Annotated in this window: 45 protein-coding genes and 3 pseudogenes (1 of these 48 running past the window's edge); 25 read left to right on the top strand and 23 right to left on the bottom strand. The window is 73.8% G+C overall.

The genetic code is table 11. From position 1 onward, the window contains the following. Window positions 1–205: 205 nt before the first annotated feature. Both OO63_RS11335 and OO63_RS11340 read left to right on the top strand, forming a co-directional pair. Window positions 206–1,999, top strand: coding sequence for a hydroxysqualene dehydroxylase (locus tag OO63_RS11335; protein WP_030360174.1), 1,794 nt, complete (start codon window positions 206–208; stop codon window positions 1,997–1,999). Window positions 2,000–2,039: 40 nt separating this feature from the next. Continuing rightward, complete coding sequence (locus OO63_RS11340; RefSeq protein ID WP_030360175.1) at window positions 2,040–3,002, top strand: DUF3048 domain-containing protein; 963 nt, start codon at window positions 2,040–2,042, stop codon at window positions 3,000–3,002. Here OO63_RS11340 and OO63_RS11345 read toward each other — a convergent pair. Further along, the gene (locus tag OO63_RS11345) at window positions 2,989–3,453 is read right to left on the bottom strand and encodes a MarR family winged helix-turn-helix transcriptional regulator (protein WP_030360176.1); all 465 of its coding nucleotides are present in this window, start codon (window positions 3,451–3,453) and stop codon (window positions 2,989–2,991) included. The two genes, OO63_RS11340 and OO63_RS11345, sit on opposite strands and share 14 nt — an antisense overlap. Window positions 3,454–3,637: 184 nt before the next feature. Here OO63_RS11345 and OO63_RS11350 point away from each other — a divergent pair, with 184 nt between their 5' ends. From OO63_RS11350 to OO63_RS11380, 7 genes and pseudogenes are all read left to right on the top strand, one after another. Then, entirely contained in the window at window positions 3,638–4,393 is a 756-nt protein-coding gene (locus OO63_RS11350) for a CoA transferase subunit A (RefSeq protein ID WP_030360177.1), read from the top strand. Beyond that, window positions 4,393–5,013, top strand: a pseudogene (locus OO63_RS11355) (CoA transferase subunit B); the annotation flags it as partial. The gene OO63_RS11350 and the pseudogene OO63_RS11355, both read left to right, overlap by 1 nt. Before the next feature lie 221 nt (window positions 5,014–5,234). After that, the gene (gene pcaH, locus OO63_RS11360) at window positions 5,235–5,915 is read left to right on the top strand and encodes a protocatechuate 3,4-dioxygenase subunit beta (protein WP_234311277.1); all 681 of its coding nucleotides are present in this window, start codon (window positions 5,235–5,237) and stop codon (window positions 5,913–5,915) included. A gap of 104 nt (window positions 5,916–6,019) precedes the next feature. Further along, a pseudogene (gene pcaG, locus OO63_RS41425) lies at window positions 6,020–6,579 on the top strand (protocatechuate 3,4-dioxygenase subunit alpha). 38 nt (window positions 6,580–6,617) lie between these two features. Next, window positions 6,618–8,102, top strand: coding sequence for a 3-carboxy-cis,cis-muconate cycloisomerase (gene pcaB / locus OO63_RS11370; RefSeq protein ID WP_051810770.1), 1,485 nt, complete (start codon window positions 6,618–6,620; stop codon window positions 8,100–8,102). 150 nt (window positions 8,103–8,252) lie between these two features. Continuing rightward, window positions 8,253–8,618 (top strand): hypothetical protein, encoded by a 366-nt coding sequence (locus OO63_RS11375; RefSeq protein WP_030360181.1) that lies wholly within the window; start codon window positions 8,253–8,255, stop codon window positions 8,616–8,618. A 118-nt stretch (window positions 8,619–8,736) separates the two neighbouring features. Further along, complete coding sequence (locus OO63_RS11380; RefSeq protein WP_234311278.1) at window positions 8,737–10,239, top strand: SulP family inorganic anion transporter; 1,503 nt, start codon at window positions 8,737–8,739, stop codon at window positions 10,237–10,239. Window positions 10,240–10,411: 172 nt separating this feature from the next. Here the strand turns inward: OO63_RS11380 and OO63_RS11385 are convergent, their stop codons facing one another. Next, on the bottom strand, window positions 10,412–11,356 hold the full coding sequence (locus tag OO63_RS11385; protein WP_051810758.1) for an SDR family oxidoreductase: 945 nt from the start codon (window positions 11,354–11,356) through the stop codon (window positions 10,412–10,414). 53 nt (window positions 11,357–11,409) lie between these two features. Further along, on the bottom strand, window positions 11,410–12,174 hold the full coding sequence (locus tag OO63_RS11390) for an SDR family oxidoreductase (protein WP_030360184.1): 765 nt from the start codon (window positions 12,172–12,174) through the stop codon (window positions 11,410–11,412). Window positions 12,175–12,246: 72 nt separating this feature from the next. On the opposite strand from OO63_RS11390, the gene OO63_RS11395 reads away from it, so the two are divergent. Genes OO63_RS11395 through OO63_RS11410 form a run of 4 tightly spaced genes read left to right on the top strand, consistent with a single transcriptional unit; the run spans window position 12,247 to window position 15,834 of the window. Further along, window positions 12,247–13,104, top strand: coding sequence for an enoyl-CoA hydratase family protein (locus tag OO63_RS11395; RefSeq protein WP_234311279.1), 858 nt, complete (start codon window positions 12,247–12,249; stop codon window positions 13,102–13,104). Then, entirely contained in the window at window positions 13,101–13,967 is an 867-nt protein-coding gene (locus OO63_RS11400) for a CoA transferase subunit A (protein ID WP_030360186.1), read from the top strand. The genes OO63_RS11395 and OO63_RS11400 overlap by 4 nt, the downstream gene beginning before the upstream one ends. Continuing rightward, window positions 13,964–14,740 (top strand): CoA-transferase subunit beta, encoded by a 777-nt coding sequence (locus tag OO63_RS11405; RefSeq protein ID WP_030360187.1) that lies wholly within the window; start codon window positions 13,964–13,966, stop codon window positions 14,738–14,740. The genes OO63_RS11400 and OO63_RS11405 overlap by 4 nt, the downstream gene beginning before the upstream one ends. Then, window positions 14,737–15,834, top strand: a complete 1,098-nt coding sequence (locus tag OO63_RS11410; protein ID WP_030360188.1) for an NAD(P)H-dependent flavin oxidoreductase — start codon at window positions 14,737–14,739, stop codon at window positions 15,832–15,834. Before OO63_RS11405 ends, OO63_RS11410 begins: the two co-directional genes overlap by 4 nt. A gap of 176 nt (window positions 15,835–16,010) precedes the next feature. On the opposite strand, the pseudogene OO63_RS41430 reads toward OO63_RS11410, so the two are convergent. From OO63_RS41430 to OO63_RS11430, 4 genes and pseudogenes are all read right to left on the bottom strand, one after another. Continuing rightward, a pseudogene (locus tag OO63_RS41430) lies at window positions 16,011–18,652 on the bottom strand (ATP-binding protein). Between the two features lie 192 nt (window positions 18,653–18,844). Then, window positions 18,845–20,002 (bottom strand): acetyl-CoA C-acetyltransferase, encoded by a 1,158-nt coding sequence (locus OO63_RS11420; RefSeq protein WP_030360190.1) that lies wholly within the window; start codon window positions 20,000–20,002, stop codon window positions 18,845–18,847. Window positions 20,003–20,088: 86 nt separating this feature from the next. Next, entirely contained in the window at window positions 20,089–20,676 is a 588-nt protein-coding gene (locus OO63_RS11425) for a TetR/AcrR family transcriptional regulator (protein ID WP_030360191.1), read from the bottom strand. Window positions 20,677–20,802: 126 nt separating this feature from the next. After that, on the bottom strand, window positions 20,803–21,585 hold the full coding sequence (locus OO63_RS11430) for an SDR family oxidoreductase (RefSeq protein WP_030360192.1): 783 nt from the start codon (window positions 21,583–21,585) through the stop codon (window positions 20,803–20,805). Between the two features lie 122 nt (window positions 21,586–21,707). Here OO63_RS11430 and OO63_RS11435 point away from each other — a divergent pair, with 122 nt between their 5' ends. The 4 genes from OO63_RS11435 to OO63_RS11450 all read left to right on the top strand — a co-directional run bounded on the left by OO63_RS11435 (window position 21,708) and on the right by OO63_RS11450 (window position 26,742). Further along, on the top strand, window positions 21,708–23,036 hold the full coding sequence (locus tag OO63_RS11435; protein WP_030360193.1) for an acyl-CoA dehydrogenase family protein: 1,329 nt from the start codon (window positions 21,708–21,710) through the stop codon (window positions 23,034–23,036). After that, complete coding sequence (locus tag OO63_RS11440; protein ID WP_030360194.1) at window positions 23,036–24,040, top strand: acyl-CoA dehydrogenase family protein; 1,005 nt, start codon at window positions 23,036–23,038, stop codon at window positions 24,038–24,040. The genes OO63_RS11435 and OO63_RS11440 overlap by 1 nt, the downstream gene beginning before the upstream one ends. Before the next feature lie 442 nt (window positions 24,041–24,482). Beyond that, complete coding sequence (locus OO63_RS11445; RefSeq protein WP_030360195.1) at window positions 24,483–25,664, top strand: anhydro-N-acetylmuramic acid kinase; 1,182 nt, start codon at window positions 24,483–24,485, stop codon at window positions 25,662–25,664. Between the two features lie 97 nt (window positions 25,665–25,761). Then, window positions 25,762–26,742, top strand: a complete 981-nt coding sequence (locus OO63_RS11450) for a DUF2510 domain-containing protein (protein WP_030360196.1) — start codon at window positions 25,762–25,764, stop codon at window positions 26,740–26,742. 135 nt (window positions 26,743–26,877) lie between these two features. On the opposite strand, the gene OO63_RS11455 is transcribed toward OO63_RS11450, so the two are convergent. Beyond that, window positions 26,878–27,594 carry a TetR/AcrR family transcriptional regulator gene (locus tag OO63_RS11455; protein WP_234311280.1) on the bottom strand — a complete coding sequence of 239 codons (717 nt, stop codon included), beginning with the start codon at window positions 27,592–27,594 and terminating at the stop codon, window positions 26,878–26,880. Between the two features lie 171 nt (window positions 27,595–27,765). Between OO63_RS11455 and OO63_RS11460 the strand changes: the two genes are divergently transcribed. Both OO63_RS11460 and OO63_RS11465 read left to right on the top strand, forming a co-directional pair. Next, window positions 27,766–28,620, top strand: coding sequence for a phosphatase PAP2 family protein (locus OO63_RS11460; protein WP_030360198.1), 855 nt, complete (start codon window positions 27,766–27,768; stop codon window positions 28,618–28,620). Continuing rightward, the gene (locus OO63_RS11465; protein ID WP_030360199.1) at window positions 28,617–29,579 is read left to right on the top strand and encodes a DMT family transporter; all 963 of its coding nucleotides are present in this window, start codon (window positions 28,617–28,619) and stop codon (window positions 29,577–29,579) included. The genes OO63_RS11460 and OO63_RS11465 overlap by 4 nt, the downstream gene beginning before the upstream one ends. A 137-nt stretch (window positions 29,580–29,716) precedes the next feature. Here OO63_RS11465 and OO63_RS11470 read toward each other — a convergent pair whose 3' ends face one another. The 3 genes from OO63_RS11470 to OO63_RS11480 all read right to left on the bottom strand — a co-directional run bounded on the left by OO63_RS11470 (window position 29,717) and on the right by OO63_RS11480 (window position 35,607). After that, complete coding sequence (locus OO63_RS11470; RefSeq protein ID WP_030360200.1) at window positions 29,717–30,622, bottom strand: LURP-one-related family protein; 906 nt, start codon at window positions 30,620–30,622, stop codon at window positions 29,717–29,719. 158 nt (window positions 30,623–30,780) lie between these two features. Beyond that, the gene (gene valS / locus OO63_RS11475) at window positions 30,781–33,429 is read right to left on the bottom strand and encodes a valine--tRNA ligase (RefSeq protein ID WP_030360201.1); all 2,649 of its coding nucleotides are present in this window, start codon (window positions 33,427–33,429) and stop codon (window positions 30,781–30,783) included. A 120-nt stretch (window positions 33,430–33,549) separates the two neighbouring features. Beyond that, window positions 33,550–35,607, bottom strand: coding sequence for a phosphocholine-specific phospholipase C (locus OO63_RS11480; RefSeq protein WP_030360202.1), 2,058 nt, complete (start codon window positions 35,605–35,607; stop codon window positions 33,550–33,552). Window positions 35,608–35,914: 307 nt separating this feature from the next. Here OO63_RS11480 and OO63_RS11485 point away from each other — a divergent pair, with 307 nt between their 5' ends. Both OO63_RS11485 and OO63_RS11490 read left to right on the top strand, forming a co-directional pair. Next, a complete protein-coding gene (locus OO63_RS11485; RefSeq protein ID WP_033264033.1) occupies window positions 35,915–36,835 on the top strand; it encodes an NADP-dependent oxidoreductase in 921 nt (306 codons plus the stop codon). A 142-nt stretch (window positions 36,836–36,977) separates the two neighbouring features. Beyond that, the gene (locus OO63_RS11490) at window positions 36,978–37,481 is read left to right on the top strand and encodes an FBP domain-containing protein (RefSeq protein WP_030360204.1); all 504 of its coding nucleotides are present in this window, start codon (window positions 36,978–36,980) and stop codon (window positions 37,479–37,481) included. Here the strand turns inward: OO63_RS11490 and OO63_RS11495 are convergent. The 7 genes from OO63_RS11495 to OO63_RS11525 all read right to left on the bottom strand — a co-directional run bounded on the left by OO63_RS11495 (window position 37,478) and on the right by OO63_RS11525 (window position 44,183). Then, complete coding sequence (locus tag OO63_RS11495) at window positions 37,478–37,927, bottom strand: (2Fe-2S) ferredoxin domain-containing protein (RefSeq protein WP_234311281.1); 450 nt, start codon at window positions 37,925–37,927, stop codon at window positions 37,478–37,480. The genes OO63_RS11490 and OO63_RS11495 overlap by 4 nt on opposite strands. Window positions 37,928–37,950: 23 nt before the next feature. Next, window positions 37,951–39,291 carry a 6-phospho-beta-glucosidase gene (locus tag OO63_RS11500; RefSeq protein ID WP_030360206.1) on the bottom strand — a complete coding sequence of 447 codons (1,341 nt, stop codon included), beginning with the start codon at window positions 39,289–39,291 and terminating at the stop codon, window positions 37,951–37,953. Between the two features lie 152 nt (window positions 39,292–39,443). Next, a complete protein-coding gene (locus tag OO63_RS11505) occupies window positions 39,444–39,947 on the bottom strand; it encodes a thioesterase family protein (RefSeq protein ID WP_030360207.1) in 504 nt (167 codons plus the stop codon). After that, window positions 39,944–40,927 carry a 3-hydroxyacyl-CoA dehydrogenase NAD-binding domain-containing protein gene (locus OO63_RS11510; protein WP_030360208.1) on the bottom strand — a complete coding sequence of 328 codons (984 nt, stop codon included), beginning with the start codon at window positions 40,925–40,927 and terminating at the stop codon, window positions 39,944–39,946. Before OO63_RS11510 ends, OO63_RS11505 begins: the two co-directional genes overlap by 4 nt. A 71-nt stretch (window positions 40,928–40,998) precedes the next feature. Then, on the bottom strand, window positions 40,999–41,901 hold the full coding sequence (locus OO63_RS11515) for a beta-keto acid cleavage family enzyme (RefSeq protein WP_030360209.1): 903 nt from the start codon (window positions 41,899–41,901) through the stop codon (window positions 40,999–41,001). Window positions 41,902–42,019: 118 nt separating this feature from the next. Beyond that, entirely contained in the window at window positions 42,020–42,877 is an 858-nt protein-coding gene (locus OO63_RS11520) for a TetR/AcrR family transcriptional regulator (RefSeq protein ID WP_030360210.1), read from the bottom strand. 100 nt (window positions 42,878–42,977) lie between these two features. Further along, window positions 42,978–44,183 (bottom strand): MFS transporter, encoded by a 1,206-nt coding sequence (locus OO63_RS11525; RefSeq protein WP_051810759.1) that lies wholly within the window; start codon window positions 44,181–44,183, stop codon window positions 42,978–42,980. Window positions 44,184–44,658: 475 nt separating this feature from the next. On the opposite strand from OO63_RS11525, the gene OO63_RS11530 reads away from it, so the two are divergent. The 4 genes from OO63_RS11530 to OO63_RS11545 all read left to right on the top strand — a co-directional run bounded on the left by OO63_RS11530 (window position 44,659) and on the right by OO63_RS11545 (window position 50,625). Continuing rightward, window positions 44,659–45,744, top strand: coding sequence for an MDR family NADP-dependent oxidoreductase (locus OO63_RS11530; RefSeq protein WP_078619080.1), 1,086 nt, complete (start codon window positions 44,659–44,661; stop codon window positions 45,742–45,744). 57 nt (window positions 45,745–45,801) lie between these two features. After that, window positions 45,802–46,353 carry a MerR family transcriptional regulator gene (locus OO63_RS47570; RefSeq protein ID WP_063750394.1) on the top strand — a complete coding sequence of 184 codons (552 nt, stop codon included), beginning with the start codon at window positions 45,802–45,804 and terminating at the stop codon, window positions 46,351–46,353. Window positions 46,354–46,478: 125 nt separating this feature from the next. Beyond that, window positions 46,479–48,695: a terpene synthase family protein gene (locus OO63_RS11540; protein ID WP_030360214.1), complete on the top strand. Its 2,217-nt coding sequence runs from the start codon at window positions 46,479–46,481 to the stop codon at window positions 48,693–48,695. A gap of 103 nt (window positions 48,696–48,798) precedes the next feature. After that, a complete protein-coding gene (locus tag OO63_RS11545) occupies window positions 48,799–50,625 on the top strand; it encodes a hypothetical protein (RefSeq protein WP_051810760.1) in 1,827 nt (608 codons plus the stop codon). Window positions 50,626–50,628: 3 nt separating this feature from the next. Here the strand turns inward: OO63_RS11545 and OO63_RS11550 are convergent, their stop codons facing one another. The 5 genes from OO63_RS11550 to OO63_RS11570 all read right to left on the bottom strand — a co-directional run. Beyond that, entirely contained in the window at window positions 50,629–52,884 is a 2,256-nt protein-coding gene (locus OO63_RS11550) for a tetratricopeptide repeat protein (protein ID WP_157853986.1), read from the bottom strand. Between the two features lie 85 nt (window positions 52,885–52,969). Next, window positions 52,970–54,613 (bottom strand): cytochrome bc1 complex cytochrome b subunit, encoded by a 1,644-nt coding sequence (gene qcrB, locus OO63_RS11555; RefSeq protein WP_030360217.1) that lies wholly within the window; start codon window positions 54,611–54,613, stop codon window positions 52,970–52,972. 103 nt (window positions 54,614–54,716) lie between these two features. Then, window positions 54,717–55,862: a galactonate dehydratase gene (dgoD, locus tag OO63_RS11560; protein ID WP_030360218.1), complete on the bottom strand. Its 1,146-nt coding sequence runs from the start codon at window positions 55,860–55,862 to the stop codon at window positions 54,717–54,719. Window positions 55,863–55,975: 113 nt separating this feature from the next. Then, window positions 55,976–56,743, bottom strand: coding sequence for an SDR family NAD(P)-dependent oxidoreductase (locus OO63_RS11565; RefSeq protein ID WP_030360219.1), 768 nt, complete (start codon window positions 56,741–56,743; stop codon window positions 55,976–55,978). Between the two features lie 203 nt (window positions 56,744–56,946). Beyond that, window positions 56,947–57,545, bottom strand: the 3' portion of a protein-coding gene (locus OO63_RS11570; protein WP_030360220.1) for a metallophosphoesterase family protein. Its footprint extends 271 nt past the window's final position; the window shows 599 of its 870 coding nt (coding positions 272–870); its start codon lies beyond the right edge, outside the window — the gene reads right to left on this strand; the stop codon is at window positions 56,947–56,949.

A 57,545-nucleotide genomic window follows, 5' to 3' on the forward strand; every position in this document is an offset into this window, starting at 1 on the left:
CGCCCACCCCCGGGCGACCTCGCGTCCCACTGCCACGGGTGGGCGGGTGGGAGAAACCCGCCGCGGTAGCGGTGGGCACCCCCACCCACCCGCAGACGAAATCGCGCCAACGTCACCCCCGGAGCCCCACACCGCTTCCGGCGCCCCGCCAGCAACCGTAAGCTCCGCCCCCGACACCGAGTTACCACCGGTAAGGGGACGACACGTGGGGCACGCACGGACGTCAGGAAGCACCCGCAGAACCTTCGTCGCGCGTACAGCGGCCGTCGGCGGGGCGGCCGCGCTGGGGGGCGGGGCCCTGGCGGCCCCGGCACGCGCGGCCGACCCCGCGCCCCGGGCCGGCCGGACGGTCGCCGTGCTCGGCGGCGGCGTCGCCGGGCTCACCGCCGCCCACGAGCTGGTGGAGCGCGGCTTCGCCGTGACCGTGTACGAGCGCAGGGCGCTGGGCGGCAAGGCGCGCAGCATGGACGTACCGAACAGCGCGAAGGGGAACCGCAGGCCGCTCCCCGGGGAGCACGGCTTCCGCTTCATTCCGGGGATCTATCACAACCTGCCGGACACCATGCGGCGCATCCCGTTCCCGGGGAACAGGAACGGCGTCTGGGACAACCTCGTCAGCCCGCCCGAGATGAGCTTCGCGCGGTCGGGCGGCCGGGAGGACATCCGGCTGCCGATCCCGCAGCACACGGGCGACCCGGCCCACCTCGACAAGGACGACATCGCCCGCGCCCTCACGGCCCTGCTCGACACGGCCACGAGCATCCCCGGCCATGAGGTCGCGTACTTCGTCAACCGCGCCCTGGTCTTCCTGACGAGCTGCGACGAGCGCCGCGACGACGACTGGGAGTCGACGCCGTGGTGGGAGTTCGTGCGCGCCGAGCAGATGTCGAAGGACTACCAGCGGGTCCTCGCGATCGGCGTGACGCGCAACATCGTGGCGACGAAGGCCGAGGAGGCCAGCACCCGCACGGTCGGCACGCTCGGCGAGGCGCTCGTGTTCAACGCGCTCGGGCGGGGCGCGGACGGCCCGCCGGACCGCATCCTGAACGCGCCGACCAACGAGGCGTGGATCGACCCGTGGGTGACGCATCTGAAGGCGCTCGGCGTGGAGTTCCGCGTCGGCTGGACGGTGCGCGAGCTGGCGTACGGCGGTGGCCGGATCACGAAGACGGTCGTCGAGAACCCCGACGGCAAGCGCGAGGACGTCGTCGCCGACCACTACGTACAGGCCATGCCGGTCGAGCACGCCCGCAGGACCTGGAGCCGTGAACTCAAGGCGGCAGACCCGCAGTTGGTGCGGTGCGACAAGCTCAAGACGGACTGGATGACGGGCATCCAGTTCTATCTGACCCAGCGGCCCGACGTCGTCGAGGGGCACTTCAACCTCATCGACTCGCCGTGGTCCCTGACCGGCATCGCGCAGGCCGCGCACTGGAAGGGCCGTGACTTCCCCGCGGACTACGGCGACGGCACGGCGGTGGACTGTCTGTCGGTGGACATCTCCGAGTGGGACAAGCCGGGGATGCTCTACGGCAAGACGGCCAAGCAGTGCACGCGCGACGAGGTGGCGCGCGAGGTGTGGGCGCAGCTCAAGGCGTCCCTCAATGACACCGGCAAGACGGCTCTGAGCGACAGCAAGCTGCACTCGTGGTTCCTGGACCCGGGCGTCGACGGCATCGGCGGCCCGAACCCGACCAACGAGGACGAGCTGCTCATCCATCCGGTGGGCACCCTGCACAACCGCCCGTCGGCCGCCACGAAGATCCCGAACCTGTTCCTCGCGGGCGACTACGTGGCCGTCGACATCGACCTGGCCACCATGGAGGGCGCCAATGCCGCGGCCCGCCAGGCCGTGAACGCGCTGCTCGACCGGGTGGGCTCGGACCAGAAGCGGTGCGAGGTGACGCCGCTGTACCGCGCCCCGGAGATCGAGGGCCTGCGGCGCCACGACCGCCTCCGGTACCGGCTCGGGCTGCCCAATCTGCTGGATCTGGGCTGATCCGGGCTGAGAGGGCCCCGGTTCGGGGTACATCCCCGGCATGACACGGCAAGCACAGGGACGCGTGCGGGAGCGGGTGCGGGTGTGGCGCGCGGCGACGGCGGTGGCGGTCGTCGCCGCGCTGGCCGCGGGCTGCACGCTGAAGACGGACCGGGACGGCGACGGCAAGCGGTCCGGCTCCGGGGACGGCGGCCGCGTGCTCGCCGTGAAGATCGACAACGTGGGTCCCGCGCGCCCGCAGACGGGCCTCGACGCGGCGGACGTCGTGTACGTCGAGCAGGTGGAGGCGGGTCTGAGCCGCCTGATGGCGGTGTACGCGAGCAAGCTGCCGCCCGTCGTCGGCCCGGTGCGCAGCGCCCGCGAGACGGACCTGGACCTGCTGCGCCAGTTCGACGATCCGGCGCTCGCCTTCTCCGGCGCGCAGTCCAAGCTGCTTCCGCTCATCGACCGGGCGCCGCTGCGGCCGCTGCCACCGGGCAAGGCCCCGGGCCCCGCGTACTACCGCGGCGGAGGCAAGCCCGCCCCGCACAACCTCTATCTGCGGCCCGCCGCGCTCGGCGTCAAGGCCGAGGCGCGCGGCCTGGACAGCACCGGCTTCACGTTCGGCCCGCGCCCGGCGGGCGGCACGCCACAGACGCGGCACACGGTCCGCTTCCCGTCGGCGCGCTTCGCCTTCACCTGGGTCGAGTACGAGGGGCGCTGGCACATCGCGATGGACGGCACCCAGGCCCGTACCGCCGCGGGCAAGCCCCTGACGGCCGCCACGGTCGTGGTCCAGCGCGTCGACATCCGTGACTCCCGCTTCCACGACCGCTCGGGCAACACCTCGCCGCTGACCCGCTCCGTCGGCGAGGGAACGGCCCGGGTGCTGCGCGACGGCCGCTCCTACGAGGCGCGCTGGGAGCGGCGGACGGCGGCCGACGGGACGGAGTTCACCACGCCCGGGGGCAAGCCGCTGTCGTTCGCGAAGGGTCCTGTGTGGGTGGTGTTCACGAAGGCGTGACGGTTTCGGCCAGGGGGTCGCGCAGACGCTCCGCCGCGTCGGCGACCCGCTGGATCAGGCTGAGGAACAGCGCCCGCTCCTCGTCGGCGAGCGGCGCGAGGAGGACTTCGTTCATCCGGGCCGCGCGCACCGTGAGGCGGCGGTGGACGCGCCTGCCCTCGGCCGTGGGGCGCAGCAGGGCGCGGCGGCCGTCCTGCGGGTCGCGGACCTTGTCGAGGAGGTCCCTGCGGGTCAGCCTGCCGACGACGTCGGCGACGGTGGAGCGGTCCAGGCGCACCCGCTCGCCCACGCCGCGCTGGTCGAGTCCCGGCTCGGCGATCAGGGCGTTCAGGACCGCGAACTGCGGTGAGGTGATCTCCTCGGAGACCATCGCGTTCCACAGCAGGTGGTGTGCCTGCTGCAGGCGTCGGGCCAGGTGGCCCGGGTGGGTGCTCAGGTCCACCGCGGCCATGGCTGCTCCTCACGCACCCGAAGGCATGGGTCGGTATGGATCGGTGTACTGAACGATATCTCCAAGTCGCTTGGTGCGAAGGCATCTTGACGACTCCAGGTGGCAGTGGCAGCGTGAGTCCGGGGTTCACGGAAATAGTCAGTGTGCTGATGAAATCTCGGCGGGAGAGACGAGGTCGGCCCGGATGGACAAGGTGGTCGCTTCGGCCGCGGACGCGGTGGCCGACATCGCGGACGGCGCCTCCCTCGCCGTCGGCGGGTTCGGGCTCAGCGGCGTGCCGACGGTGCTGATCGAGGCGCTGCACGCCCGGGGCGCCACGGGTCTGCACGTCGTCTCGAACAACTGCGGCGCCCTGGACACGGGCCTCGCCGTGCTCCTCGCGGCGGGCCGCATCGCGCGCGTGACGGGCTCGTACATCGGCGCCAACAAGGAGTTCGCCCGCCAGTACCTGGCCGGTGAGCTGGACGTCGAGCTGATCCCGCAGGGAACGCTCGCGGAACGGCTGCGGGCCGGGGGCTCCGGCATCCCCGCGTTCTACACCCCGGCCGGGGTGGGCACGCAGGTCGCCGAGGGCGGTCTGCCGGTGCGGTACGACGGCCGGGGCGGGGTCGCGGTGGCGTCGCCGCCCAAGGAGGTCCGGGAGTTCGACGGCGTCCCGTACGTCCTTGAGCACGCCATCCGCACCGACTTCGCGCTGGTACGGGCGGCGCGGGGCGACCGGCACGGGAACCTGGTGTTCGCCCGGGCGAGCCGGAACTTCAACCCGCTCGCCGCGATGGCGGGGAGGGTGACGGTCGCCGAGGTGGAGGATCTTGTGGAGCCCGGCGCGCTCGACCCGGACGCGGTGCATCTGCCGGGTGTGTTCGTCCGGCGGGTGGTGGAGCTGAGTCCGGCCGAGGCCGCCGCCAAGCGCGTCGAGAACCGGACGGTGAGCTCCTGATGGCCTGGACCCGTGAGCAGATGGCGGCCCGCGCGGCGCGCGAGCTGCGCGACGGCCAGTACGTGAACCTCGGCATCGGCCTGCCCACCCTCATCCCCAACCAGCTGCCGCCCGGCGTGCGCGTGGTCCTGCACTCGGAGAACGGGATCCTCGGCGTCGGCCCCTATCCGGCGCCCGACGCGGTGGACCCCGACCTGATCAACGCGGGCAAGGAGACGGTGACCGTCCTGCCGGGGGCCGCGTACTTCGACTCCGCGCTGTCCTTCGGGATGATCCGCGGCGGCCACATCGACGTGGCGGTGCTCGGCGCGATGCAGGTGTCCGCGCGCGGGGACCTCGCCAATTGGGCCGTGCCCGGCAGGCTCGTCACCGGCATCGGCGGGGCGATGGACCTCGTGCACGGCGCGCGCACGGTCATCGTGACGATGGCGCACACCGCCAAGGACGGCTCCCCGAAGGTCGTCGAGGAGTGCGACCTGCCGCTGACCGGCCGGGCCTGCGTGGACCGGATCATCACCGACCTCGCCGTCCTCGACGTCACCGACGACGGGCTCGAACTCATCGAGTGCGCGCCGGGTGTCGCCGTCGACGAGGTCCTCGCGCGGACGGCGGCGGAGGTGCGGGTGCGGATCCCCGGGACGCGCGCCACCCACCGGCGGCCTGCGGCCCCGCAGGTCCCCCACCAGGCCGAGCCCGCGCAGGCCCCGCGCACCCCCGGCCGGGCCGAGCCCACGCAGGCCCCGCACACCCCCGGCCGGGCCGAGCCCGCGCAGGCCCCGCACGCCCCCGACCGAGCCGGGCCCGCGCACCCCTCACACCGCTCAGGGAGGAGCTCCCGACCATGACCATCGCCCCCTCTCCCCCGCCCTACCGCAGCCTCGAACTCCGCACCCCGCGCGGCCCGCTCGTCCAGGTCCGCGACCCCGAGGCCGTGGAGCTGACCGGCCCCGTCTTCGGCGTCACCGACGTCACGGCGCTGGACGGCGATCTGACCCGGCAGCACACGGGCGAGCCGATCGGGGAGCGGATCACGGTCACCGGGCGGGTCAGGGACCGTCAGGGGCGGCCGGTCCGCGGCCAGCTGGTCGAGCTGTGGCAGACCAACGCGGCCGGCAGGTACGCCCACCGCCGCGATCAGCACGCGGCGCCCCTCGACCCGAACTTCACCGGCTGCGGCCGCTGTCTGACCGACGACGACGGCACGTACACCTTCACGACGATCAGGCCGGGTGCCTACGCGTGGCGCAACCACGACAACGCCTGGCGCCCCGCCCACCTGCACTTCTCCTTCTTCGGCACGGCGTTCGCCCAGCGCCTGGTGACGCAGATGTACTTCCCCGGCGACCCGCTCCTCGCCCTGGACCCGGTGCTGCACTCGGTCACCGACGAGGCGGCGCGGGCCCGGCTCGTGGCCGCGTACGACCATGACCTGTCGGTCCCCGAGTGGTCGCTCGGCTACCGCTGGGACGTCGTCCTGGACGGCCCGTCCGCGACGCTCTTCGAGGAGGGCGGGGCGCGGTGACGGCGCAAGGACAGCGGGGCGCGGTGGCCGCGCAAGGGGAACGGGGCGCGGTGGCCGCGCAAGGGGAACGGGGCGCAGTGGCGGCGCAAGGACGGCGAGGTCCGGTGCCCGCACCGCACGCCCCCACCCCCTCGCAGACCGTCGGCCCCTTCTTCGGTCACGCGCTGCCCGCCCCCGGCGGCCCCGAGATCGCGCCCCTCGCCCACCCCGACACGATCACCCTCCACGGATACGTGTACGACGGCGCCGGGGACCCCGTCCACGACGCCCTCCTCGAAATCTGGCAGCCGGCGCCGGACGGCTCCCGCGCGGGCGCGCCCGGCTCGCTGCGCCGCGACCCCGTGACCGGCCGCCCGGCCGGCCGTGACGGCGTCACGTTCACGGGGTTCGGCCGTGTGCCCACGGACGCGGACGGCCACTGGGCGATCCACACCCTCCCGCCCGGCGGCGCCCCCTACTGTCGGTCGCCCTCTTCGCCCGCGGCCTCCTGAACCACCTGTTCACCCGCGCGTACCTGCGCGACGACCCCGACGACACCCTGCTCACGGACTTGGACGCGGGCCGCCGCGCGACGCTCCTCGCCCAGGCGGGGCCGCCGGGCACCTACCGCTTCGACATACACCTCCAGGGGGAGGGCGAGACAGTGTTCCTGGAGTTCCCGTGAGCGGCGAGGCGTACGAAGTGACGAGCGCGGCCCATGGCGTGAACGGCGCGGCGCACGCTTCGGGGGAATGCCCCGCCCTCGACGTCGGCCTTCTGGCCCCGGGGCGTGCGGGCTCGCCCACGGAGCACGCCACGAGCGACCAGGCCTTTCTCCAGGCCATGCTCGACGCGGAGGCGGCGCTGACGCGGGCACAGGCGGCGATGGGCACGGCCCCGGCGTCGGCGGCGGCCGAGGTCACCGCTGCCGCCGTCGCCGCCCGCTTCGACGCGCGCGCCCTCGCGGTGCGGGCCCGGGCGGGCGGCAATCCGGTGATCCCGCTGGTGGCGGACCTGACGGCGGCGGTGCCTCCGGAGGCGGCGCCTTACGTCCACCGGGGTGCGACCAGCCAGGACATCCTGGACACGGCGGCGATGCTGGTGGCGGCGCGGACGCTCGACCTGCTGCTGGCCGACCTTTCTTTGCTGGAGGGGGAGTTGGCCCGCCTGGCCCAGGCCCACCGGGACACGGCGATGCCGGGCCGCACGCTCACCCAGCACGCGGCGCCGACGACGTTCGGCCTGAAGGCGGCCGGGTGGCGGGCGCTCGTCCTGGACGCGCGGGACCGTGCGACGCGGGTACGAGGAGGGCTGCCGGTGCAGCTGGGCGGGGCGGTGGGGACGCTGGCGGCGGCGCAGGCGTACGGGACCGCCGGACCGTACGCACCGCACACACGGCACGCACCCGACGCACCCGACGCACCCGACGCACCCGACGCACCCGACGCCCAAGATCTGACACTCCGTCTCATCACCACCTACGCAAACGAATTGCACCTCTCCGAACCCGACCTGCCGTGGCACACCCTCCGTACTCCCCTGGCGGACCTCGCCGGGGCGCTCGCCCTCACCGCCGGGGCGCTCGGCAAGCTCGCCGCCGACGTGCTCACGCTCTCCCGCACGGAGATCGGTGAGCTCTCCGAAGGCGGGGCGGGCGGCTCGTCCGCGATGCCGCACAAGGCGAACCCGGTCCGCGCGACCCTGATCGCCGCCGCGGCCCAGCGCGCGCCCGCCCTCGCGGCCACGCTGTACGCCTCGCTGCCCGCCGCCGACGAACGCCCGCCCGGCGCCTGGCACGCCGAGTGGGAGCCCCTGCGGGACCTCCTGCGCCTGGTCGGCGGCGCGGCCCGCGACGCGGTGGACCTGTGCGACCGCCTCCAGGTCCACCCGGCCACGATGCGCGACCACCTGGACCTCACGGCGGGCCTCCTCACGTCCGAACGCCTCATCGTGGAACTGACGCCGTCCCTGGGCCGCGCCCGCGCAGCTGAGCTGGTGTCCGCGGCGGCGGCGAAGGTCAGGACGGGCGGTGGGACCCTGGCAGACGCGGTGGCGGCGGAACTGACGGCGCTCCCGCCCCGGCCTCACGGGGCCGACGGTCCCGCACCCCCCGTACCCGACCTCACCACTCTCACCGAACTCACCGACCCCACCCACTGGACCGGCTGCGCGGAAGCCCTCACGGACCGCGCGCTGAAACGACGTTGAACCAAGCGCGCTCTCAGGCGTCCGCACCGCCCCGACCAGGCACGCCCCGCACGTGAGAAGCAGCACACGTCACCGTCAAGTCACCCCCGTGACACATCCGTGCCTTAAGTTTCGAGATGATCGTGGAACTTCACGCACGGAGGTGAGCACGTGCCCCGACTCGGCGGACGCCCCTGGGTGTTCACCGCGCTGGCCGCCGTGCTGTTCGTCGTCCTCCAGTGCTTCGGTCCCGGATCCGGCGGCGGTGCGGTCGCAGGGCTCGCCGTCGAGGCCAGGGAGTCCGTCGTCTCGTCGGCCTGTGAGGGTCCCGCGGGAGCCGGGGCCGCGTCCGAGCACATGCGGGTCCGGGCCCGGCCGCACGCGTGCCCCGTCACCGACGGGCACGTGGCCGTCGCCGTCACGGTGACGTCGGACGCCCCGGCCGCGCGGCCGTCGCTGCCGCGCCTCGTCGCGTACGACGAGAGCAGACCCGCGGGCCGTGAACTGCCCTCCCTGCTCCAAGTCTTCCGCTGCTGATCGGTGCCGCCGCACCGGCGCCCGCGACCCCCACACACGTCGCCGTGCCGGTCCGTACCGATCCCATGTCACACCGAGCACCTACACGCCCCCCGTGGCGCTCAGGAGTCATTCCCCCATGCAGCCTTTCCTTGACCGTTCCCTTCTCCGTGCCCGTTCGCTGTTAAAGGTCTCCGGAGACCGACGGCACGATCTCACCGCCTCCGTGGTGGTCTTCCTCGTCGCGCTCCCCCTGTGCGTGGGTGTCGCCGTCGCGTCCGGTGTACCCGCCGAACTCGGCCTGATCACCGGCATCGTCGGAGGCATCGTCACCGGGCTGCTGCCCGGCAGCAGCCTCCAGGTCAGCGGCCCCGCCGCCGGCATGACCGTCCTCGTGTACGAGGCCGTGCAGGAGTTCGGCCTCCCCGCGCTCGGCGCGCTCGTGCTCGCCGCGGGCCTGCTCCAGCTGGTCATGGGCGCACTGCGGCTCGGCCGGTTCTTCCGCGCGATATCCGTCGCCGTCGTCGAGGGCATGCTCGCCGGGATCGGGCTCGTCCTGATCGCCGGGCAGCTGTACGCGCTCGCCGACCAGGAGGCCCCCGCGAGCGGGCTCGCGAAGATCGGGGGGCTGCCTGAGCTGCTCGCCGACACCTTCGGCTCCGGTCGCGCGCTGGCCGCGTTCGCGCTCGGGTCCGGCACCGTCGCGGTGCTCCTGCTGTGGCGCAGGCTGCCGGCCGTGTTCCGCACGGTCCCCGCGCCACTCGCGGCCGTCGCCCTGGCGACCGGCGTGTCCCTGCTGTTCTCGATGCCGGTCGCGACCGTCGAGGTGCAGGGCCTGGTCGAGGCCGTGCAGCCGCCCGGCAGCGGCGCCTTCGGTGAACTCCTCGGCCTCGGCGCCATCGGCACGGTCCTCGCGTTCGCCCTGATCGCGTCCGCGGAGAGCCTGTTCAGCGCGGCCGCCGTGGACCGCCTGCACGACGGCCCGCGCACCGACTACGACAAGGAGCTGGTGGCGCAGGGCGCGGGCAACACGGTGTGCGGGCTCCTCGGCGCGCTCCCGATGACAGCGGTGATCGTCCGCAGCGCCGCCAACGTCCAGGCGGGCGCCCGTACGAAGGCGTCACGCGTACTCCACGGCGTGTGGCTGCTGCTGTTCGCGGCGCTGCTGCCCGCCGCGCTCGGCCTCATCCCGGTCGCCGCGCTCGCGGGCGTCCTGGTGCACGCGGGCTGCAAGCTGGTGCCCGTACGGCAGTTGGCGGGGCTGTGGCGTGACCACCGGGGCGAGGCCGTGGTGCTGGTCGTGACGGCCGTCGCGATCGTGTCGGTGAGCATGTTCGAGGGCGTCCTCATCGGCCTCGCGCTCGCGGTCGTCAAAACGGCATGGGAGACGTCCCACGTGCACATCGAGGTCGTCGACAAGGGCGCGGGCCCCATCCGCGCCCACCTGTCGGGAAACGCCACCTTCCTGCGCCTTCCGAAGATCCTCGACGCCCTGGAGGCGCTCCCCCAGGACCGCCCGATCGAGGTCGACCTGACGGACCTGCGCCACCTCGACCACGCCTGCCGCACCTCCCTGGAGAACTGGGCGGCACGGCACAGCGCGGAGGGCACGGAGCCGGTGCGGGTGGCTTCGCAGGTGTGAGCCCGGGCGTGCTGCCCCCGGGGGCGGCGCCCCGGTCCGGTCCCGGCCTCCTGCGCCGGGGCCGGGCACGGGGCGCGCGCCCTGCGGGGTCAGCCCGCACGCCGGGGCGGCCCGCACACCGGGTCGGCCCGCACACCGGGTCGGCCCGCCCTCGGGTCGGCCCGCCCTTGGGTCAGCGCGCCCCGTACACCGGCTGGGGCGTCTCCGCCCGGGAGAGCAGCTTCAGGGCCGCCTCGCCCGCCTCCGCGGCGCTCCAGCGGGCGCCCTTGTCCGCGCTCGGTCCTGGCCTCCAGCCGTCCATGACGGTGATGCGTCCCGCCTCGGCCTCGAAGACGCGGCCGGTGACCCCGGCGGCGGCGTCCGAGCCGAGCCAGACGACCAGCGGGGACACGTTCTCCGGGGCCATCGCGTCGAAACCGCCGTCCACGGGGGCGGCCATCGTGTCGGCGAACGTCCGCTCGGTCATCCGGGTCCGCGCGGCGGGCGCGATGGCGTTCACGCACACTCCGTAGGCGGCGAGTTCCGCGGCGGCGACCAGGGTGAGCCCGAGGATCCCGGCCTTGGCGGCGCTGTAGCAGCCCTGTCCGACGCTGCCCGACAGGCCTGCTCCGGAGGAGGTGTTGATGACACACGCGCGCGGTGCGCGCCCCGCCTTGGACTCGGTGCGCCAGTACGCGGCCGCGTGCCTCAGGGGCAGGAAGTGCCCCTTCAGGTGGACGCGTACGACGGCGTCCCAGTCGTCCTCTTCGAGGTTCACGAGCATCCGGTCGCGCAGGAACCCCGCGTTGTTCACGAGGGTGTCCAGGCGTCCGTACGTCTCCAGGGCAGTGGTCACGAGAGAGGCGGCGCCGTCCGGGGTGGCGACGTCCCCGTAGTGCGCGACCGCCTCGCCGCCCGCCGCGCGGATCTCCTCGACGACTCCGTGCGCGGGGTCCCCGGAGGAGCCGGAGCCGTCGAGGCCCGCCCCCAGGTCGTTGACGACGACCCGCGCGCCCTCGGCGGCGTACGCGCGTGCGTGCGCGCGCCCCAGGCCCCGCCCCGCACCGGTGACGATCACGACGCGCCCCGCGCAGATCCCGGTGGCGGGTCCGGGGCCGGACCCGGTGGCAGCGTTCATGCGGAACTCCCTTTCGTCGGTGATTCGTCGGTGATTCGTCGGTGACCGTTCGATCAGTGGTTCACGGAGGCCGCGTCGAGGAACGCGGGCCGCTCGCCGCCGCCGTGCAGGTGCAGCGCCGCCCCGCTGACGTACCGCGCGCCGTCGGAGGCGAGGAAGACACAGGCGTCCCCGACGTCGGCCGGGTCGGCGAGGCGGCCGAGCGGCACCGTGCGGCCGACCGCCGCGACGCCCTCCTCGTCGCCGTAGTGCAGGTGGGAACTCTCGGTGCGGGTGAGGCCGAGGACGACGGTGTTCACACGCACGTGCGGCGCCCACTCGACGGCCATGGTGCGCGCCAGGTTCTCGAGACCCGCCTTGGCGGCGCCGTAGGCACCGGAGCCGGGTGAGGGCCGGGTGCCGCTGACGCTGCCGATCATCACGATGGCGCCGCCGGTGTCCTGACGGCGCATCACCTCGTACGCGGCGAGGGAGGCGTAGAGCGGCGACAGCAGGTTCAGCTCGACGATCTTCGTCTGGCGGGCCGCGGACGTCTCGGCGAGCAGGCCGAACGGCGTGCCGCCCGCGTTGTTCACCAGGACGTCGATCCCGCCGTGGTCGGCCGCCACCTCGGCGAAGAAGTCGGTGGCCGCGGCCGCGTCCCGCACGTCGAGGGGGCGGAACTCGGCCTCGACGCCCGCCACTTCGACGGGGGCGGCGGGCGGCCTGCGGGCGCAGATCACGACGCGCGCCCCGGCGGCGAGGAAGCGCCGGGCGATCCCGGCGCCGACGCCGCGGGTGCCGCCGGTGACCACGACCATCTGTCCCTTGTCAGTCATGGCTGCTACCTTTCGAAGGCAACTAACAAATGTTTGGTTGAGGACTCTGGTCGAAAGGTAGCGGATCCTCTGATGCCTGTCTCCACCTCGGTCACGGACGCGGGCGTGGCCGTCGTCACCGTCGACTACGCACCGGTCAACGCCCTGCCCGTGCGCGGTTGGTACGCCCTCGCGGACGCGGTGCGCGCCGCGGGCCGCGACCCCGGCGTGCGCTGCGTCGTGCTCGCCGCGGCGGGCCGGGGGTTCAACGCGGGCGTGGACATCAAGGAGATGCAGCGCGACCCCGGCCATGACGCGCTGCTCGGCGCCAACCACGGGTGCTCCGAGGCGTTCTCGGCGGTGTATGCCTGCGAGGTCCCCGTCGTCGCCGCCGTGCAGGGCTTCTGCCTGGGCGGCGGCATCGGCCTCGTGGGCAACGCGGACGCGATCGTGGCGAGCGACGACGCCACGTTCGGCCTTCCGGAGCTGGACCGCGGCGCGCTCGGCGCCGCGACGCACCTGGCCCGCCTGGTGCCCCAGCACCTGATGCGCGCCCTTTACTACACCTCGCGCACGGCGACCGCCGCCGAACTGCACGCCCACGGCTCGGTGTGGCGGGTGGTCCCGCGCGCGGAGCTGCGCGCGGCGGCCCTGGAGCTGGCCCACGAGATCGCCCGCAAGGACGGCACGCTGCTGCGCCTGGCCAAGGCCGCGATCAACGGCATCGACCCGGTCGACGTGCACCGCAGCTACCGCTTCGAGCAGGGCTTCACGTTCGAGGCGAACCTCAGCGGCCTGGCCGACCGGATCCGCGCCGGCTTCGGCGGAAACGGCCACGGCAGCAAGGGATCCGCCGGCCAGGGCCACGGCAGCGAGAAACCCGACAGCGAGTGCCACGGCGGCGAGGACTCCGACGACGACGTCCGCAGCAAGGAGGGGGGACGGTCATGAGCGGCAAGGTGATGACGCCCGACGCGATCGTGGGGCGCCTGGAGAGCGGCATGACGCTCGGCATCGGCGGCTGGGGCTCGCGCCGCAAGCCGATGGCGCTGGTGCGGGCGCTGCTGCGCTCGGACGTCCGCGACCTGACGGTGGTGGCGTACGGCGGTCCCGACGTGGGCCTGCTGGCTGCGGCGGGCCGGATCCGCAAGCTGGTCACGGCGTTCGTGACGCTCGACTCGATCCCGCTGGAGCCGCACTTCCGGGCGGCCCGCGAGCGCGGCGCCTTCGAGCTGGTGGAGCTGGACGAGGCGATGTTCATGCAGGGCCTGACGGCGGCCGCCCAGCGACTGCCGTTCCTGCCCGTCCGCGCGGGCCTCGGCTCGGACGTGCTGCGGGTCAACCCGTCGCTGCGGACGGTCACTTCGCCGTACGCGGACGGGGAGGAGCTGGTGGCGGTGCCCGCCTTGCGCATGGACGCCGCCCTGGTCCATCTGAACCGCGCGGACGCCCTCGGCAACGCCCAGTATCTGGGCCCCGATCCGTACTTCGACGACTTGTTCTGCGAGGCCGCCGACACGGCGTACGTGACGTGCGAGCGGATCGTCGGCACGGCCGAGCTGACCCGGGACGCCGCGTCCCAGACTCTGCTGGTCTCGCGGCACGCGGTGACGGGAGTCGCCGAGACGCCCCGGGGCGCGCACTTCACGTCGTGCGCGCCGGACTACGACCGCGACGAGGCGTTCCAGAAGGAGTACGCCACCGCCGCGCGCACTCCGGAGACCTGGGGGGACTTCAGCACCCGCTTCCTCGCCGGGACCGGCGAGGAGGACTATCACCTGGCCGTGGAGGCCTGGCACAAGGAGCAGCGATGACGGCGACGACCGGGGCCGCGACGGCCACCCGCGCCGAGTACTGCGTGGTCGCCTGCGCCGAGGCCTGGCGCGGCGACGGCGAGGTGCTCGCCTCCCCCATGGGCACGGTCCCCTCGATCGCGGCGCGCCTGGCGAAGCTGACGTTCGCGCCCGACCTGCTCCTCACGGACGGCGAGGCTCTGCTGATCGGGGACGTCCCGGCGGTCGGGGCACGGTCCGCGGTGACGGAGGGCTGGCTGCCGTACCGCCGCCATCTGACGATGGTGATGGGCGGCCGCAGGCACGTGATGATGGGCGCGAGCCAGATCGACCGCTTCGGCAACCAGAACATCAGCTGTGTGGGCGACTGGCGCCGCCCGGACCGCCAGCTCCTCGGCGTCCGCGGCGCCCCCGTCAACACCCTCAACAATCCAGTGAGTTACTGGATCCCCCGGCACTCCCCGCGTGTCTTCGTCGAGCGCGTCGACATGATCTGCGGGGTCGGGTACGACAGCGCCGCGGCGGCGGGCCCGTCGGCGACGCGCTTCCACGAACTGCGCCGCGTGGTCTCGGACCTCGGCGTCTTCGACTTCGCGACCCCGGACCGCACGATGCGCGTCGTCAGCCTGCACCCCGGGGTGACACCCGAAGAGGTCCACGACGCCACGGGCTTCCCGCTCCCCCTGCCGGACGGGGCCCCCCGCACGCGGCCCCCCTCCCCCGACGAACTCCGGCTGATCCGCGAGGTGGTGGACCCGTCCGCCCTGCGCGACCGGGAGGTGCGGGCCCGGTGACGGCACCCGGGCCGCGAACGGCCCTGACCCGGCTCACCGGGGTGCGGCATCCCCTCGTGCAGACCGGCATGGGGTGGGTGGCGGGACCGCGTCTGGTGTCGGCGGTGGCGAACGCGGGCGCGCTCGGGATCCTGGCCTCGGCGACGATGACGCCGGAGCGGCTGCGGGCGGCGGTCCGCGAGGTCAGGTCCCGCACGGACGAGCCGTTCGGCGTGAACCTGCGGGCGGACGCGGGGGACGCGCGGGAGCGGGTGCGGATCATCGTCGAGGAGGGCGTCCGGGTGGCGTCGTTCGCCCTGGCCCCGTCGAAGGACCTGATGGCCGAGCTGAAGGACGGCGGCGTCGTGGTGATCCCGTCCGTCGGGGCGCGGCGGCACGCGGAGAAGGTCGCGGCGTGGGGCGCGGACGCGGTCCTCGTGCAGGGTGGCGAGGGCGGCGGCCACACCGGTGAGGTCGCCACGACCGTGCTCCTGCCCCAGGTCGTGGACGCCGTGGACATCCCGGTGATCGCCGCGGGCGGCTTCCACGACGGCCGTGGCCTGGTCGCGGCGCTCGCGTACGGCGCGGCGGGCGTGGCGATGGGCACGCGGTTCCTCCTCACCGCGGAGTCGACGGTGCCGGACGCGGTGAAGGCCCGCTATCTCGCGGCGACGGTCAAGGACATCACGGTCACCACGCGCGTGGACGGCCTCCCCCACCGCATGCTCCGCACGGACCTCGTGGCCGCCCTGGAGCGCGCGGGCCCCTTGCGTTCCCTGCCCCGTGCGGTGCGCCACGCGGCGGCGTTCCGCCGTGTCTCCGGCACGACGTGGCCCGGCCTGGTCCGCGACGGCCTGGCCATGAAGCGTGGCAAGGACCTGACCTGGAGCCAGGTCCTCTTGGCGGCGAACGCCCCGATGATGCTCAAGTCCGCCCTGGTGGACGGCGATCCGGACCAGGGCTTGATGGCATCGGGCCAGGTGGCGGGCCTGCTGGACGACGTACCGACGTGCGCGGAGCTGGTGGCGAGGGTGGTACGGGAGGCGGAGGAGACGGTGCGGGGGCTGGGCGCCGGGTGGACAGAGGAGCAGGCCTTCACCCCGCCCGAGGGCTGAGGTCTTCACCCCGTCCGACGGTTGACGCTTTGCCCCCGTCCGACGGTTGGGGTTTTCAGCCCGTCCGGCGTTTGAGGACGAGGCCGTTCAGGCCGATGGCGGGGGTCCGGGGGCGGCAGCCCCGGGGGCCCACCCCGGACCACGTCCAGGGCAATTCCACCGGAGCCCACACCCACCTAGACGCCGGCCAACCCCACCTCGGCCCGGGCGGCCAGCCCATCCGCCCCGCACGCCCGCGCAAGAGCGAGCCCCCGCTCAAGCTCCTCCACGGCGCCCGAGGCGATCCCGTACTCGACCCGAGCGACAGCGTGCTCGTACTGGCAGGGCGAGGCCTCCAGATACGTCACGGCCTTGGCGTACAGGGCGACGGCCCGCGACCCGGTCTCCAGGGACGCCGCACACCGGACCGCCTCACCGATCGCGGTGTCCGTGCCGAACCGCTCGGCCTGCACGCGCGCGTCCGCGACGAGGTCGCCCGCACGCCGCGGGTCCTCGGTGGCGAGCGCGCGGGCGAGGTCGTACGCCCAGGGTGCGAGCACGGTGTTGTACTGGCCGCGGGCGGTCAACGCCTTGGCGGTGGCCTCCAGTTCGTTCAGGCCCTCCTCGGTGTGGCCGAGTGCGAGGAGGAGCCGGCCGCGGACGGACATGGCGTCGGGGACGTAGATCGTGGAGGCGGACGGCGGCGCGAAGCCGTAGCGGTCGGCGACGGCCTTCGCCTCCAGGGCATGGCCGCGGGCGAGCAGGGTGTCGATGAGCATGCTGGCGGCCTCCCAGTGCATGGGGAGTCCGCCCTGGCCCACGCGGTCGGCGAGCCGCAGGCTCTCGCGCAGCGACTTCTCGGCGTCCCTGAGCCGTCCGCGCCTGCGGTACACATAGCCGAGGAAAGCATGCGCGAGCGCGAGGTGACCGCCGCTCCAGCCCGCGGTCTCGTACGCCTTGACGGCCTCCGTGAACAGGCTCTCCGCGCGGTCGAGCCGGTCCGCGAAGGCATAGGAGCCGCCGAGCATCAGGCGCAGCTCGAAGCTCCACTCGGCGTCGGTCCAGCCGAGCCCGGGCGCGAGCCGGCCGTTGACGAGGGCGCGGTCGCACAGCTCGACGACCTCTTCGGCGTTCTCGCCGCGCGTCATGGCGTCGAAGGCGCGCAGGATGAGCAGGGCGCGCTCGGCGTTGTCCCGGCCGGTCAGCGGTCCCGCGAGCGCGGCCAGGCGCCGGGAGCGTCCCGGTGAGTCCTCCTCGCCCGCGTGGATGCCCTCCCACATGTAGTGCACGGCCTGGAGCCGCAGCCGGGCGGAGCCGTCCGGGAGGCGCGCGGCCTCCTCGTCGATGACGCGCAGGCCTTCGCCGAGCTGGTCGTTGTGGACCAGTGCCTGGGAGAGCCTGCACACGGCGTCGACGCGCAGCTGCTGGCCGAGTCCCGCCATCGCCAGGGCCTCGCGCAGGTGCCCGATGGTGGTGACGGGTGAGGTGAGCAGCGTGGCGCAGCCGAGTTCGTAGAGCACGTGGGCGTGCACGTCGGGCCGGGGCGGCTCGCGCAGGGCCCGCTCCAGACAGCGGCGGGCCGCGTCGGGCGCGCCGACCGCGAGGTGTTCGGTGGCGGCGTCGCGCAGGTGCTGGACCAGTTCCGGGTCGTCGTCCGGGTGGACTTCGAGGAGGTGCCTGGAGGCCGCGGCGGCGCCGCGCCCGGAGCGGGTGACGGCCCAGGCGGCGCGGCCGTGCATCGCGGTGCGGGTGGCGTTCGGGATCGATTCGTAGACGGCCGTGGCGATCAGCGGGTGCACGAATTCCAGGCCGGCGTCGCCGCTGGTCACGATGCGGGCTGCGCGCAGGCGCTCGGCGCACCGGGCGGCGTCGTCGTGGGGCATCCCGGCGAGCGACGCGGCGAGTTCGGTGGAGATCGCGGGGCCGAGGATCGCGGCGGCCCAGGCGAACCGGGTCACGTCGGTGCCGAGGTCCTCCAGGCGGGCGACGAGGCCGCGGCCGCGTGCGGAGCGGTTGAGGTCCCGCAGTTCGGCGGCGGAGCTCTCGACCGGTTCCAGCTCGCTGTCCTGCACCTTGGCGAGCAGTTCCACGGACTCGTACGGATTGCCGCCGGTGACGGCCCAGACCTCGCGGCAGAACGGGGCGTCGGCGTGCTCGCCGAGGGTGGCGCGGGTGAGGCCCGCCGTGGCGTCCGGGGTGAGGGCGCGCAGCATGGTCGTGGGCAGGGCCGTCGCACCGATCCGGGCGAGGTGGCGGGCGCCCTCGCCGGTGGCCTCGCCGGGCCGGTGGGCGACCACGACCAGGGCGGGCAGGTCGTCGAGGCGCTCGGCGAACGCGGCGAGCCAGCGCAGTGTCTCCTGGTCGGCCCAGTGCGCGTCGTCGATGATCAGGACCAGTGGCCAGTACAGCCGCGAGAGGCGGGCGACCACGTCGACGAGGCCGTCGCACACGGCCTGCGGGTCGGGGCGGCCGTCGCCCGGCTCGGTGATGCCGAGGGCGGGCCCGGCGATCTCGTACCAGTCGCCCAGGTACTCGCGGCCCTCTTCGGGGCTGAGTTGGACGAGGACGGGTTGCAGGAGTTGCCGTACGACGTTGAAGGGGACCTCGGCCACGGTCTCGCCGCCGCGAGGACCGTGGCGCGGCCCTGGGCGATGCGGCGCACCTCTGTCAGCAGCGCGGTCTTGCCGATGCCGGCCTCGCCGCTGTAGACGAGCAGGCCGCCTTCGGTCGTCAGGTCGGAGCACAGCGCGGACACCGCGCCCTCGGCTGCGGCGAGTTCCGCGTCGCGCTCCCACAGCGGGGCCCAGGCGCCACCACCTCCGGGCCGTCCCTGCGTCATCGCGCTACCTCCCGGGGTCGCTCAATCGACGTACAGAAGTCGAGCCTAGCCGGGTCGGGGCTCGCGCGGAGCACGGTCCGCGCAGCTACTCCCGCATGGGTGACAGACGGTCATATGCCAGGCTGCCGGGCTTTCGTGGCCGGGGCGCGGCGCGGTGGCACCGGGGCGCGCGGGCGGCCGGGCGGGGGGTCTTCACAGTCGTTCGATCACTGTGACGTTGGCCTGCCCACCTCCTTCGCACATGGTCTGGAGACCGAACCGGCCGCCGGTGCGCTCCAGTTCGTGCAGGAGGGTCGTCATCAGGCGGGCGCCGGTGGCACCGAGGGGGTGACCGAGGGCGATGGCGCCGCCGTTGACGTTGACGCGGGCGAGGTCGGCGCCGGTCTCCTTCAGCCAGGCGAGGACGACGGGCGCGAAGGCTTCGTTGATCTCTACGAGGTCGATGGCGTCGAGGGTCAGGCCGGTCTTCTTCAGGGCGTGTGCCGTGGCGGGGATGGGGGCGGAGAGCATCCGGATGGGGTCCTCGCCGCGCACGGACAGGTGGTGGACGCGCGCCCGGGGCGTCAACCCGTGGTCGCGGACGGCCTGTTCACCGGCGATGAGCAGGGCGGCGGCGCCGTCGGAGACCTGGGAGGAGCAGGCGGCGGTGATGCTGCCGCCGTCCATGACGGGCTTGAGGGACGCCATCTTCTCGGCTGTCGTGTCGCGGCGCGGGCCCTCGTCGGTGGTGACGCCCGCGAGGGGGACGACTTCGCGGCCGAAGCGGTCCTCGTCGAGGGCGCGCAGGGCCCGCTGGTGGGAGCCGAGCGCGAACTCCTCCATGTCCGTGCGGGAGATGCCCCATTTCCGGGCTATCAGCTCGGCGCCGTGGAACTGGTTCACCGGCCGGTCTCCGTAGCGGGCGCGCCAGCCCTCGCTGCCCGCGAAGGGGCCTTCGGTCAGGCCGAGCGGCTCGGCGGCCTGCCGGGAGGCGAAGGCGATGGGGACCATGGACATGTTCTGCGTGCCGCCCGCGACGACGAGGTCCTGGGTGCCGGAGAGGACGCCCTGGGCCGCGAAGTGCAGGGCCTGCTGCGAGGATCCGCACTGCCGGTCGACGGTCACGCCGGGCACTTCCTCGGGGAGTCCGGCCGCCAGCCAGCTGGTGCGGGCGATGTCCCCGGCCTGCGGTCCGACGGCGTCCAGGCAGCCGAAGACGACGTCGTCCACGGCTGCCGGGTCGACGCCGCAGCGCTCGATGAGCGCCTTGAGGACGTGGGCGCCCAGGTCGGCGGGGTGCACGGCGGCGAGGCCGCCGCCGCGCTTGCCGACGGGGGTGCGGACCGCCTCGACGATGTAGGCCTCGGCCATGGCTGCGTACTCCTCGCGGTCTGGCGCCGTGTGGTGACGGCGCGGTCTCGGGCGCGTACGCGGTCTGTGGGTGCGTGCGCGGGGTCTCAGGTGCGTACGGAGATGCCGTCCAGGACCATCGACAGGTACTGGCGGGCGATCTCGTCGGGGCTGTGGCCGCCGCCGGGGCGGTACCAGGACGCGGCGACCCAGACGGTGTCGCGCACGAAGCGGTAGGCCAGGCGGATGTCCAGGTCGGCGCGGAAGACGCCGTCGGTGACGCCGCGCTCCAGCGTCGTCAGCCAGGCCTTCTCGAACCGCTGCTGGGACTCGACCAGGTACTCGAACCGGGTCTGGGTGACCAGGTGCTTGGACTCCTTCTGGTAGATCGCGACGGCGGAGCGGTGCCGGTCGATCTCCCGGAAGGACTCGGTGACGAGGGCTTCCAGGGTCTCCCGGGGGCCGAGGGGCGCGGAGAGCACGCTGTCGTACCCGTCCCACAGCTCGGTCAGGAACGTCCGCAGGATCTCTTCGAGCATCGACTCCTTGGAGTCGAAGTGGTAGTAGAGACTGCCCGCGAGCATGCCCGCGGCGTCTGCGATCTTGCGGACGGTGGTGGCGTTGTAGCCCTGTTCGGCGAAGACGTCCGCGGCGATCCTGAGCAGCTCGCCGCGGCGCTCGGGCGAGGGGGTCACCGGGGGCTTCTTCCTGCCGCCGGCGGCCTTCCCGGCGCCGGTCGGCTTCTCGCTGGTACTGGTCGGCTTCTCGCTGGTGCTGGTGTCGCTGGACTGCTTCTGTTTCGGCACACGGTCATTCTCCGCCTAGGCGTGCTGGCTGCTGACCGACACCGTCTCCCCCGTCATGTACGAGGAGTAGCCGCTGGCGAGGAAGACGATGACGTTGGCTATCTCCCAGGGCTCGGCGGGGCGGCCGAAGGCCTCGCGCGCGGTCAGCTCGTCGAGCAGCTCGGCGGAGGTGACCTTCGCGAGGTGCGGGTGCAGGGCGAGGCTGGGGGCGACGGCGTTGATCCGGATGCCGTGGGGCGCGGCTTCGAGGGCGGCGCAGCGGGTGAGGGCCATGACCCCGGCCTTCGCGGCCGCGTAGTGCGCCTGGCCCGGCTGTGCGCGCCAGCCGAGGACCGAGGCGTTGTTCACGACGACGCCCCCGGATCCGGTGGCCCGCATGCGGCGCAGGGCGGCTCTGGTGCAGCGGAACGTGCCGTTCAGCGTGACGTCGATGACCTGGTCCCACTGCTCGTCGGTCATCTCGGCGAGCTCGGCCGTGCCGCCGAGGCCCGCGTTGTTCACGACGATGTCGAGGCGGCCGTGCTCCCGCTCCGCCAGGTCGAGAAGCGCCCGCACCTGGGCCTCGTCCGTCACGTCGCACGGGGTGCCGTGCACGCGCTCGGCGCCGAACTCGTCGGCGAGCCGCTCGACCGTCTCCTTGGTGCGGCGTGCGTGCGCGTCACCGAGGACGACGCGCGCGCCCTCCTCCAGGAAGCGGCGGGCGGTGGCGCCGCCTATGCCCGCTCCTGCCGCCGCCGTGACGACGGCGGTGCGGCCGTCGAGCAGGCCGTGCCCGGACACATAAGGAACCACTGCCATGCCCCCACCCGACATCCCCTGACACCCCCTCGGCCGCACCGGCCCTCGACGATTGTCTGCCCCTCACGATAATCTACCAAACACTTGTTAGGGAAGGTGCCCGAGCGGGAGGCGGACCAGGGATGGACCTCGAATTCAGCGCGGCGCAGGAGGAGTTCAGGCAGAAGGCGCGGGCCTGGCTCGCCGCGCACGTGCCCTCGGACCCGCTGCCCTCCCTGGAGACCGAAGAGGGCTTCGCGGCCCACCGCGCCTGGGAGGGCGAGCTGGCCGCGGACCGCTGGTCGGTGGTGTCGTGGCCCGAGGAGTACGGCGGGCGGGGCGCCGGGATCGTCGAGTGGCTGGTGTTCGAGGAGGAGTACTACGCGGCGGGCGCCCCGGGCCGGGTCTCCCAGAACGGCATCAGCCTGCTCGCGCCGACCCTCTTCGACTTCGGCACGCCGGAGCAGCGCGCGCGGGTGCTGCCCCCGATGGCACGCGGCGAGGTGATCTGGGCGCAGGCCTGGTCGGAGCCGGAGGCGGGCTCGGACCTGGCCTCGCTGCGCTCCACCGCCCGCCGGGCGCCCGGCGGTTGGGTCCTGAACGGCCAGAAGACCTGGTCGTCCCGGGCCGCGTTCGCCGACCGCGCCTTCGGCCTGTTCCGCAGCGACCCGGCCGCGGACCGGCCGCACCGCGGTCTGACGTATCTGATGTTCCCGCTCGACACGGCGGGCGTGACCGTGCGCCCCATCGGCCGCATCGACGGCAAGCCCGCGTTCGCCGAGCTGTTCCTGGACGACGTGTTCGTACCCGACGAGGACGTGATCGGCGAGCCGGGCCAGGGCTGGCGGATCGCGATGGCGACGACGGGCGAGGAGCGCGGCCTGACGCTGCGCTCACCGGGCCGCTTCCTGGCGACGGCCGACCGGCTGCTGCGCGACTGGCGTGCGCACGGCGACCCTGCCGACACGGCGCTGCGCGACCGGGTGGCCGACGCGGTGATCGGCGCCCGCGCGTACCAGCTCTTCACCTGGTCCAACGCCTCCCGCTTCGAGGCCGGCGAGGCGATCGGCGCGGAGTCGAGCCTGAACAAGGTGTTCTGGTCGGAGTACGACATCGGGGTGCACGAGACGGCGCTGGATCTACTGGGGGCGGACGGGGAGTTGAGGGGGGCGGAGGGCTTCGCCGGTGAATGGTCGACGCCGGACGGGACGGAGCACGCCGAACCGGCCGACCGGACCGGCACGACCGACACCGCCGCCCCACCCGGCGGGACGCCCCCACCCTGCCGCACACCCCCACCCGACCGGGCACCCCCGACCGACTGGACACCCCCACCCGACCGGACACCCCCGACCGACTGGACCGAAGGCTACGTCTTCGCGCTCGCCGGGCCCATCTACGCGGGCACCAACGAGATCCAGCGCGACATCATCGCCGAGCGCCTGCTCGGCCTGCCGAAGGGACGCCGGTGATGCGGTTCCTCCTGGACGACGAGCAGCGGGACTTCGCCCGTTCGCTGGACGGCATGCTGACGGCGGCCGACACCCCGGCGGCCGCGCGCGCCTGGGCCGCCGGGGAGCACGCGGCGGGCTTCGCCCTCCGGCAACGGATCGGCGCGGCGGGGGTGTTCGCCCTCGCGGCACCGGAGGCGTACGAGGGCGTAGGGCCGTCGCCCGTCGAAACGGCCGTCGCGTTCGTGGAGTTGGGGCGGCACGCGGTGCCCGGACCGCTGGTCGAGACGGTCGCGGCGGTGGCGCTCCTGGCGCGCCTCGCCGCGCTGGGCGTACCGGAGCCCGCCGAGCGGTCGCTGCCCACGCTGGTCGGCGGCGGGGCGAGCGCGACGCTGACGCTCCCCGGCGCCGGGCCGTACGCACTGGACGCGGACGCCTCGGCGGTGCTGCTCGCCGCCGGGGACGGGGAGGTGCGGCTCGCGCCCGGCCACGCGGAACCGCGCGCGTCCCTCGATCCGGCGCGGCGGCTCGCCCGGCTCCTCGCGGGCGGTGAGGTGGTGGCGTCCGGGGACGCGGCGGCCGACGCGGCCGGGCGGGCGCTCGACTGGGCGGCCCTCGCGACGGCGGCGCAGAGCCTGGGGGTCGGGTACGCCCTGCTCGACCGGACGGTGGCGTACGTGCGGGGGCGGACGCAGTTCGGCGCGCCGGTGGGCTCGTTCCAGGCCGTCAAGCACCGCCTCGCGGATGTGCTGGTGGGTCTTGAGTTCGCGCGGCCGCTGGTGTTCGGGGCGGCGGTGTCGCTGCGGGACGGCGACCAGTCGGCCGCCCGGGTGGACCTGGCGGCGGCCAAGGTGGCCACCGGGGAGGCGGTGTACGGCGCGGCGCGGGCGGCGCTGCAGCTGCACGGGGCCCTCGGGTACACGGCCGAGTACGACCTGTCCCTGTGGCTCCTCAAGGCGCGGGCCCTGCGGGGGGCGTGGGGCGGCGTGGGGAGGTGGCGGGAGCGGGTGGTGGCGGGTGGGTGAGGCGCGCGGAGGCGTCCGCCCCGGACCCGTTCCCTCCCCCGGGAAGCGCCCGCCCGGCCGGTCGGCGCGGAATCGGGCACAGTCGGCGCGGGATCGGACACAGCGGAGGAGATCGACACAGGCACGGGCGCACCAAGGAGCACGGAGTGCAGGCAGAGCAGGGCGCGCTGTGCCGCGTACCAAGGGGCAGCACGCGGTGACAGGCCTCACGGCGACAAGGCCGACGCGTCCGGGAACGACCGGGCATACCCAGACTCCTCACGGTGATCGCGCCCCGCACCCCAGCCGACAACCGGACACGGCGCAACGCATGTCCGCGCCGAGGCGGACACGGCAGCCCCAGGGCCCCGCCCCACAGCACCTTTAACTCCGGGCCCGCGGGGGAAGAGCACCCTAGCGCCGCCTCCGGCGAACCCCACCCGCCAGCGAGAGACAGAGACCCATGCGAGTGATCGGCCTGATGTCCGGCACCTCCCACGACGCCATCGACGCCGGTGCCGTCGACCTCACCCTCGACGGCGAAAGCCTCCGACTGACACCGCTGGGCCTGATCAGCCGCGCGTACGACGACGAGCTGCGCGCGGCGCTGACCGCCGCGCTGCCCCCGGCGGCCACCACCCTCGCCGACGTGTGCCGCCTCGACACCCGCATCGGCCAGGCCTTCGCCGCTGCCGCCACCGAGGCCGACCGCGAACTGTGCGGGGGCCGCGCCGAGTTGGTGGCCTCGCACGGGCAGACCGTCTTCCACTGGGTGGACGAGGGGCAGGTGCGCGGCACGCTGCAGATCGGACAGGCCGCGTGGATCGCGGAGGCCACGGGCCTTCCGGTGGTCGCCGACTTCCGGCCGCGGGACGTCGCGGCCGGCGGCCAGGGCGCGCCGCTCGTCAGCCTTGTGGACCGGATGTGGCTGCGCGGCCGCCCCGGCACCCCCGTCGCCCTGAACCTCGGCGGCATCGCCAACATCACGGCCCCGGACGGCACGGCCTTCGACACCGGACCGGCCAACGCCCTGATCGACGCGGCGGTCCGCGACTGGACGCCGCAGGGCCGCGAGCGGAGCCTGACGTACGACAGGGACGGCGCGATCGCCGCCCGCGGCACCGTGCACGAGGGCCTGCTCGCCCGGCTGCTCGCCGAGCCGTACTACGCGCTGCCCGCCCCGAAGACGACGGGCAAGGAGCTCTTCCACGCGGACTATCTGCGCCGGGTCCTCGCCGGGTACGAGGATCTCGCCCCCGAGGACGTCGTCGCGACGCTCACCCGGCTCACGGCGGTGACGGTCGCCGACGCGGTGCGCGCGGTGAAGGCGAGCGAGGTGGTGGTGTCGGGCGGCGGGATCCGCAATCCCACGCTGATGGCGGCGGTGCGGGCCGAGTTGGGGCCCGGCGTGCCGGTGCGCGGCTCGGACGAGCTGGGGCTCGCGTCGGCGGCGAAGGAGGCGTACGCGTTCGCGGTGCTCGGCTTCCTGACGGCACACGGACTGCCCGGCACCGTCGCGGCGAGCACGGGCGCCCGGCACCCGAGCGTGCTCGGCTCGATCACCCCGGGGCGTGCGGGCCGGTGGCCGGAGGGTCTCCTCGGCGGCGCGCAGGCGCCGACGCGGCTCGTCGTCGACGGTCACTGAGCCCGGCTGGTCACTGAGCCCCGCTCCGGCCCCACTTGGCCGATTTCCGCCGACCCCTCTCATCCGACTTTCAGGCGCTGCTCATACCCTGACGCCCATGACGCACGCGACTCCCCCGGGCTGGTATCCCGACCCCGGGCAGATACCTGGTGCCCCACCGTCCGAGAGATGGTGGGACGGGAACATGTGGACGGACGCCGTCCGCGCGCCGGGCGGCTCGCCCGCCCTCCCCCCGGGCGGCTCGCCGGCCTTTCCCCCGGGCGGCTCGCCCGTCTTCCCCCCGCAGCCCCCGCAGGCGCCCCGGCGCGGGGCGCGCACGGCCGTCGTCATCGGGGTCGCCGTCGCCGTGCTCGCGGGCATCGTCGGCGGCGTGTACGCGCTGACGGCGGGCGACGACGATGACGGTGACGACGACAGCGCCAAGCCTCCGGCGTCCTCCGGGCCTTCGAAGCCCGGCGAGGACGACGACGAGGGCCCGCAGAAGCCCGAAGGACCCTCCTCGCCCGGCCCGTCGGACGGCGCCCCGCAGCCCGAGGAGGGCTTCGCCTCCGACGGGGCGAGCGGCATCAGCCTGCCGGTGCCGGACGGCTGGGAGGGCAAGTCCGGCAACCTGGGCGCGGGCGTCACCAAGGGCAAGTACGCGTGCCCCGGGGACACCGCGCGCGTGTGCGTGCGCGGCGGCGCCTTCTCCGCCCCCGCCTCCAGCTTCAAGATCAAGAAGTCCAGCCCCGAGGCGGCGGCGAAGGCGGACATCGAAAAGAACGCCGAGGAGTCGTACGGCGGCAAGATCTATGGCGGCAAGCTGGTGTCCCACAAGGAGCTCGCCTCGAAGTCGGTGACCGTGGCCGGGCAGAAGGGCTATCTGGTCCGCTGGAAGGCCGTGAACCGCAAGGGCCCGGACGGCTTTGTGCAGTCGCTCGCGTTCAAGTCGCCCACCGACGACATGACGATGGTGATCGTCCGCTTCGGCATCGACGACACCGACGACGCTCCCTCGGTGTCGTCCATGGACGAGATCACCAAGGGCATCAAGGAGTTCCGCGGCGGGGGCGGCGGAGGCGACGGCCAGCAGGTCTGACGGCCCGCCACGCACGAGAAGCCGGGCGTACCGATCGCGATCGGTACGCCCGGCTTCTTGTCGCGCGCCGCCCCCGTCCCCACGGTGCGGCGCTCTGCGGGCCCCGTCCGGTCATCCTGCGGACCGGGCCCACGTTCAGGTGGCCGGGGTCTCCTCGGCAAAGGGCGCGGCCAGGGTCTCTCCGTCGGTGGCGGCCGACGTCTCCCCCGCCTCCGGGCGGCCGGGGCCCTCGCTCAGCCCGAGGACCGGCAGCAGCACCGCCTCCACGAACCGCTCCAGATAGCGCTCGTCCGCGTCCTTGCCCTCGACCAGCGGCCGGGCCCGCAGCACGCCGAAGAGCTGGACCGTGACGAACTCCGCCGCCGGGTGGCCCGGGGCGATCTCCCCGCGCTCCACGGCCCGCCGCACGAAGCCGTCGACGGCCTCCACCTCCGGCTCCACGAGCGCCTCGCGCAGCGCCTGCTGAAGGTCCTCGTCCTGCAGGACCGCGTGGCTGAGCGCCTGCACGATCATGGTGTCGCGCCCGGCCCAGGTGGCGGCCGCGCGCGCCGCCGCGCGCAGGTCGCCGGCGAGCGAGCCGGTGTCGATGCCCGCGAAGCGCACACAGCGGTTGGCGCGCAGCGCGGCGGCCACGAACTGGGGCTTCGTCTTCCACTGGCGGTACAGCGTGGACTTGCTGCAGCGGGTCCGCGCGGCGACGCCCTCCATGGTCACGGCCTCGTACCCGCACTCGCGGAGCTGGTCGAGGACCGCGTCGTAGAACTCCTGCTCGCGCTCGGGTGTGATCTTGGAGCGGCGCGACAGCGCGACCTGGTCGCAGAGGTGCTCCTCAACCCGTTCCCGCGGCGTCATCTCGTGTCTCTCCTCGGTGCGGCGGCCCGCTCGGTTCGCTTCCTGCGGACCCTACCGATACGCCAGTGTACCGGTACGCTCCCGTATCGGTACACTGGCGTATCGATGAGTGGAACAACAGGGACTCACTCATCACCGCACCACCCAGTCGTCATGCAAAGGGGCCGGCGGATGGATTCCCGCACCGAGCCTGCGGAACAGGAGCCGGAGATAGCCTCCGGGCGACCGGACACCCCTGCCCGGCCGCCGCTCGCGCGCGAGCTGCTCCTCGTTGTCGGACTCTTCCTCGTCTACAAGTTCGGCAGGCAGCTGGCGAACGGCCATACCGCCGAGGCGTTCCGCAACGCCCACCGCGTCTGGGACGCCGAGCGGTTCCTGCGCCTGCCGGGCGAGGCTTCCGTGCAGGACCTCCTGCTGAGCGGCGACAGCCTCGTCCACGTCGCGAACACCTACTACGCGACCGTGCACTTCCCGGCGACGCTGCTGTTCCTGGTGTGGCTGTACGTGCGCCGCCCCCGGCACTACGTCTGGGCCCGGCGGATCCTCGCCGCGCTCACCGCGGCCGCGCTCGCGCTGCACCTCGCCTTCCCGCTCGCGCCGCCGCGCCTCCTGGACGCGGCGCACCTCGTCGACACGGCACAGAAGTACGGACCCTCGGTGTACGCGGCCGAGCCCGCGACCGACTCGATGGCCAACCAGTTCGCCGCCATGCCGTCGCTGCACTTCGGGTGGGCGCTGATGGTGGCCGTCGGCCTGATCGTCGCGACCAGCTCGCGGTGGCGCTGGCTGTGGCTGCTGCATCCGCTGCTCACGCTGCTCGTCATCGTCGGCACCGCCAACCACTACTGGCTCGACGCCCTCGCGGCGGCCGCGCTGCTCGGCGTCGCGCTGGCCGTGATCCGGCCGCCGCGCCCGGTCCGGTCCCGGATCGTGCGACGGTCCGCCTCGGCGACGGGGCCCGCCCCGACGGTGCCCCCGGCACCCTCCGCCGCCCCCGTGCTCTCCGCCTCCGGAGCCGACCGATGAGCGCCACCCTGCTCGCCGTCCTGCTCTCCCTCGTCTCCGCCGCCGCCTACGCCACCGCCGCCGTCGCACAGCAGCGCCTGGCCGCACGCATCGCGGACACGGGCGGCCGGGTCGTGCGGCTCCTGGGCAGTGGCGCGTGGTGGGCGTCGGTCGGGCTGAACGCGTCGGCGGCGCTGCTGCACGTCGCGGCGCTGAAGTTCGGTCCGCTCACCCTCGTGCAGCCGCTCGGCGCGCTCACGCTGGTCGCCGCCGTACCGCTGGGCGCGCGGCTGGCCGGGCGGCGGGTCTCCCCGCCGGAGTGGCGCGGCACGGGCCTGACCCTGATCGGCCTGGGTGTCCTGCTGCTCACCGCGTCCGGCCCCGAGCCCGACGACACGCTGTCGCTTCCGGAGGCCGTGGCGGTCGCCGGGGTGACGATGGCCGTCGTCGGGCTGCTCACCCGGCCCGGAACCCGCCCCGGACTGCGGCACGCGACCGCGTCCGGTTTCGCCTCCGGTGTCGCGTCGGCGCTCACGCAGACGGTGACGGTCGCGGCCACGGACCGCTCGGGGCCGGTGCTCGACGCGCAGGTCGTGGTGGTGGCGCTGCTCGTCGCCGCCTTCGCGGTGGGCGGGCTCTTCCTCTCGCAGACCGCCTACCGGGGCGGCCTCGGCGCGCCCCTCGCCGTCGTGACCCTGGCCAACCCCGTCGCCGCCGCGGCCATCGGCATCGCCCTGCTCGGCGAGCGGCTGCGGGGCGGCGCGGGCGGGGTGCTCCTCGCCGTGACGGGGGCGCTGATCGCCGCGTACGGCGTCGTGGTCCTCACCCGGTCCCCACAGCCCGCCGCCCGCGTGCCGGACCAGGCACCCGAACCGGCGACCGCCCCCGCGCCGGGCCCCCTCCCCGCGCCGGACGCGACCGCCGACCACCTGCCCTCGATCCCGCTCCAGCCCGAACCGGCGACGCCGCTGCGCACGTAGGGCAGGCAGCGGGACAGACGGCACGGCACGCAGCACAGGCAGCACGACGAAGCGACCACCCCCGCTCGACGCGGAAGGTGGTCGCTTCGTCGTACGTGCCGTGCGGCCCGCGTACCCGTCGGCCCGGGGGCCGGTGCTCAGCCCAGGCCGCGCGAGTCCTGCTTGAGCGCGGTGTCGACGGTCAGGGCCGTCGCCACGACCAGGCTCAGGAGCGGGTCCGGGAGCTGGTAGTGGATCTGCAGGACGTAGTTGTCCGCGGTGGTGAACATCGTCTTGGCGAGGCCCTCCCAGGTCTTGGTGATCCGGGCGACCTCGTTGTCCGACTGGTCGACGATGGAGAAGTTCCAGGCGCGCCAGTTCTCCGCCTTGATCGCGCCGACCTGCTGGCCGTTCACCATCATGCCGAAGTTGATCTTGCCGATGACGTTCTGCTGGACGATCTCGCCGACCACCTGGCCGTCGGGGCGCTCCACGATGACCCGCGACTTCATGAACTTCCGCGGCCGGGTCATCAGCAGCTGCGGGGTGCCGTGGGCGTCCCGGATCTCCAGCTTGTGCGTCATGAACTGGTCGACGCTGGAGACGAAGCGGGCGACCTTCTTGAGCGTGCTCTGGCCGACCTGGACGACGGAGCCGAGCTGGTTGCCCGACTGGTCCATGACCGTGTACTCGTTGGTCAGCTCGATGAGCTTGGCCTTCTGGTTCACCACCAGGACCGGCTCGCTGAACAGCGTGCCGCCGCCCTGCGACGTGGGGTGCACGCCGGCCTGCTGCTGCACCTGGCGCTGGACGCGGGCCGGGTCGGCCGCCGGGGCGGCGGGGGCGGCCTGAGCGGGGGCCTGGGCGGGGGCCTTGCCGAACTGGGCCGCCTGGCCCGGCTGCTGCGGGACCTGCTGGCCCTGCGCGGCCGCCTGGGCCGTCGCGCCCTGCGGGGCCTGGTTCGTGTGGTCGGTCCACTGGGAGCCGTCCCACCAGCGGAGGAGCTGGGAGGCGCCCTGGGGGTCCGGGTACCAGCCTGCAGGTGTGTTCGAATGCGTTGTCACCCGGGCACACTACCCCGAACCACCCCGGCCGCCGCCAGCCCCGGGAGCGGACTTTCCGCAGGCCGGAGCGGTGGCCGCGTTTCCGCAACGGCCACCGGCATCCGCACCGCGACGACGGCGGACCCCCGTTCGGCGCCTCCGCCACGACGGCCACGGCGCTATCGGAGCACCTCCACCGCCAGCGCCCCGTCCGCCACTTCGAGGACGACCTCGCCGACGCGTCCCGCCGCCCGCACGTCCGCCGCGGCGAGCGCGAACCGGTCGAGCACGTCCCGCGGTCCGCGCACGACGACCGTCGCGATCTCGGCCCGCATCGAGAGCCTGGCCAGGGACTTGGCCTTGCGCACCCCGGCGATGACCTCGGCGGCCGTCGCCAGCACGCTCCCGTCCAGGTCACCCGCCTCTCGGTGACCGCCGTCCGACGCGGCCTCGCGGCCCCCGCCGTCCGGGTCTCCCTCCGCCCGGCCGGGCCCCGCGGCGCCCCGCGCCCCCGCGAGCACCTCCTCCGCCGACGGCCACGCGGCCCGGTGCACCGACCCCGGCGCGTACCAGGACCAGACCTCCTCGGTGACGAACGGCAGGGTCGGGGCGAAGAGACGCAGCACCGTGTCCAGGGCCGTCCGCAGGGTCTCGCGGGCCGAGTCGCGGGCGGCCGCGTCGCCGTGGTCGCCGTAGGCGCGGGCCTTGACCAGCTCCACGTAGTCGTCGCAGAAGCGCCAGAAGAACGTCTCCGTGCAGCTCAGCGCCCGGGTGTAGTCGAAGTCGTCGAAGGCGGCCGTAGCCTCGTCGACGGTGGCGGCGAGGTCGGCGAGCAGCGCCCGGTCCAGCGGTTCACGCACGGGCGCGCCGCTCGCCTCGAAGCCGAGGACGAACTTGCCGACGTTCAGGAGCTTCGTCGCGAGCCGTCGGCCGATCTTCATCTGGCCGGTGTCGAAGGCGGTGTCGGTGCCGGGCCTGCCGCTCGCCGCCCAGTGCCGCACCGCGTCCGAGCCGTGTGTGCGCAGCAGGTCGTCGGGGGTGACGGCGTTGCCCTTCGACTTCGACATCTTCTTGCGGTCGGGGTCGAGGATCCACCCGGAGATCGCCGTGTGCCGCCAGGGCAGCGTCTCGTGTCCGGTGTGGGCGCGCAGGACCGTGGCGAACAGCCAGGTGCGGATGATCTCGTGGGCCTGCGGGCGCAGGTCCATCGGGAAGAGGCGGGCGAACAGGTCCGGGTCCGCGAGCTGCCGCCCGGCGATCTGCGGGGTGAGCGAGGAGGTCGCCCAGGTGTCCATGACGTCGGGGTCGCCGGTGAAACCGTGCGGCTTGTCGCGCTGGGAGGGGTCGTGGCCGGGCGGGGTCTGCGCGCTGGGGTCGACGGGCAGGGTGGCCGCTTCGGGGACGATCGGACGGGTGTGGTCGGGCATGCCGTCGCCGTCGAGGGGATACCAGAGCGGGATGGGGACCCCGAAGAAGCGCTGACGGCTGATCAGCCAGTCGCCGTTGAGGCCGTCCACCCAGTGGTCGTAGCGCACGCGCATGTGCGGCGGGTGCCAGACCAGCTCCCGCCCCCGCGCGCGGAGTTCGGCCCTGCGCTCCTCGTCGCGGCCGCCGTTGCGGATGTACCACTGGCGGGTGGTGACGATCTCCAGGGGCTTGTCGCCCTTCTCGAAGAACTTCACCGCGTGCGTGACGGGCCGGGGTTCGCCGTGCAGCTCGCCGCGCTCGCGCAGCAGCGCGACGACGCGTTCGCGCGCGGTGTGGGCGGTGGCGCCCGCGAGTCCGGCGTACGCGGCGACGGCGTCCGGCGTGTCGATCCCGCTCGGCGGCTCGGCGCGGAAGCGGCCGTCCCAGCCGATCACCGGCCGGGTGGCCAGGCGCAGTTCACGCCACCAGACGACGTCGGTGGTGTCGCCGAACGTGCAGACCATGGCGATGCCCGTGCCCTTGTCGGGCGCCGCGAGCCGGTGGGCGAGGACGGGGACCTCGACGTCGAAGAGCGGGGTGCGGACGGTCGTGCCGAAGAGGTGGCGGTAGCGCTCGTCGTCGGGGTGTGCCACGAGGGCGACGCACGCGGGGAGCAGTTCGGGGCGGGTCGTCTCGACGGGGACGGTGCGGCCGTCGGCGGCGCGGAAGCACAGCCGATGGTAGGCGCCGGGCCGCTCGCGGTCCTCCAACTCGGCCTGGGCGACCGCCGTGCGGAACGTGACGTCCCACAGGGTGGGCGCCTCCGCCAGGTACGCGTCACCGCGGGCGAGGTCGGCGAGGAAGGCCCGCTGCGAGGTGGCGCGCGCCTCGGCGCCGATGGTCCGGTAGGTGCGCGACCAGTCGACGGACAGGCCGAGGCGGCGCCACAGGTCCTCGAAGGCCTGCTCGTCCCGCTCGGTGAGCCGCTCGCACAGCTCGATGAAGTTCTCCCGGGAGACCGGGACCTGCCGCTTGCCGGGCGCCGCGGGCGGGGTGAAGTCCGGGTCGTAGGGCAGCGCGGGGTCGCAGCGGACGCCGTAGTGGTGCTGGACGCGGCGTTCGGTGGGCAGGCCGTTGTCGTCCCAGCCCATGGGGTAGAAGACGTTGCGGCCACGCATGCGCTGGTAGCGGGCGACGGTGTCGGTGTGCGTGTACGAGAAGACGTGCCCGACGTGCAGGGAGCCGCTGACGGTGGGCGGCGGGGTGTCGATGGCGAACAGCTCGTCCCGAGGCGCCGTGCGCGCATGGTCCGCGTCGAAGGCGTATACACCCGACTCGTCCCAGCGCCTGGACCACTTCTCCTCGAGACCGTCGAGGACGGGCTTCTCCGGGGCGCCCTGCGGGCGTGGGGTGTCCGTCATGCTCCCGCATGCTAACGCGGCGCCGAGCAGGGCGTTCACCCATTTTTCGCGGCGCGGGCGAGGCGGGCCGCCGCCCCGGAGCAGGGAGCCCCGGAGCAGCGGCCGCCGCGTGTATGCGCCTCAGACTGTGGCGATCGCCGGGTCGCTGACCCCCGCCTGCCCGTTCTCCACGTGCCCGGCGAGGCGCCGCAGGAAGCCCGCGGAGGTGTCGGACACGACGGTGAGGTCGTACCAGCGCTTGCTGGCGCGCAGGTCCACGGTGTGCTCGACGGTGGCGCCCGGCTTGACCTTGAAGGTCTCCTTGCCGCCGCCGTAGGCGTTGGTCACCGTCAGGTTGCAGTCGGCGGAGCCCGCGTTGGTCAGCGTCAGCTTGATGTTGCCGGTCGCCTTGTCGTGGCGGGCGGTGACCTCGGGGCCCGCGGTCTTGCCCGGGCCCTTGAAGGTGCGCAGGAAGCCGTTCGGGCCGAACACGCTCAGGTCGTGGCTGCCGCCGGAGTACGCCGAGTTCCAGGTGTCGGAGACCGTCCTGCCCGCGCCCGTGGTGTACGTCCAGGGGCCGTCGGTGCGGTTGCCGGAGCGCACGTGGAAGCAGACGCCCGCCTGGTCGCCCCCGCCGAAGGTGAGGGTGAACTTCCCGGCGGCCGTGTCCGCGCGGCCGTCCACCAGCGGGGCGTAGGGCAGCGCACGCGCGGGCCGCGAGCCGCGCTCCTGCTTGGGCAGCGCGGGGTTCGCGGGCGGCTTGGGGAAGTAGTCGGGGTGGCGCTCGTGGTCCGGCGGCTCGTAGGCGGCCGTGTCGGGCAGCTCCGCCGGGTCGGTGTCCTTGCCGCCGAAGTCGAAGGCGGAGGTGAGGTCGCCGCAGATCGCGCGGCGCCACGGCGAGATGTTGGGCTCCTCGACGCCGAAGCGCTTCTCCATGAACCGGATGATCGACGTGTGGTCGAAGACCTCGGAGTTCACGAACCCGCCCGTGCTCCACGGCGAGATCACGAGCATCGGCACGCGCTGCCCGAGGCCGTAGTGCCCGGCCCCGTAGGAGGCGTTGCCGGGGAAGTAGTCGAGCTTGGTGTCGACGGTCGACAGGCCCTGATTGGCGTCCTTCGGGGTGTACGGCGGCACGACGTGGTCGAAGTAGCCGTCGTTCTCGTCGTACGTGAGGAACAGCGCCGTCTTCCCCCACACCGCCGGGTTGGAGGTGAGCGCGTCCAGGATCTGCGCGATGTACCAGGCACCGTAGTTCACCGGCCAGTTCGGGTGCTCGCAGAACGCCTCGGGCGCGGCGATGTAGGACACCTGCGGCAGCCGGTCCGCCTTGACGTCGGCCTTCAGGATGTCGAAGTAGCCGTCGCCCGCCTTGACGTTCGTGCCGGTGCGGGCCTTGTCGTAGAGGGGGTCGCCGGGCTTGGCGTTCCGGTACTTGTTGAAGTACAGGAGCGAGTTGTCGCCGTAGTTGCCGCGGTAGGCGTCCTTGATCCAGCCCCACTTGCCCGCGGCGTCCAGGCCGTCGCCGATGTCCTGATAGACCTTCCAGGACACGCCCGCCTGCTCCAGGCGCTCGGCGTACGTCGTCCAGTCGTAGCCCAGCTCCTGGTTGCCGAGGACCGGTCCGCCGCCCTTGCCGTCGTTGCCGACGTGGCCCGTCAGCATGTAGTAGCGGTTGGGGTCGGTGGCCCCGATGAACGAGCAGTGGTAGTCGTCGCAGACCGTGAAGGCGTCGGCGAGCGCGTAGTGGAAGGGGATGTCGTCCCGTTTCAGATACGCCATGGTCCGCTCGGACTTCGCCGGGATCCACTGGTCGTACGCGCCGTTGTTGAACGCCTTGTGGCCGCCCGCCCAGTCGTGGTCGAGGCCCGCGATGAACTGCATGCCCAGGTTCTCGGCGTCGGGGTGGAAGGGCAGGACCTCCTTGCCGCCGTCCCGCTGGTGCCAGACCGGCTTGCCGCCGGGCAGCGTCACCGGCCGGGGGTCGCCGAAGCCGCGTACGCCCTTCATCGTCCCGAAATAGTGGTCGAAGGAACGGTTCTCCTGCATGAGCACCACGACGTGCTCGACGTCCGCGATGGTGCCGGTGCGGCGCTTCGCGGGCAGCGAGGCCGCGCGGGCGATGCTCTCGTTCAGCGCGGCGAGGGCGGCGGTGCCGCCGGCCAGTTGCAGGAAGCGGCGCCGGTTGAGTTCAGGCATGGGGATATGACCTCGCGTGATGTGGGGGGACGTGAGCGGGTGCAGTGTGTCAACTGGGCCAAGGCTTATGGAAGAGGCAGGCGGGCCCGTGTCCGCGAGATGGCGCCGGGGCCAACCGCGAGTGCCGGGAGGCCTGCGCGACGGACGCGCCCGCGGTGCCGTCACCGCCGCGCGGGCCGGGCACGCGTTGCGGGCTCGTGAACTCTCCCCCGGCGAGGAATGCGGGAGCCGCCCCCGGCCTTGTCCCCAGTGATCGTCGACGTGCGCCACGGGGCGCGCGGGACGCAGCGAACGGAGCGAGGGACAGATGGCCAAGGCGTACGCGTTCACCCGGCACGGCGGTCCCGAGGTGGAGGCCCTGATCGACCGGGAGCCGCCCGAGCCGGGACCGGGGCAGCTGCTGGTCAAGGTGCGGGCGGCGGGCGTCAACCCCGTCGACCACAAGCTGCGCGGGGGCTACCGCAGGCCGGGGCAGGCCCCCGCCGAACTGCCCGAGGTCCTCGGCAGCGAGGCCTCGGGCGTGGTGGAGCGGACCGGCCCCGGGGTCGAGGGGTTCGCCGTGGGGGACGCGGTGTTCGGGTCCACGCTCACCGGCGGGTACGCCGAGTACACGCTGCTTCCGGTGACCGTCGCCGCTCGCGTACCGGAGGGCCTGTCCTTCGTGGAGGCCGCGACGCTGCCGGTCGCCGCGGCCACCGCCTACGACGGCGTGCGTCAGCTCGCGCTGCCCGCCGGGTCGACACTGCTCGTCACCGGCGCCGGGGGCGGCGTGGGCGGGAACGCGGTGCGCCTCGCCCGCCATCTGGGGCTGCGCGTCGTCGGTACGGCGAGCGAGGCCAAGAAGGACGTCGTCGAGTCCCTGGGCGCGGTCCATGTGGCGCCGGGTCCGGACCTGGTGGAGCGGATCCGTGCCGCCGCCCCTGACGGCGTCGACGGCGTCTTCGACCTGGTCGGCGGGGACCATCTGCGGGCCGTGGCGGACGTGGTGGCCGACCGCACGAAGCTGATCACGGCCGGCGGCAAGCGGATCGTGACGGAACTCGGCGGCTCCGCCGTGGCCCGCGCGCGGGACGCCGCCACGCTCGACGCGGTGGCCGAACTCGCCGCCTCAGGTGTGCTCCGGCCGCACATCACGGCGACGTACCCCCTGGACCGGGCGGGCGAGGCCCTGCGCGCGGTGGAGAGCGGTCACGCGCTCGGCAAGGTCGTGATCGAGGTCGGGCCGTGAGGTCGCCGCAGGCGCCGGGTTCCGGCTGCGCCGGGACAGCCGCAGGGCCCTGACCGGAAACCTGACAGAGAAACTCGGCAGGGAAACCTGACAGGGAAAAAGAAAAAGACGGCCGTTCGTTCGGATTGATACCTTCCGGACCATGCGTGCCCTTGGTGACAAAGAAATCCGTGCGTCGTTCGTGAACTGCTCGAAGGGCGAGGCCCGGCGTCTCACCCTGCCCGCGGGCTTCGCCGAGACGCCCTGGTCCGACCTGGACTTCCTGGGCTGGCGCGACCCCAAGGCACCGGACCGCGGCTATGTCGTCGCCGAGCGGGACGAGGAACTGGTCGGCATCGCCCTGCGCGCCTCCACGGGGGCCCGCCGCTCCATGCTGAAGTCCAGCATCTGCTCGGTGTGCGTGACGCCGCAGGCCGGTTCGGGCATCGCACTGCTCGTCGCGCCCCGCGCGGGCGAGGCGGGCCGCCAGGGCAACTCGGTCGGTCTGTACGTCTGCGCGGACCTGGCCTGCTCCCTCTACGTGCGCGGCAAGAAGACGTCGGCCCTGGCCCGCCGCTTCGACGAGAGCCTCACGCCCGAGGAGCAGAACGACCGCACGGTCCGCAACCTCAACGGCTTCCTGGACCAGGTGCTCGCCCGCGCCTAGACCTGCCGGGGGTCGACCAGTTGCAGGGTCAGGGCGTCCGGCGGGTCCGCGAGGCCGGGGCCGCCCGCCTCGGCCCAGGTGAGGATGTCGTCGAGGGACGCGTCGTCCAGGGCGAAGCCCACCCAGGCCGGGCGGCCGCCGTGCGCGCGGCCCGTGCGGGAGGGCTGGACGACCACGATGTTGGCCTGGCCGCAGGGGCCGAGGCAGTCGCTGGTGCGCACGGCGAACCGGCCCCCGGACGCGTCCGCCGCCGCCCGCAGCCGTGCCAACTGGCCCACGTGGTCGGTGCCGGGGTGCTTGACCGGGTCGCCGCAGCAGCAGCCACGGCAGACGACGAGGGTGCAGGGGCGCGGGGCGGGCGGGGTCGTCGGGGGCACGGTGGCGGGGGCGGTGCGGGGATCGGGCAGGAGCACGGCCGGGGCGGTGCGGGGCTCGGGCACGGTCATTTCATGATCATGCCAGGGGGCGCTCAGGTCAGATAGGCCAGGCCCGGGTGTGCCTGCCGGTAGCCGTCGACCAGGCGGCGGGCCACGGACACCGAGTCGACCAGCGGGTGCAGCGCGAACGCCTTGACGGCCGTGGCGCGCGAACCGCTGTCCGCCGCGGCGAGGACCTCACGCTCGACCGCCTTGACCGCGCACACCAGGCCCGTGGCGTGCCCCGGCAGCGGTGACACGGCCGCCGGGTGCGGACCCGACGCGTCCACCGTGCACGGCACTTCGATGACCGCGTCGGAGTCCAGCTCCGGCAGGGTCGTGCGGTTGCGGACGTTGAGGATCAGCGTCGCGTGTTCGTCGCGGGCGATGGCCCGCATCAGGGCGAGGGCGACCTGTTCGTAGCCGCCGGACTCCATGTCCTCGGGGGCGCGTTCACCGGCGCCCGCGGCCTCCCTGCTGTGCGCCATGTACGTGGCCTCCCGCTCGGCCCGGGTGGCGTCCCAGGTCTTGAACGCGGGCGTCCCGGGGCTCCGCATCTCCTCGTAGAAGCGGGCCTGCTGATCGCGCAGGAACGCGCCGCGGGTCCGCTCGGCCGACCGGTAGGCGTGGACGGTCTCCCGGTTGAAGTAGTAGTAGTGCAGGTACTCGTTGGGGATCACGCCGAGCGACTGCAGCCAGTCGGCGCCGAAGAGCTTGCCCTCCTCGAAGGACTCCAGGAGGCCGCGGTCGGCGAGCAGCCGCGGCAGCAGGTCCTGCCCGTCGACCTCCAGGCCGCTCAGCCAGCCCAGGTGGTTCAGGCCCACGTAGTCGAGCCGTGCCCGGCGGGGCTCGGCGCCGAGCAGTCCCGCGATCCGGCGGCCGAGGCCCACCGGCGAGTCGCAGATGCCGATGACGCGGTCGCCGATGTGGCGGGCCATCGCCTCGGTCACCAGGCCCGCCGGGTTGGTGAAGTTGATGACCCAGGCCTCGGGCGCGAGCCGTCGCACCCGGCGGGCGATGTCGACGGCGACGGGCAGCGTCCGCAGCCCGTACGCGATGCCGCCCGCGCCGACCGTCTCCTGCCCGAGCACCCCTTCGGCGAGGGCCACCCGCTCGTCGGCGGCGCGTCCCTCCAGGCCGCCGACGCGGATCGCGGAGAACACGAAGTCGGCGCCGCGCAGCGCCTCGTCGAGGTCGGCGGTGACGATCACGGCGGGCGCGTCGGCCACGCCGGCGGCCTGGTCGGCGAGGACGCGGGCGATCGCCGCGGCCCGGGCACCCACCACGTCGTACAGGACGACCTCGGTGACGCGGCCCTCGGCGCGGTCGCCGAGCAGCGCCCGGTACACGAGGGGCACACGGAATCCGCCGCCGCCCAGAATCGCCAGCCTCATGTCTGAACCACCTCGCTCACAGCCCCAGTCAAGGAGAATCGTTGAACATCGCCCCGAACACCTACCACTTCGGACGATGCCATGCGGAACGCGAGGTGACCGAACCGGGGCCCGGACCGGCGCCGAACTGAACCAGCGCCGAAACGAACGTTCTACTCAGTGGCGGCCACAGTCGCGATCGCCCGGCCCGCCCACTCCGGTGCCGCCTCCACGAACTCGGCGAGGCGCTCGCGGACCGCGTCCGGGAACGACACCGCGCGGCCCGCCTTCTGGTCGACGTGCAGCGCGAGCAGTTCCGTGGTCGCGACGGGCGCGGCGTCCGGCGCCGGATCGACCGCGGCACCGTCGACGACGTACAGCTCGTGGGCGAAGTGCGCCTTCTTGCCGTGCACGCCGAGGACCCGGGTGCGCACGGCGAGGTGCGCGCCCTCGGCGACGTCGCGCAGATACCGAAGATGGGCCTCGACGGTGTAGAGGGAGCAGCCGGTGGCCTCGCGGTAGGCGGCGTCCAGGCCGGCGGCGTCCATCATCGCGTCGGTGGCGAACCCGAAGGCCAGCGAGTAGTAGCCCTCGCTCATATGGCCGTTGTAGTCGATCCACTCCGGCGGGACGACCTGCCGGTGGAATGCGAGACGCCGGGCGATCTCCCTGGTCACATGGTTCCCTTCGGTTCAGCGTGGCCGGCGGCCTGGCGCGGCAGCCTCCCCGTCGCGCGCAGTACGTCGATGACGCCCTGGTCGCGTTCGGCGACGAGGTCGGCGATGGTGCGCCCGGCGGCGGCCTCGTCGCACCCGGCGACCACCGCGTCGTACAGGTCCTTGTCGAGCTCGGGTGCTTCGAGCCGCGTCCACGGGGACTTCAGGGAAGGACCGAAGTGGTCGAGCATATGGGCCATGCCGCCCTCGCCGCCCGCGAGCGCGAAGGTGAGCATGGGGCCCATGAACGCCCAGCGCAGGCCGGGGCCCTCGGTGATGGAGTCGTCGATCTCCTGGACGGTGGCCTCGCCGTTGGCGACCATGTGCAGCGCCTCGCGCCACAGGGCTTCCTGGAGGCGGTTGGCGATGAAGCCGGGCACCTCGCTCTTCATGGTGATGACGGACTTGCCTGCGACCTCGTAGAAGCGCGACGCCCAGGCGACGGCCTCCGCGGTGGTGTGCTCGCCACCGACGACCTCGACGAGCGGGATCAGGTACGGCGGGTTGAAGGGGTGCCCGACGACGAGGCGGCCGGGGTCGGCGGCCGCGGTCTGCATGTCGGTCATCGGATAGCCCGAGGTGGACGAGGCGATGACGACGCCGGGCGGCGCGGCGGCGTCGAGACGCGTCAGGAGGTCGCGCTTGAGCTCCAGCTTCTCGGGGGCGCTCTCCTGCACGAACTGCGCGTCGGCGACGGCCTCTTCGAGGGTCGCGGCGACGGTGAGCCGATCCTGCGAGGCGCCTTCGGCGAGGCCCAGCCGGGTGAGCGCGGGCCAGGCGGCGTCGACGAGCCGGCGCAGCCGGGCCTCGGCGTCCGGGGCGGGGTCCCAGGCGGTGACGTCGTAGCCACGCGCGAGGAAGTGCGCGACCCAGCCGCCGCCGATGACACCGGCCCCGACACAGGCGACGCGGCGAACGTCTTCGGGGGTGGTCGTGGTCATGGTGGAGGGGTTCCTTTCGCTGCTGGGGGTGCCCCCGAAGGGGCGCGGGCGTCCGCGGTGCGGGAGGCGGCCTACACGCGGGGCTTGAGGCCCAGCTTCAGGCGGGCCTCGTCCGGCGTGGCGACCCGAGAGCCAAGACTCTCGGTGATCTGGACGGCCCGCTCGACCAGCTGCGCGTTGGTCACCTTGTTGCCCTTGCCCAGATACAGGTTGTCCTCCAGGCCGACCCGGACCTGCCCGCCGAGCAGAATGGACTGCGCGACCCACGGCATCTGCATGCGCCCGATCGCGAAGCTGGCCCACTGCGCCCCCTCGGGCAGCATGTTGACCATCGACTGAAGGACTCCGGGATCGGCGGGGGCACCCCACGGGATGCCCATGCAGAGCTGGAAGACGGTCGGATCGTCGAGCAGGCCCTCGGCCAGGAGCTGCTTGGCGAACCACAGCTGCCCCGTGTCGAAGATCTCCAGCTCGGGCCGCACGCCCAGCTCCTGGATGCGCCTGGCGCCCTGCCGGAGCATGTCGGGCGTGGAGACGTAGAGGTTGGACCCGTCGCCGAAGTTGAGGGAGCCGCAGTCGAGGGTGCAGATGTCGGGGAGCAGGTCCTCGACGTGCGGAAGCCGGTCGAGACCGCCGACGAGGTCGGTGCCGGGAAGCTCGCCGAGCCCCTTCAGGGGCTGCTCCGGGTCGACCACCAGGTCCCCGCCCATGCCCGCCGTCAAGTTGATGACGACGTCGGTGCCGGTCTCCTTCACGCGCTCGACGACCTCGCGGTAGAGGCGGGGGTCACGGGACGGCGCGCCGGTCTCGGGGTCGCGGACGTGGATGTGCACGACGGCGGCGCCGGCCTCGGCGGCCCGCACGGCGTCGCGGGCTATCTGCTCGGGCGTGACGGGCACGTGCGGGCTCTTGCGGACGGTGTCGCCCGCGCCGGTGAGGGCGCAGGTGATGATGACGTGGTCGTTCACGGGCATGGCGGACTCCCTTTCGGGTGCTGGGGGTTGTGGTGATGCTTCGGGTGCTGGGGGTTGTGGTGGTGCGGAGTGCGTACGGGGCCGCGTACCGAAGGCGCCGGGGGTACGCGGCCGGGGCTCAGCGCGCGGCGAGCGCGGCGTCCACGTGGGCGAGCAGGGCCGCGTGCATGTCGTCGGGGCGGGTGCCGGGTCCTTCCGGGGTGCCGGCGAGGACCTGGGCGGCGAGGCCGTCGATGAGGGCGGTCAGGTGCAGGGCGGCCGCTTCGGGGTCGACGGTCCTGAACGCGCCCTGGGCGACGCCGCGCCGGACGACGTCGGCGACGGTGGCGCGCCACTGCCGGTAGTACTCGGTGTGCAGGCGGCCGACGGCGGTGGAGCGGGCCGCCTCGGCCCACAGGTCGAGCCAGACGCTCCACTGGTCGCGCTGCTGGGCGGTGCGGGGGGTCTGGAGCTCGATGAGCTGGCGCAGTTCGTCGGCGGCGTCGGCCGCGTCGGCGATCCGGGCGGCCCTGCGGGCGGTGTCCTCGTCCATGCACCAGCGCGCGGCCGCCTCCAAGAGGTCGTCGCGGCCGGGGAAGTGGTAGTGGATGGCGGCGGTGCTGGTCTCGCAGGCCTTGGCGATGTCCTGGACGCGGACGGCGTGGAAGCCGTGGTCGGCGATGAGGCGGACAGTCTCGCGGATGATCTGCAACGGCCGCCCTTCGGGGGGCGTCGCGGCCCGCCGTCCGCGCGGGACGGCGGGGCGGGCCGCGGCCGGGCCCGCGCCGCCGCGGGTGCCGAGCAGCCAGGCCGCGTCGACGTCGGCGATGTCCGCGATCCGGGCCAGCTCCGCCGCGGTGAAGCGCCGGGTGCCGCTCAGGGAGCGCGACAGCTTCGACGGGTCCATGACGATCCGCCGCGCGAACTCGCGCTGGGTCACGCCCGCCGCGGCGATGACCTCACGGACACGGGTGGGGACGTCGGGGCCTTGCTCCATGCCGGCCACCGTACCCGCGCATTGAGATCAGCACAACGCGAGCTTCATGATTCTCCTGCTGCACTCGCTGCTTTACGCCATTGCGATGCTGACTGATGCATCAGTCAGCGCAATGCCCCTGGTGCCCCGGGCGCCCCGTGCCGCCCCTGGGCCCCGTCCGCACCCACCCCCGCCGCACCGCCACCGGCGCCGACACCACCCCGAGCACCGCCACCCACCCGCACACACCCGCCCAGCCCAGCGTCGCGTACGCGAGGGCACCGAGCGACGAACCCGCGGCGCCGCCGATGAAGGCGCACGTCATGTAGGCCGTGTTGAGGCGGCTGCGGGCCTCGCCGCTGAGGGCGAAGATCCGCACCTGGTTGGCGACCATCCCGGACTGCATGGCCACGTCCAGGAGCAGCGTGCCGAGGGCCAGGCCCACGAGCCCGGCCACGCCGCCGAGCCCGCCGAGGGCGAGGACGCCCGCCGACGCGACGACCGCGACCAGGCAGACGGCGTTCACCGCGTCCGGGCCGCGCCGGTCGATCTGGCGGCCCGCGAACGGCGTCGCCAGCATCGTGCCCGCGTTCACCAGGGCCAGCGCGCCGACCGCCGACGCGCCGAGGCCGTACGTCCCGCTCGTCAGGAAGAGGGCGACCCCCGTCCACAGCGCCTGGAACGCCGCGAAGGCCGTCGCCTGGTAGAAGCACGAGAGCCTGAGCAGGGGCTCGGTGCGCAGCAGCCGCAGCGACTCGGCGAGCAGGGCCGGATAGCGCTGGCTCGACGTCGGCACGGTGCGGGGCAGACTGCGGGCGAGGACGGCCCCGATCAGGAGCGCCACCACGGCCGTCACGAGGTAGGGCGCCCGCCAGCCGAGCCACTCGCCGAGCGCGCCGCCGAACGCCCGCGAGAGCAGCATGCCGCCGATGGATCCGCTCAGGAGGGTGCCGGTGACGGCGCCCCGGCGCTCGGCGGGGACGAGTCCCGCCGCCATGGGCGCCACGACGGGGGCCACGACCGTCGTGACGCCGACGAGCACGCTCGCGCCGAGCAGCGGCGGCAGCGCGGGCGCGGCACTCGCGGCGAGCAGCCCGGCGCCGCTGAGGGCGAACAGGGTGGCGATGAGCGTGCGGTGCGGGACGCGGTCGCCGAGCGGCACCAGGAAGAAGATGCCGAGGGCGTAGCCGAACTGGGCCGCGGTCACCACGAGGGCCGCCGTGTCACCGGACACGTCGAGCCCGGAGGCGACCAGCGGGCTGACGGCCTGCGGGAAGTAGATGTTGCCGACGGCGACGCCACAGGCCACGGCCAGGAGGAGCACCATGCCGCGGCTGAGGGAGTCGCGGGGGGCGGGGGCTTCTGGGGCGGGAGTTCGCTGAGCGGAGGCTTTCGGAGCCGCGGCTTCGAGCGCGGGAGTTTCCCGAGCGGGGGCTTCCGAAGCGGCGACTTCCAGAGCGGAAGTTCCCGAAGCGGGAGTTCCCGAAGCGGCGACTTCCAGAGCGGGAGTTCCCGAAGCGGATGTCTCCGAAGCCGGAGGTGCCGATCCGGCGCGGGCCAAGGCTTCCGGAGCAGCGGCCTCCGGGGAGCGGGGCGCTGAAGCGGCCGGTATCGGCCCCGGCGTGGGCGTGGTGCGTTCGGTCACGAGGGATCACCTTCGCCGCTGCGGCCCCCGCGCACAAGGCATTTCTCCCCCTGGCCCCGGCCCGGCCGCACCCCCGCCCACCTGCGCGGCTTGCCCCTTCCCCGCGCGTCAGGGATTAGCTTCGCGGCCCTCTCCACCCCACCACCGAGGAGCCACCATGACGCCCACCCCTGACTCCCCTCACTCCCCCGAGACCACCGACACCCCTCGCACCCCCACCCTCCCCCGCGTCTCCCGAGAGGTCAGGCTCGCCGCCGCCCCCGACGGGCTGCCGAGGGCGGGTGACTTCGCCGTCGTCGAGGTGCCCGTACCCGTCCCGGGGCCGGGCGAAGTCCTCGTGCGCAACCGCTGCTTCCACGTCTTCGCGGCCCTGCGGACGCTGATCGGCGGCGGGGTCGAGGGCTCCCCGTTCCCGGCGCTGAAGGTCGGCGACACGCTGTTCGGCACGGCCGTCGGCGAGGTTGTCGCGGCGGGCAGCGACAACGGCGACGGCGGTCCGCGCGTCGGCGAGACGGTGTCGCACTGGCAGGGCTGGCGGGAGTACGCGGCCGTGCCCGCCGCCACCTGCCGGGCGCTCGGCGACGCGCTCCCCGACCCGGTCGCCCCTCTCGTGCCCGGCTGGACGGCGTACCACGCCCTGACCGGCATCGCCGAAGTGCGCACCGGCGACACGGTGTTCGTCACCGGCGGCGCGGGCTCCCTCGGCTCCCTGGCCGGGCAGCTCGCACGGCACCTCGGCGCGGGGCGCGTCATCGGCAGCACCGGCTCCGCCTGGAAGGCCGGGCGGATGACGGCCGGACTCGGCTACGACGCCGTGGTCGTACGCGGCGCGGAACCCCTGGCCGAGCAGCTCGCGAAGGCCGCGCCCGACGGGCTCGACGTGGTCTTCGACACCGTCGGCGGCGCCGAGTTGCGCGCGGCCCTGGACGCCGCCCGCCCCGGGGCGCGGTTCGCCCTGGTGGGCGCGCTGTCGGGCCAGCTCGACTCGGAACTCCGGGGCACCGCGGCGCCGGTGGAGATCGACACGTTCGCCCTGATCGTCAAGGGGGTCACGCTGCGCGGCACCAGGGCCACCGAGGACCCGCGCGCGCACGTGGAGTGGGAGGAGCGGTTCGGGGCCCTGCTGCGCTCCGGCGAGATCGTCCTGCCGTACGAGCGGGTGGCGGGCATGGACGCGGCGCCGCGCGCGTTGGAGGAGGTGATGCGGGGGCGGCACCTCGGGACGGTGGTCGTGGAGCTCTAGGGCCGAGCCCTGGAGAACCTGGCCTGCGGGCTCCCGAGGACCTGGAGGGGATCACGGATGCGGATCGGTGACGCGGCCGCCGCCGCGGGGACGACACCCCGCGCGCTGCGTTTCTACGAGGAGCGCGGGCTGCTGTCGCCGCGCCGCAGCCCGACCGGGCAGCGCGAGTACGAGCCGGGTGACGTGGCACGCGTCCGCGTCGTCCGGCAGCTGCTCGCGCTCGGCCTGACGGTCGAGGACATCCGCGCCTGCGCCGCGGGCCTCGGCCTCCTGGGCGACGACGGCCTGCCGCTGCCCGGCGAGGCGTCCCGCGGCCGGTGCGGGCTCAGCCCTGGCGTCGCCGAGCAGCGCATCGACCAGCTCGACGCGGAGATCGCGCGGCTCACCGGGCTGCGGCAGCGGCTCGCGCGCCGGTTGACGGCGATCCGCGCGGCGGCTCTCGCGCCCGGGGACGCACGCGGCACACGGACCGACGAGGAGCACACGGCACCACCGAAGATGTCGACCCCTGCACGGCCGGAGAAGCCTGCCCCAGCGCGGCCGGACGCCCCGTCGAGACCCCCGGCACGATGCCACTCCCGCAACACCCGCCCCCGCACGGGTGTTTGACCCGGGGGCGATTTCGGCCCGGCGTATCACGCGATGGTGTGACCGGGGGCGGCGCCCGGCATCCGACGGCGCGGCCCGGGTAGTGCTCGGCTGCCCGTACGCCGTCCGCGAGGAGAGAGCCCCGCATGCCGCAGCCGTCACGCCCCTTCGAACTGCCGAGCTTCTACATGGTGCATCCGGCGCGCCTCAACCCCCATACGGAACAGGCGCGTGCGCACACCCGGGAGTGGGCGCGGGACATGGGGATGCTGGAGGGCTCCGGGGTCTGGGACACGGCCGACCTGGAGGCGCACGACTACGCGCTGCTGTGCGCGTACACCCACCCGGACTGCGACAGCGCGGCCCTGTCCCTGGTCACCGACTGGTACGTGTGGGTGTTCTTCTTCGACGACCACTTCCTGGAGCTGTTCAAGCGCACCCAGGACCGGGTGGGCGGCAAGGCCTACCTCGACCGGCTGCCCGCGTTCATGCCGATGGACCTCGCGACGCCGATGCCCGAGCCCACCAACCCGGTGGAGGCGGGCCTCGCCGACCTGTGGACGCGCACGGTGCCCAGCATGTCCCTCCAGTGGCGGGCCCGGTTCGCGGAGAGCACCCGCAACCTCCTCAACGAGTCGCTGTGGGAGCTGTCCAACATCAACGCGCACCGCGTCGCGAACCCCGTCGAGTACATCGAGATGCGCCGGAAGGTCGGCGGCGCGCCCTGGTCGGCGGGGCTCGTGGAGTACGCGACGGGCGCGGAGGTCCCGGCGGCGGTCGCCGCGTCCCGGCCGCTGCGGGTCCTCAGGGACACGTTCTCCGACGCCGTGCACCTGCGCAACGACCTGTTCTCCTACCAGCGTGAGGTCGAGGAGGAGGGCGAGCTGAGCAACGGCGTCCTGGTCCTGGAGACCTTCCTCGGCTGCTCCACGCAGGAGGCCGCGGACGCCGTGAACGACCTGCTCACGGCCCGGATGCAGCAGTTCGAGGAGACGACGTTCACCGAACTCGCCCCGCTGTGCGCCGAGAAGGCGCTGACGCCGCGGCAGAGCGCGGACGTCCTCGCGTACGTCAAGGGGCTCCAGGACTGGCAGTCCGGCGGCCACGAGTGGCACATGCGCTCCAGCCGGTACATGAACGAGGGCGCCGTCGACCGCCCGTCACCCCTCGCGGGCCCCACCGGCGTCGGGACGTCCGCAGCCGGCATCAAGGCCCTCATGGCCGCGACCGGCGCCCAGCGCGCGCGCCGCTTCACCCACGTCCCGTACCAGCGCGTCGGCCCGTCCGTGATCCCCGACTTCGACCTGCCGTACACGACCACCCTCAGCCCCCACCTCGACGCCTCGCGGCGCGAGGTCGTCGACTGGGCGGCCCGCATGGGCATGCTCGAACCCCAGCCGGGCGTGCCCGCCTCGCACATCTGGGACGCCCGCAAGCTCGCCGGGTACGACTTCCCGCTGTGCGCCGCGGGCCTGCACCCGGACGCCACACCGGAGCAGCTGGACATCGGCTCGTGCTGGCTGACCTGGGGGACGTACGGGGACGACTACTACCCGGTGGTGTTCGGCAGGCCCCGGGACCTGCTCGGCGCGAAGGTCTGCAACGACCGCCTGCTGCTCTTCATGCCGCTGGACTGCTCGCCGACGCCCCCGCCCGCCAACGCCCTGGAGCGGGGCCTCGCCGACCTGTGGGCGCGCACGGCCGGTCCGATGGACGCCGGGGGCCGCGCCCTGCTCCACCGCACCCTGGTGGACATGACGGACAGCTGGCTGTGGGAGCTGGCCAACCAGGCCCAGAACCGCATCCCGGAGCCGGTCGACTACATGGAGATGCGCCGCCACACCTTCGGCGCGCACTTCACGATGAGCCTGAGCCGCTTCGGGCACGGCAAGCGGGTGCCCCCGGAGATCTACGCGAGCGCCCCGATCCAGAACCTGGAGAACGCCGCCGCCGACTACTCGATGCTCATGAACGACGTCTTCTCGTACCAGAAGGAGATCGAGTACGAGGGCGAGGTGCACAACGCCATCCTCGTCGTGCAGAACTTCTTCGACTGCGACTACCCGGCGGCGCTCGGCATCGTCGACGACCTCATGCGGTCCCGCATGAGCCAGTTCCAGCACGTCGTCGCGCATGAACTGCCCGTCATGTACGACGAGTTCGGCCTGGACCGGGAGGTGCGGGACATCCTCGACGGCTATGTGGAGGAGCTGAAGAACTGGATGGCCGGGATCTTCGTCTGGCACCGCGACTGCCGCCGCTACCGGCAGGAGGACCTCTCGCACGGGCCGCTGCCCGAGCCGTCGGGGCTCGGCATGGAGGTGGTGCGGCCCGGCTGGCTGCGGGAGCTGGCGGCGCCCTGAGCCGTGCGGGCGGGGGCGGGTAAGGTCGGCGGTCGGGCCGATCACCGGGGTCGGCCCGGGGCCGGCGCGGTCCGGCCCCGGGAACATGGGGAGGGCGCGCGCCGTGCGGGAGCCGAACCACGTCCACCCGGCCACCCCCGGAGCCCCCGCCCGCTGGCTCACCGTCGCCCCCGAACGCACCGTGCTCGGCGTCATCCACAACGTGACCTCGGCGACCCGGCTGCTCGACCTGCTCACCGTCTTCGACGGCGACCGGCGGGTGCAGACCCTGTTCACCTGCACCGGCTCCTCCCCGTTCGCGGACGGCGTCGCGGAGTTCGCCGCCGCCCGCGAACTCCCCTTCCTCCCCTGGGACGAAGCGGTGAAGACGGAGTTCGACCTGGCGATCGGCACGAGCCGCGGCGGAGCCCTGCACAGCATCTCCGCACCGCTCCTGGGCGCCCCGCACGGAGCCGGATACAATAAAAGACTCAGCAGCCGGGAGCCGGGAGCCGGGAGCCGGGAGCCGGGAGCCGGGAGCCGGGAGCCGGGAGCCTTCGGCCTGACGGCTGAATGGCTCGTGTACGACGGCGAGTTGATACCGTCCGCGATCGTCCTCTCCCACGAGGAACAGCTCGCCCGGCTGCGCGTCGGCTGCCCCGAGGCCCTGCCGGTGGCGCACGTCGTCGGCGACCCCTGCATGGACCGCCTCCGCGCCTCCCTCCCCTTCCGCGCCGAGTACCGCGCCGCGCTCGGCGTCCGCCCCGACCAGCACCTGCTCGTCCTCAGCTCGACCTGGGGCCGCGGCTCCCTCCTCGGCGCCGCGGGCGACCTGGTGCTCCGCGCGCTCGCGGAACTCCCCCACGACTCCTTCCGCGTCCTCGCCGCCGTCCACCCCAACGCCTGGTACGGGCACGGGGGTTGGCAGCTCCGCTCGTGGCTGCGACCCCACCTGGACGCCGGGCTGCTGCTCCCGCCGCCCACGGACGGCACCTGGCAGGCGGCGCTGTGCGCGGCGGACGCGTTCGTCGGCGACCACGGCTCGGTGACGCTGTACGCGGCGGGGCTCGGCCTGCCCGGACTGCTCGGCGCGTTCGACGAGGACAGCGTGGCCGCGGGCTCCCCCATGGCGGCCCTCGGTGAGGCGCTGCCCCGCGTCTCGCCCGCGCTGCCCCTCGCCGCCCAGCTGGAGCGCGCCGCCCGCGATCAGCCGACGGACCTCCGGCTCGCCGCCGTCACCTCGCAGATCACCTCCCACCCGGGCGAGGCCCCGGCCCGCCTGCGCCGCCTCTGCTACCGCATGCTCGACCTGGACGAGCCCGCGGCCCCGCTCGCGCCGCGCCCCGTCGACGTACCGCGCGACCTGCCGTCGGCACCCCGCCCACCCGTGGAACGGCCGCTGTTCGTCGAGGCCGTGGTGACGTCCGGCGACGGCGACGACGCGACCACGGGCCCACACCCGCCCCTGGAGCCCGCCGGGCCGACCGAGCTCCTGATCCGGCGCCACCCCGCCCACGCCCGCGCCGCCGCCACCCCGCACCCGCCGCCCACCGACGCCCACCTCTCCGTCACCGCGGGCGAACCCGACGCCCGTTGGGCGCAGGCAGCGGACGTGGTCACGGCCCGCACACCCGCGTCCGGGCCCCGTCTCACCACGCTCACCGATGAGTTGTTGGCGGCCCACCCGGGCTGTGCGCTGGTCGCCGTGGAGCAAGAGGACGGCCGGTACTTGCTGCGCGCCCGCAACGGCGCTTCCTTTCACGGGTGTTGGGAGTCTCTGCCCGCCTGGGCCACGACATCTCTCACCGCTTCGGCGGTGTACGCCTGGCTGCTCCAGCACGGGGAGAGCCTGGCGGGCGAGGTGCTGGTGCGGCTCACGCCGGACGGCGTACCGGCGCGTCTGCGCGTGTGGCGCCTCGGCACGAACCCCGCTCCGCACAGCGCCAGTTGACGCTCACGAGTCGCCGCCCTCGCCCAGTCGCTCCCGCGCCCCCGCCGCCGCCACGCTCCCCAACGTCCGGTACGTGTCGAGCGCCGCACGCCAGTCCTCCCGCGCCCGCGCCTCGTCGCCGCGCGCCGCACACGCGTCGCCCCGGGCGAGGCGGGCGTCGGCCTCCTCCTTGGGGGCGCCGCGTTCGCGGAGGAGGGTGATCGCCTCGTCCAGCGGGGCGACGGCCTCGTCGGCGCGGTCGGCGGCCAGGCGGGCCTGGGCGTAACGGGTCAGCGCGCGGGCCTCGTTGTAGCGGTCGGGCACGGGCAGCTCGGCGAAGAGGCGGCGTGCGCCGAGCAGGGCCTCGGCGGCCTCCTCGTGGAGGCGTGCGGCGCTCGCCGCGCGCCCCATGTGGTACTGGAGCAACGCCCGGCCGCGCGGGTGCGCCAGGTCTCCGAGCGCGCGCAGCGCCTGCCGGAAGCAGTCGAGGGCGTCCTGCGGGCGGTCCTGCTCCACCGCGACCTGGCCGAGGCCTTCGAGCGCGGAGGACTCGGTGCGGGCGTGCCCGGCCGCGCGGGCCTGGCTCAGGGCGAGCCCGTAGTGGTGCCCGGCCCGCTCCACGCTGTGCGCGCCACCCTGGTCGAAGAGGGCGAACGCCAGCTCGTAGTGGCAGCGGGCCAGGACGAGGGAGGCGTCGTCGGGCGCTTCGGCAACCCCGGCGGCACCGGCGTCTTCGGCGCCCCCGGCGGCTTCTGCACCCACGGCGGCCGGGCCCGGCCCCGCATCCGCCGCATCCGCAGCCCGAGCCTCCACCATCCGCTCGGCCGCCCGCACCCCCCGCTCGGCCACCTCCACCCACAACGTGTGGTGCTTCCGCCGGAAGAAGAAGCCTCGCAGCGCCTCCGCCAGGTCGCACACGAGGAGGTCATGGCCGCGCGTGAACTCCAGGCCGGTGAGGGCGGCGGCGTTCTCGCGGTCGGGTTCGAGGGCGTCCAGGGCCTCGGTCTCGCTGCCGAACACGCCGTCCAGGACGGTGGGGTCACGGAAGATCGCGGCGCGGCGCCAGCGGCCGGACACCAGCTGCTCGGCCGCCGCGGCCCGCCGCAGGTACCAGCCGGTGATGGTGGCCGCCGTCGCCGCGCCCTCGTCGGCGTCCGCGCGGGCGAGGGCGGCCGCGTACTCGTGGAGGAGGCCGTTCATGCGGCAGCGGCCGGGCGCGGGCCGTTCGAGGAGGTTGCCGTTGAGAAGCGTGCGCCGCGCCCGCGCGCCCGCTTCGGGGCCGCCCGCCAACGCGTCGACGAGTGCATCGGCGAACTCGGGCGTCGGGTTCAGGCCGAGCCCGCGGAACACGGCGGCCGTCGCGGGTTCGAGCGCGGCGTAGGAGTCCTCGAAGACGGACCGCAGGGAGTACGTGTGCGGGTCGTCGGGCACGGTCAGCGCCTCCTGGAAGGTGGGCAGGGCCAGGAGCCTGCGGACGAACTCCTCGACACCGCCCTCCAGCGGGTCCGCGGCGCGCGCCCCGGCGAGCCGGGCGGCGGCGGGCAGGCCCGCGAAGGCGGGGATGACGGTCCGGAGTAACTCCTGCCCCCGGTCCGTGAGTTCGGCGGCCGTCTCACGGCCCGCCGTGTCGAGGAACAGTTCCCGGCAGGACTCGTCGTCGAGCCCGGCGAGGCGGACGTACACGGGTTCGGAGCCCGGCAGGACAGGGCGCAGGCCGTTCAGGAGCAGACGGCTGGTGATCACGACCATGCTCTTCGGGTGCCCGGGGAGCAGCGGCGGGACCTGACCGGCCGTCACGACGTCGTCGAGGATCACCAGGCAGGGTTCGTGCGCGGTGAGGTGGCGGTAGTACGCGGCGAGCGGCGCCGGGTCGGCGGGCATCTCGGCGCGCGGGGTGCCGAGCGCGGCGACGAACGACTCCAGGACGGAGCGGGTGTCGGCCGGTTCCAGGGCGCCGCGCGGGCTCATGTCGGCGTAGAGGACGCCGCCGGGGAAGTCCCTGCGGCGCCGCGCCGACCAGTGCAGGACGGCGCCGCTCTTGCCGATGCCCGGCGGCCCCGTCACCACGGCGACCTCGGCGGCGGCGCGCACGGGCCGGGCGTCGGCGGCGCGGTCGAGGGCGGCGCGCACCGGAAGGCGGTCGACGAGCCGTCCGGGCGCGGCGGGTGCCATGAACGGCACGCGCGGGGCCCGCACTTCACCGCTCACGCACTGCCGCACGGTGACGTGACCCGCCTGGATGACGTCGCGGAAGGTCCCGCCCGAGATGTTGTTGGCCACCGAATCCACCCGGGCAGTCTTCCAGGGCGCCGCGCCTGACGGAACGCCACCTCGCGCACCGGGCCGAGCAGGGGCCCGATGCGTCTCAGTGGTGCCCGTCCCCGCTGTGGATCCGCCGGTACTCCTCCGCCGTGGCCTTCGGCACCTGCGCGCCGGGGCCGTACATCGCGCGGGAGAGGCGCGCCCGCAACCGCTCCGAGCGGGGCACCTTGCGGGCCACGCCGTTTGCGTCGACCAGCGGGCCCACCTCGTGGGGCTGGGGCTGTTCGTGGGCGGTGAGCCGGTAGCGCTCGGCCTGGCTGAGGGGTTCGTGGACCTCGACGTACTCGCCGTGCGGGAGGCGTTTGATGATGCCGCTCTCGCGCCCGTGCAGGACCTTGTCGCGGTCGCGGCGCTGCAGCCCCAGACAGATCCGGTGGGTGACGACGAAGGCGAGCGGCGGGGCGACGAAGAAGGCGACGCGCACGAACCAGGTGATGGCGTTGATGGAGAGGTGGAAGTGCGTGGCCCACAGGTCGTTGCCGCCGCCGACCATCAGGACGCCGTACAGCGTCAGCCAGGCCACGCCGAGGCCCGTGCGGACGGGCGCGTTACGCGGCCGGTCGGCGATGTGGTGCTCGCGTCTGTCCTTGGTGACCCAGGACTCGATGAACGGATACGCCCCGATCGCCGCCATGATCAGCGGGAACAGCGCGAAGGGGATGAAGACCCCCAGCTGCAGGGTGTGGCCCCAGGCGTTGATCTCCCAGCTGGGCATCACCCGGATCAGGCCCTCGGAGAAACCGAGGTACCAGTCGGGTTGTGCGCCGGTGCCGACGAGGTCGGGGCGGTAGGGCCCGAGCGCCCACACGGGGTTGATGGTGGCGACGGCGCCCATCATGGCGAGGACGCCGAAGACGAGGAAGAAGAAGCCGCCCGCCTTGGCGATGTAGATGGGCAGGAAGGGCGCGCCGACCACGTTCTTCTCGGTCCGTCCGGGACCGGCGAACTGCGTGTGCTTGTGGTAGAAGACCAGGATCAGATGGGCCACGACCAGGCCCAGCATGATGCCCGGCAGCAGCAGGACGTGCACGGCGAAGAGTCTCGGGATGATGTCGTGGCCCGGGAACTCCCCTCCGAAGAGGAAGAAGGAGAGGTACGTGCCGATGACCGGGATCGACAGGATGGCGCCCTGCGCGAAGCGGATGCCGGTGCCGGACAGCAGGTCGTCGGGGAGCGAGTAGCCGGTGAGTCCGGTGATGAGGCCGAGCATCAACAGGGTCCAGCCGAACACCCAGTTGAGCTCGCGCGGCTTGCGGAACGCGCCGGTGAAGAACACCCGCATCATGTGCACGAGCATCCCGGCGACGAACACGAGCGCCGCCCAGTGGTGGATCTGCCGGATCAGCAGACCGCCGCGCACCTCCATGCTGATGTCGACGGTCGACTCGTAGGCGCGCGTCATCACGACGCCCTTGAGCGGTTCGTAACTGCCGTTGTACTCGACCTCCAGGCCGCTCGGCTCGAAGAACAGGGTGAGCCAGACGCCGGTGAGGATGAGGATCAGGAAGCTGTAGAGGCAGATCTCGCCGAACATGAAGGACCAGTGGTCCGGGAACACCTTGCGCATCTGGGTCTTGGCGAGGGTGTGCACGCCGAGGCGGCCGTCCGCCCAGTCGGCGACGCGTTCACCCTTGCCGGGACCGGGGTCGCGTGTGCCGGGGCCGGTGTTGCGGGCGCGTTCGCTCATGCGGCTCCCCCCTCGGGCGGCTACCAGGGTAGGTGCGCCACGCGCCCCGGCAACAGGGTCGTGCGGTCCGCGGGGAAGAGGGCCCCCTCGGCCCCCGTGCGCCTCACCACTCGGCGAAGGAGCCGTCCGGGTGCCGCCACACGGGGTTGCGCCAGGCGTGCCCGCTCCGGTCGGCCGCGCGCACGGCGTCCTCGTCGACCTCGACGCCGAGCCCGGGCAGGTCCGTGCGGTGGGCGTGTCCGTCGGTGAAGCGGAACGGCTCGGTGTCCACGACGTACGACAGGAGGTCGGCGCTCTTGTTGTAGTGGATGCCGCGGCTCTGTTCCTGGATGAGGAAGTTCGGGGTGGTGAAGGCGAGTTGGAGGCTCGCGGCGAGCGCGATCGGGCCGAGCGGGCAGTGCGGGGCGAGGAGCGCGCCGTGGGTCTCCGCGAGGGCGGCGATGCGCTGGACCTCCGTGATGCCGCCCGCGTGCGACAGGTCGGGCTGGGCGACGGCGATGCCCGCGGTGAGGGCGGGCAGGAACTCCGCGCGGCTGTAGAGGCGTTCGCCGGTGGCGATCGGGACGGGGCCGGCCGCGACCAGGGCGGGCAGCAGGTGGCCCTGGTCGGGCAGGAGCGGTTCCTCGGCGAACAGCGGGTGCAGCGGGGCGAGTTCGGCGAGGACGCGGCGGGCGCTGGCGGGGGTGAAGCGGCCGTGGAAGTCGACGGCGACGTCCCGGTCGGGGCCGAGGGCCTCGCGGGCGATGGCGACGCGGTCGACCACGGCGGCGGTCTCGGCGGGCGTGGTGAGCGGTGACGTCGCCCCGGCCGCGTTCATCTTCACGGCGGTGAAGCCCGCCTCGACCTGCTCGGCGATGTGCTCGGCGAGCACGGCGGGCTCGTCGCCGCCGACCCACGCGTACACCCGCGCCCGGTCCCGTACGGGCCCGCCGAGCAGGGCGTGCACGGGCGCGCCGTACGTCTTGCCCGCGATGTCCCACAGGGCCTGGTCGATGCCCGCGACGGCGCTGGAGAGGACGGGTCCGCCGCGGTAGAAGCCGCCCTTGGTGAGGACCTGCCAGTGGTCCTGGATCCGCAGCGGGTCCTTCCCGACGAGGTACTCGGCGAGTACGTCCACGGCGGCGCGCACCACTTCGGCGCGCCCCTCGACGACGGGCTCGCCCCAGCCGACCACGCCGGCGTCGGTCTCCACGCGGCAGAACAGCCAGCGGGGCGGGACGAGGAAGGTCTCCACGCGGTCGATCTTCATGGTGTGTCCGTCTCTCCTCGCTCGGGGCGGTGTGCGGTGGGCGGTGGGCGCGCAGCGGTTCGGGACCACGCGCTTCGGGACCGGGCGGACCGGGTGCGCGGCGGTGGGTCCCCTCAGGCGGAGTCCTTCACCACGCTCCAGCCGCCGTCCACGGTCAGGCTCGTCCCCGTGATGTACGACGCCTCGTCGGCGGCGAGGAACGCGATGGCCGCCGCGACCTCCTCCGGCGCCCCGAACCGCCCGGCCGCCGTCCCCTCGACGCTGCGCGCCCGGTCGTCCTCGCCCACGTTCCCCCACGCGGGCGTCAGGATCGGCCCCGGCAGGACGGCGTTGACCCGCACCTCGGGCCCGTACTCGACGGCGAGCTGCCCGCACAGGGAGACCAGGGCGCCCTTGCTCGCCGCGTAGGCGGGGCGGCCCGGGATGCCGGTGCGGGCGTGCACGGAGGAGGTGAGGACGACGGCGCCGCGGTGGGCGCGCAGGTCGGGCAGGACGGCCTTGACGCCGAGGAACGTGCCGGTGAGGTTCACCGCGAGCTGGTGCTCCCAGGAGGCCTGGGTCATGGCGTGGGCGGGGGCGACCTCGCAGGCGTAGGCGTTGCTGGAGAGCACGCCGACGGGGCCGAAGCTGTGCGCGGCCGCGAGGACCTGGTCCCAGTCGGCGGCGTCGGCGACGTCCGCGCGGACGAACACCGCGCTGCCGCCCCCGGCCCGGATGCCCTCCGCGACCAGCTCGCCGTGGTCCGCGTCCACATCGGACACGACGACGGCCGCGCCCTCGGCGGCGAGGCGGACGGCGGTGGCGGCCCCGATGCCGGAGGCGCCGCCGGTGACCACGGCGACTTTGCCGGTGAAGCGGGATGCGGGTGCGCTTGGGTTCACGTGCGGCGTCCCCTCGTGCGGGTGGGCGGCGACCGCTGATGGCATGCGCCGTCCACTCTATGTCCGGTGCCGGCTCCGGACACCTGCCGACTCAGCGGCCCCGCCGTACTCCGCGGTCTCCCGGGGTGCCCCGGACACCACGGACGCCTCAGAAGCCGCAGAGGCTGTGGAGGCCGCGCTGTCCTGCCGTGAGGACGCGGGTGTCAGGTCCCGGTGGGGCGCGGTGCGGGCAGGATCTGCCGCAGCCGCGGCGAGGGGTGCCGCTCGCGCTGCCACTCGCGCGGATAGCCGACGGAGACCTCCACGTGCGGAACGCCCTCGTGCCAGATGGTGCGCGGGATGTGCAGATGGCCGTAGACGACGGCCGCGGCGCGGTAACGCACGGGCCAGTCGGCGGTCGCCTCGGTGCCGCACCACAGGGCGAACTCGGGGTAGTGCAGGATGCGCGTGGGCTCCCGGACGACCGGCCAGTGGTTGATGAGGACGGTCGGCAGCTCGGGGTCGAGGGCGTCGAGCCGTTCCTCGGTGAAGGCGACGCGGGCGCGGCACCAGTCCTCGCGGGTGGCGTACGGGTCCGGGTGCAGGAGCACCTCGTCCGTGCAGACCACGCCGGTCTCGTACGCGTACGCGAGGGCGTCCTTCTTGGTGTGCTTGCCCGCGGGCCGGAACGTGTAGTCGTACAGCAGGAACAGCGGGGCGACGACCGCGGGACCGCCCTCGCCGCGCCAGACCGGGAACGGGTCCTCGGGGGTGTGCACGCCGAGGCTCCGGCACAGCTCCACGAGGTGGCGGTAGCGGGCCT

The organism is Streptomyces alboflavus (genome assembly GCF_000716675.1).
In the GTDB taxonomy this organism is placed as follows: Bacteria; Actinomycetota; Actinomycetes; order Streptomycetales; family Streptomycetaceae; genus Streptomyces; species Streptomyces alboflavus.

Coding starts and splice junctions, on each gene's coding strand:
- OO63_RS11340 (WP_030360175.1), top strand. CDS start 2,040: ATGACACGGCAAGCACAGGGACGCGTGCGGGAGCGGGTGCGGGTGTGG.
- OO63_RS11345 (WP_030360176.1), bottom strand. CDS start 3,453: ATGGCCGCGGTGGACCTGAGCACCCACCCGGGCCACCTGGCCCGACGC.
- OO63_RS11350 (WP_030360177.1), top strand. CDS start 3,638: ATGGACAAGGTGGTCGCTTCGGCCGCGGACGCGGTGGCCGACATCGCG.
- pcaH (WP_234311277.1), top strand. CDS start 5,235: ATGACCATCGCCCCCTCTCCCCCGCCCTACCGCAGCCTCGAACTCCGC.
- OO63_RS11380 (WP_234311278.1), top strand. CDS start 8,737: ATGCAGCCTTTCCTTGACCGTTCCCTTCTCCGTGCCCGTTCGCTGTTA.
- OO63_RS11385 (WP_051810758.1), bottom strand. CDS start 11,356: ATGAACGCTGCCACCGGGTCCGGCCCCGGACCCGCCACCGGGATCTGC.
- OO63_RS11390 (WP_030360184.1), bottom strand. CDS start 12,174: ATGACTGACAAGGGACAGATGGTCGTGGTCACCGGCGGCACCCGCGGC.
- OO63_RS11395 (WP_234311279.1), top strand. CDS start 12,247: ATGCCTGTCTCCACCTCGGTCACGGACGCGGGCGTGGCCGTCGTCACC.
- OO63_RS11400 (WP_030360186.1), top strand. CDS start 13,101: ATGAGCGGCAAGGTGATGACGCCCGACGCGATCGTGGGGCGCCTGGAG.
- OO63_RS11405 (WP_030360187.1), top strand. CDS start 13,964: ATGACGGCGACGACCGGGGCCGCGACGGCCACCCGCGCCGAGTACTGC.
- OO63_RS11420 (WP_030360190.1), bottom strand. CDS start 20,002: ATGGCCGAGGCCTACATCGTCGAGGCGGTCCGCACCCCCGTCGGCAAG.
- OO63_RS11430 (WP_030360192.1), bottom strand. CDS start 21,585: ATGGCAGTGGTTCCTTATGTGTCCGGGCACGGCCTGCTCGACGGCCGC.
- OO63_RS11435 (WP_030360193.1), top strand. CDS start 21,708: ATGGACCTCGAATTCAGCGCGGCGCAGGAGGAGTTCAGGCAGAAGGCG.
- OO63_RS11440 (WP_030360194.1), top strand. CDS start 23,036: ATGCGGTTCCTCCTGGACGACGAGCAGCGGGACTTCGCCCGTTCGCTG.
- OO63_RS11445 (WP_030360195.1), top strand. CDS start 24,483: ATGCGAGTGATCGGCCTGATGTCCGGCACCTCCCACGACGCCATCGAC.
- OO63_RS11450 (WP_030360196.1), top strand. CDS start 25,762: ATGACGCACGCGACTCCCCCGGGCTGGTATCCCGACCCCGGGCAGATA.
- OO63_RS11455 (WP_234311280.1), bottom strand. CDS start 27,594: ATGACGCCGCGGGAACGGGTTGAGGAGCACCTCTGCGACCAGGTCGCG.
- OO63_RS11460 (WP_030360198.1), top strand. CDS start 27,766: ATGGATTCCCGCACCGAGCCTGCGGAACAGGAGCCGGAGATAGCCTCC.
- OO63_RS11465 (WP_030360199.1), top strand. CDS start 28,617: ATGAGCGCCACCCTGCTCGCCGTCCTGCTCTCCCTCGTCTCCGCCGCC.
- valS (WP_030360201.1), bottom strand. CDS start 33,429: ATGACGGACACCCCACGCCCGCAGGGCGCCCCGGAGAAGCCCGTCCTC.
- OO63_RS11480 (WP_030360202.1), bottom strand. CDS start 35,607: ATGCCTGAACTCAACCGGCGCCGCTTCCTGCAACTGGCCGGCGGCACC.
- OO63_RS11485 (WP_033264033.1), top strand. CDS start 35,915: ATGGCCAAGGCGTACGCGTTCACCCGGCACGGCGGTCCCGAGGTGGAG.
- OO63_RS11490 (WP_030360204.1), top strand. CDS start 36,978: ATGCGTGCCCTTGGTGACAAAGAAATCCGTGCGTCGTTCGTGAACTGC.
- OO63_RS11495 (WP_234311281.1), bottom strand. CDS start 37,927: ATGACCGTGCCCGAGCCCCGCACCGCCCCGGCCGTGCTCCTGCCCGAT.
- OO63_RS11500 (WP_030360206.1), bottom strand. CDS start 39,291: ATGAGGCTGGCGATTCTGGGCGGCGGCGGATTCCGTGTGCCCCTCGTG.
- OO63_RS11510 (WP_030360208.1), bottom strand. CDS start 40,927: ATGACCACGACCACCCCCGAAGACGTTCGCCGCGTCGCCTGTGTCGGG.
- OO63_RS11515 (WP_030360209.1), bottom strand. CDS start 41,901: ATGCCCGTGAACGACCACGTCATCATCACCTGCGCCCTCACCGGCGCG.
- OO63_RS11520 (WP_030360210.1), bottom strand. CDS start 42,877: ATGGAGCAAGGCCCCGACGTCCCCACCCGTGTCCGTGAGGTCATCGCC.
- OO63_RS11525 (WP_051810759.1), bottom strand. CDS start 44,183: ATGGTGCTCCTCCTGGCCGTGGCCTGTGGCGTCGCCGTCGGCAACATC.
- OO63_RS11530 (WP_078619080.1), top strand. CDS start 44,659: ATGACGCCCACCCCTGACTCCCCTCACTCCCCCGAGACCACCGACACC.
- OO63_RS47570 (WP_063750394.1), top strand. CDS start 45,802: ATGCGGATCGGTGACGCGGCCGCCGCCGCGGGGACGACACCCCGCGCG.
- OO63_RS11540 (WP_030360214.1), top strand. CDS start 46,479: ATGCCGCAGCCGTCACGCCCCTTCGAACTGCCGAGCTTCTACATGGTG.
- qcrB (WP_030360217.1), bottom strand. CDS start 54,613: ATGAGCGAACGCGCCCGCAACACCGGCCCCGGCACACGCGACCCCGGT.
- dgoD (WP_030360218.1), bottom strand. CDS start 55,862: ATGAAGATCGACCGCGTGGAGACCTTCCTCGTCCCGCCCCGCTGGCTG.